This is a genomic window from Klebsiella sp. PK01, from assembly GCF_057624675.1.
The window spans coordinates 1-57492 of sequence record NZ_JBYEZM010000012.1 but is presented as its reverse complement, the minus strand read 5'-3'; the positions used below and the strand labels follow the sequence as shown (position 1 = coordinate 57492).

The 57492-nt window shown below is 56.3% G+C and carries 54 protein-coding genes and 4 tRNA genes (1 of these 58 only partly in view); 44 read left to right on the top strand and 14 right to left on the bottom strand.

Going from position 1 to position 57492, the window contains the following annotated elements:
* The 13 genes from rffG to AC22LX_RS23955 all read left to right on the top strand — a co-directional run.
* On the top strand, nt 1-348 hold the end of the coding sequence (gene rffG, locus AC22LX_RS24015; RefSeq protein WP_047045685.1) for a dTDP-glucose 4,6-dehydratase. It extends 720 nt beyond the left edge of the window; 348 of the gene's 1068 nt are visible here — the last part of the coding sequence; its start codon lies off the left edge, out of view; it ends in the stop codon at nt 346-348.
* A gap of 18 nt (nt 349-366) precedes the next feature.
* The gene (gene rfbA / locus AC22LX_RS24010; RefSeq protein ID WP_045395561.1) at nt 367-1248 is read left to right on the top strand and encodes a glucose-1-phosphate thymidylyltransferase RfbA; all 882 of its coding nucleotides are present in this window, start codon (nt 367-369) and stop codon (nt 1246-1248) included.
* On the top strand, nt 1226-1900 hold the full coding sequence (gene rffC / locus AC22LX_RS24005) for a dTDP-4-amino-4,6-dideoxy-D-galactose acyltransferase (RefSeq protein ID WP_045395562.1): 675 nt from the start codon (nt 1226-1228) through the stop codon (nt 1898-1900). The genes rfbA and rffC overlap by 23 nt, the downstream gene beginning before the upstream one ends.
* Before the next feature lie 4 nt (nt 1901-1904).
* Entirely contained in the window at nt 1905-3035 is a 1131-nt protein-coding gene (gene rffA, locus AC22LX_RS24000) for a dTDP-4-amino-4,6-dideoxygalactose transaminase (RefSeq protein ID WP_045395563.1), read from the top strand.
* 1 nt (nt 3036) lies between these two features.
* Nucleotides 3037-4287: a lipid III flippase WzxE gene (wzxE, locus tag AC22LX_RS23995; protein ID WP_487334253.1), complete on the top strand. Its 1251-nt coding sequence runs from the start codon at nt 3037-3039 to the stop codon at nt 4285-4287.
* Nucleotides 4284-5360, top strand: a complete 1077-nt coding sequence (locus AC22LX_RS23990; RefSeq protein ID WP_487334252.1) for a TDP-N-acetylfucosamine:lipid II N-acetylfucosaminyltransferase — start codon at nt 4284-4286, stop codon at nt 5358-5360. Before wzxE ends, AC22LX_RS23990 begins: the two co-directional genes overlap by 4 nt.
* A complete protein-coding gene (gene wzyE, locus AC22LX_RS23985) occupies nt 5357-6703 on the top strand; it encodes an ECA oligosaccharide polymerase (RefSeq protein WP_015368875.1) in 1347 nt (448 codons plus the stop codon). The genes AC22LX_RS23990 and wzyE overlap by 4 nt, the downstream gene beginning before the upstream one ends.
* A gap of 11 nt (nt 6704-6714) precedes the next feature.
* The gene (gene wecG, locus AC22LX_RS23980; RefSeq protein WP_045395568.1) at nt 6715-7455 is read left to right on the top strand and encodes a lipopolysaccharide N-acetylmannosaminouronosyltransferase; all 741 of its coding nucleotides are present in this window, start codon (nt 6715-6717) and stop codon (nt 7453-7455) included.
* A 205-nt stretch (nt 7456-7660) separates the two neighbouring features.
* On the top strand, nt 7661-9046 hold the full coding sequence (thrP, locus tag AC22LX_RS23975) for a bifunctional threonine/serine APC transporter ThrP (protein WP_045395570.1): 1386 nt from the start codon (nt 7661-7663) through the stop codon (nt 9044-9046).
* A 102-nt stretch (nt 9047-9148) separates the two neighbouring features.
* Nucleotides 9149-9225: transfer RNA gene (locus AC22LX_RS23970), tRNA-Arg, on the top strand.
* A 55-nt stretch (nt 9226-9280) separates the two neighbouring features.
* Nucleotides 9281-9356 (top strand) — tRNA-His (locus tag AC22LX_RS23965).
* Between the two features lie 22 nt (nt 9357-9378).
* Nucleotides 9379-9465 (top strand) — tRNA-Leu (locus tag AC22LX_RS23960).
* A 42-nt stretch (nt 9466-9507) separates the two neighbouring features.
* Nucleotides 9508-9584: transfer RNA gene (locus AC22LX_RS23955), tRNA-Pro, on the top strand.
* Nucleotides 9585-10050: 466 nt separating this feature from the next.
* On the opposite strand, the gene hemY is transcribed toward AC22LX_RS23955, so the two are convergent.
* The 4 genes from hemY to hemC are packed head-to-tail and all read right to left on the bottom strand — an operon-like array spanning nt 10051 to nt 14123.
* On the bottom strand, nt 10051-11247 hold the full coding sequence (hemY, locus tag AC22LX_RS23950; RefSeq protein WP_015703976.1) for a protoheme IX biogenesis protein HemY: 1197 nt from the start codon (nt 11245-11247) through the stop codon (nt 10051-10053).
* A 3-nt stretch (nt 11248-11250) separates the two neighbouring features.
* Entirely contained in the window at nt 11251-12423 is a 1173-nt protein-coding gene (hemX, locus tag AC22LX_RS23945) for a uroporphyrinogen-III C-methyltransferase (RefSeq protein WP_213292899.1), read from the bottom strand.
* Nucleotides 12424-12444: 21 nt separating this feature from the next.
* Entirely contained in the window at nt 12445-13185 is a 741-nt protein-coding gene (gene hemD, locus AC22LX_RS23940) for a uroporphyrinogen-III synthase (protein ID WP_045395574.1), read from the bottom strand.
* Nucleotides 13182-14123 carry a hydroxymethylbilane synthase gene (gene hemC, locus AC22LX_RS23935; RefSeq protein ID WP_045395576.1) on the bottom strand — a complete coding sequence of 314 codons (942 nt, stop codon included), beginning with the start codon at nt 14121-14123 and terminating at the stop codon, nt 13182-13184. The genes hemD and hemC overlap by 4 nt, the downstream gene beginning before the upstream one ends.
* Nucleotides 14124-14473: 350 nt before the next feature.
* On the opposite strand from hemC, the gene cyaA reads away from it, so the two are divergent.
* Nucleotides 14474-17026 (top strand): class I adenylate cyclase, encoded by a 2553-nt coding sequence (gene cyaA / locus AC22LX_RS23930; RefSeq protein WP_015368868.1) that lies wholly within the window; start codon nt 14474-14476, stop codon nt 17024-17026.
* Between the two features lie 133 nt (nt 17027-17159).
* On the opposite strand, the gene cyaY is transcribed toward cyaA, so the two are convergent.
* Entirely contained in the window at nt 17160-17480 is a 321-nt protein-coding gene (cyaY, locus tag AC22LX_RS23925) for an iron donor protein CyaY (protein ID WP_015368867.1), read from the bottom strand.
* Between the two features lie 139 nt (nt 17481-17619).
* Here cyaY and lptM point away from each other — a divergent pair, with 139 nt between their 5' ends.
* From lptM to corA, 8 genes are all read left to right on the top strand, one after another.
* Nucleotides 17620-17823: an LPS translocon maturation chaperone LptM gene (lptM, locus tag AC22LX_RS23920; RefSeq protein ID WP_020077593.1), complete on the top strand. Its 204-nt coding sequence runs from the start codon at nt 17620-17622 to the stop codon at nt 17821-17823.
* Nucleotides 17824-17858: 35 nt separating this feature from the next.
* Entirely contained in the window at nt 17859-18683 is an 825-nt protein-coding gene (gene dapF / locus AC22LX_RS23915) for a diaminopimelate epimerase (protein ID WP_032713809.1), read from the top strand.
* Complete coding sequence (locus tag AC22LX_RS23910) at nt 18680-19387, top strand: DUF484 domain-containing protein (protein ID WP_015368864.1); 708 nt, start codon at nt 18680-18682, stop codon at nt 19385-19387. Before dapF ends, AC22LX_RS23910 begins: the two co-directional genes overlap by 4 nt.
* A complete protein-coding gene (gene xerC / locus AC22LX_RS23905) occupies nt 19384-20286 on the top strand; it encodes a tyrosine recombinase XerC (protein WP_487334251.1) in 903 nt (300 codons plus the stop codon). The genes AC22LX_RS23910 and xerC overlap by 4 nt, the downstream gene beginning before the upstream one ends.
* On the top strand, nt 20286-21002 hold the full coding sequence (yigB, locus tag AC22LX_RS23900) for a 5-amino-6-(5-phospho-D-ribitylamino)uracil phosphatase YigB (protein ID WP_045395585.1): 717 nt from the start codon (nt 20286-20288) through the stop codon (nt 21000-21002). The genes xerC and yigB overlap by 1 nt, the downstream gene beginning before the upstream one ends.
* A 63-nt stretch (nt 21003-21065) precedes the next feature.
* A complete protein-coding gene (gene uvrD, locus AC22LX_RS23895; protein WP_032709535.1) occupies nt 21066-23228 on the top strand; it encodes a DNA helicase II in 2163 nt (720 codons plus the stop codon).
* Between the two features lie 148 nt (nt 23229-23376).
* Nucleotides 23377-23433 (top strand): YsgD/CorL family protein, encoded by a 57-nt coding sequence (ysgD, locus tag AC22LX_RS23890; protein WP_349815745.1) that lies wholly within the window; start codon nt 23377-23379, stop codon nt 23431-23433.
* 150 nt (nt 23434-23583) lie between these two features.
* A complete protein-coding gene (gene corA / locus AC22LX_RS23885; protein WP_002883400.1) occupies nt 23584-24534 on the top strand; it encodes a magnesium/cobalt transporter CorA in 951 nt (316 codons plus the stop codon).
* Between the two features lie 88 nt (nt 24535-24622).
* Here corA and rarD read toward each other — a convergent pair whose 3' ends face one another.
* Nucleotides 24623-25516: an EamA family transporter RarD gene (gene rarD, locus AC22LX_RS23880; RefSeq protein WP_487334250.1), complete on the bottom strand. Its 894-nt coding sequence runs from the start codon at nt 25514-25516 to the stop codon at nt 24623-24625.
* A 48-nt stretch (nt 25517-25564) separates the two neighbouring features.
* A complete protein-coding gene (yigI, locus tag AC22LX_RS23875; protein WP_004097567.1) occupies nt 25565-26029 on the bottom strand; it encodes an acyl-CoA thioesterase YigI in 465 nt (154 codons plus the stop codon).
* Nucleotides 26030-26182: 153 nt separating this feature from the next.
* Between yigI and pldA the strand changes: the two genes are divergently transcribed.
* The 3 genes from pldA to rhtC all read left to right on the top strand — a co-directional run bounded on the left by pldA (nt 26183) and on the right by rhtC (nt 29631).
* Entirely contained in the window at nt 26183-27055 is an 873-nt protein-coding gene (pldA, locus tag AC22LX_RS23870) for a phospholipase A (RefSeq protein WP_487334249.1), read from the top strand.
* A 67-nt stretch (nt 27056-27122) separates the two neighbouring features.
* The gene (gene recQ / locus AC22LX_RS23865) at nt 27123-28949 is read left to right on the top strand and encodes an ATP-dependent DNA helicase RecQ (protein ID WP_015368858.1); all 1827 of its coding nucleotides are present in this window, start codon (nt 27123-27125) and stop codon (nt 28947-28949) included.
* A gap of 61 nt (nt 28950-29010) precedes the next feature.
* Entirely contained in the window at nt 29011-29631 is a 621-nt protein-coding gene (rhtC, locus tag AC22LX_RS23860; protein ID WP_045395590.1) for a threonine export protein RhtC, read from the top strand.
* Between the two features lie 47 nt (nt 29632-29678).
* On the opposite strand, the gene AC22LX_RS23855 is transcribed toward rhtC, so the two are convergent.
* The gene (locus AC22LX_RS23855; protein WP_487334248.1) at nt 29679-30623 is read right to left on the bottom strand and encodes an Rpn family recombination-promoting nuclease/putative transposase; all 945 of its coding nucleotides are present in this window, start codon (nt 30621-30623) and stop codon (nt 29679-29681) included.
* A 161-nt stretch (nt 30624-30784) separates the two neighbouring features.
* Complete coding sequence (rhtB, locus tag AC22LX_RS23850) at nt 30785-31405, bottom strand: homoserine/homoserine lactone efflux protein (protein ID WP_015368855.1); 621 nt, start codon at nt 31403-31405, stop codon at nt 30785-30787.
* Between the two features lie 109 nt (nt 31406-31514).
* Between rhtB and pldB the strand changes: the two genes are divergently transcribed.
* From pldB to AC22LX_RS23835, 3 genes are all read left to right on the top strand, one after another.
* Entirely contained in the window at nt 31515-32507 is a 993-nt protein-coding gene (gene pldB, locus AC22LX_RS23845; protein WP_045395594.1) for a lysophospholipase L2, read from the top strand.
* A gap of 44 nt (nt 32508-32551) precedes the next feature.
* Nucleotides 32552-33352, top strand: a complete 801-nt coding sequence (gene yigL / locus AC22LX_RS23840) for a sugar/pyridoxal phosphate phosphatase YigL (RefSeq protein ID WP_015368853.1) — start codon at nt 32552-32554, stop codon at nt 33350-33352.
* A gap of 88 nt (nt 33353-33440) precedes the next feature.
* Entirely contained in the window at nt 33441-34340 is a 900-nt protein-coding gene (locus AC22LX_RS23835; protein ID WP_487334256.1) for a carboxylate/amino acid/amine transporter, read from the top strand.
* Here the strand turns inward: AC22LX_RS23835 and metR are convergent.
* Complete coding sequence (gene metR / locus AC22LX_RS23830; protein WP_015703991.1) at nt 34228-35181, bottom strand: HTH-type transcriptional regulator MetR; 954 nt, start codon at nt 35179-35181, stop codon at nt 34228-34230. The two genes, AC22LX_RS23835 and metR, sit on opposite strands and share 113 nt — an antisense overlap.
* Nucleotides 35182-35298: 117 nt before the next feature.
* Between metR and metE the strand changes: the two genes are divergently transcribed.
* Nucleotides 35299-37563: a 5-methyltetrahydropteroyltriglutamate--homocysteine S-methyltransferase gene (gene metE, locus AC22LX_RS23825; RefSeq protein ID WP_487334247.1), complete on the top strand. Its 2265-nt coding sequence runs from the start codon at nt 35299-35301 to the stop codon at nt 37561-37563.
* A 59-nt stretch (nt 37564-37622) separates the two neighbouring features.
* Here the strand turns inward: metE and AC22LX_RS23820 are convergent, their stop codons facing one another.
* Nucleotides 37623-38435, bottom strand: a complete 813-nt coding sequence (locus AC22LX_RS23820) for a dienelactone hydrolase family protein (RefSeq protein ID WP_045395602.1) — start codon at nt 38433-38435, stop codon at nt 37623-37625.
* A 266-nt stretch (nt 38436-38701) separates the two neighbouring features.
* Here AC22LX_RS23820 and udp point away from each other — a divergent pair, with 266 nt between their 5' ends.
* The 9 genes from udp (at nt 38702) to tatD (ending at nt 46658) form a co-directional block, all read left to right on the top strand.
* Entirely contained in the window at nt 38702-39463 is a 762-nt protein-coding gene (gene udp, locus AC22LX_RS23815; RefSeq protein ID WP_004181652.1) for a uridine phosphorylase, read from the top strand.
* Between the two features lie 137 nt (nt 39464-39600).
* The gene (rmuC, locus tag AC22LX_RS23810; protein ID WP_045395604.1) at nt 39601-41049 is read left to right on the top strand and encodes a DNA recombination protein RmuC; all 1449 of its coding nucleotides are present in this window, start codon (nt 39601-39603) and stop codon (nt 41047-41049) included.
* Between the two features lie 70 nt (nt 41050-41119).
* Nucleotides 41120-41875: a bifunctional demethylmenaquinone methyltransferase/2-methoxy-6-polyprenyl-1,4-benzoquinol methylase UbiE gene (gene ubiE / locus AC22LX_RS23805; protein WP_045395605.1), complete on the top strand. Its 756-nt coding sequence runs from the start codon at nt 41120-41122 to the stop codon at nt 41873-41875.
* 13 nt (nt 41876-41888) lie between these two features.
* Entirely contained in the window at nt 41889-42494 is a 606-nt protein-coding gene (ubiJ, locus tag AC22LX_RS23800; protein ID WP_045395607.1) for a ubiquinone biosynthesis protein UbiJ, read from the top strand.
* Nucleotides 42491-44131 carry a ubiquinone biosynthesis regulatory protein kinase UbiB gene (gene ubiB / locus AC22LX_RS23795; RefSeq protein ID WP_015368845.1) on the top strand — a complete coding sequence of 547 codons (1641 nt, stop codon included), beginning with the start codon at nt 42491-42493 and terminating at the stop codon, nt 44129-44131. Before ubiJ ends, ubiB begins: the two co-directional genes overlap by 4 nt.
* A 131-nt stretch (nt 44132-44262) precedes the next feature.
* Nucleotides 44263-44514 (top strand): Sec-independent protein translocase subunit TatA, encoded by a 252-nt coding sequence (gene tatA, locus AC22LX_RS23790; protein ID WP_015368844.1) that lies wholly within the window; start codon nt 44263-44265, stop codon nt 44512-44514.
* Nucleotides 44515-44517: 3 nt separating this feature from the next.
* The gene (tatB, locus tag AC22LX_RS23785) at nt 44518-45054 is read left to right on the top strand and encodes a Sec-independent protein translocase protein TatB (protein WP_045395609.1); all 537 of its coding nucleotides are present in this window, start codon (nt 44518-44520) and stop codon (nt 45052-45054) included.
* 3 nt (nt 45055-45057) lie between these two features.
* On the top strand, nt 45058-45831 hold the full coding sequence (tatC, locus tag AC22LX_RS23780; RefSeq protein WP_015368842.1) for a Sec-independent protein translocase subunit TatC: 774 nt from the start codon (nt 45058-45060) through the stop codon (nt 45829-45831).
* Nucleotides 45832-45863: 32 nt separating this feature from the next.
* Entirely contained in the window at nt 45864-46658 is a 795-nt protein-coding gene (gene tatD, locus AC22LX_RS23775; protein WP_163351264.1) for a 3'-5' ssDNA/RNA exonuclease TatD, read from the top strand.
* Nucleotides 46659-46666: 8 nt separating this feature from the next.
* Here tatD and rfaH read toward each other — a convergent pair whose 3' ends face one another.
* Nucleotides 46667-47155: a transcription/translation regulatory transformer protein RfaH gene (gene rfaH, locus AC22LX_RS23770; protein ID WP_045395614.1), complete on the bottom strand. Its 489-nt coding sequence runs from the start codon at nt 47153-47155 to the stop codon at nt 46667-46669.
* A 177-nt stretch (nt 47156-47332) separates the two neighbouring features.
* Here rfaH and ubiD point away from each other — a divergent pair, with 177 nt between their 5' ends.
* Together ubiD and fre are read left to right on the top strand one after the other, a co-directional pair.
* Nucleotides 47333-48802 (top strand): 4-hydroxy-3-polyprenylbenzoate decarboxylase, encoded by a 1470-nt coding sequence (gene ubiD, locus AC22LX_RS23765; protein WP_045395617.1) that lies wholly within the window; start codon nt 47333-47335, stop codon nt 48800-48802.
* Nucleotides 48803-48857: 55 nt separating this feature from the next.
* Nucleotides 48858-49559 carry an NAD(P)H-flavin reductase gene (gene fre, locus AC22LX_RS23760; protein ID WP_008807928.1) on the top strand — a complete coding sequence of 234 codons (702 nt, stop codon included), beginning with the start codon at nt 48858-48860 and terminating at the stop codon, nt 49557-49559.
* Between the two features lie 105 nt (nt 49560-49664).
* Here fre and fadA read toward each other — a convergent pair whose 3' ends face one another.
* Both fadA and fadB read right to left on the bottom strand, forming a co-directional pair.
* Nucleotides 49665-50828 carry an acetyl-CoA C-acyltransferase FadA gene (gene fadA / locus AC22LX_RS23755; protein ID WP_487334246.1) on the bottom strand — a complete coding sequence of 388 codons (1164 nt, stop codon included), beginning with the start codon at nt 50826-50828 and terminating at the stop codon, nt 49665-49667.
* 9 nt (nt 50829-50837) lie between these two features.
* Nucleotides 50838-53027, bottom strand: a complete 2190-nt coding sequence (fadB, locus tag AC22LX_RS23750; RefSeq protein ID WP_045395620.1) for a fatty acid oxidation complex subunit alpha FadB — start codon at nt 53025-53027, stop codon at nt 50838-50840.
* A gap of 191 nt (nt 53028-53218) precedes the next feature.
* On the opposite strand from fadB, the gene pepQ reads away from it, so the two are divergent.
* From pepQ to hemG, 4 genes are read left to right on the top strand one after another with little or no spacing between them, the layout of a single operon-like run.
* On the top strand, nt 53219-54550 hold the full coding sequence (gene pepQ / locus AC22LX_RS23745) for a Xaa-Pro dipeptidase (protein WP_047045732.1): 1332 nt from the start codon (nt 53219-53221) through the stop codon (nt 54548-54550).
* Nucleotides 54550-55164: an IMPACT family protein gene (locus tag AC22LX_RS23740; protein WP_047078532.1), complete on the top strand. Its 615-nt coding sequence runs from the start codon at nt 54550-54552 to the stop codon at nt 55162-55164. Before pepQ ends, AC22LX_RS23740 begins: the two co-directional genes overlap by 1 nt.
* 41 nt (nt 55165-55205) lie before the next feature.
* Nucleotides 55206-56657, top strand: coding sequence for a Trk system potassium transporter TrkH (gene trkH / locus AC22LX_RS23735; RefSeq protein WP_015368834.1), 1452 nt, complete (start codon nt 55206-55208; stop codon nt 56655-56657).
* 11 nt (nt 56658-56668) lie between these two features.
* Nucleotides 56669-57202 (top strand): menaquinone-dependent protoporphyrinogen IX dehydrogenase, encoded by a 534-nt coding sequence (gene hemG / locus AC22LX_RS23730; RefSeq protein WP_047066646.1) that lies wholly within the window; start codon nt 56669-56671, stop codon nt 57200-57202.
* The last annotated feature ends 290 nt before the right edge of the window (nt 57203-57492 follow it).

The window sequence follows — 57492 nt, the reverse complement described above, 5'->3', positions numbered from 1 at the left end:
ACCCGCGGCGAACCGGGCGAAACTTACAATATCGGCGGCCATAACGAGCGCAAAAACATCGAGGTGGTGGAAACCATTTGCGAATTGCTCGAAGAGCTGGCGCCGCAAAAGCCGCAGGGCGTGGCGCACTATCGCGATTTGATAACCTTCGTTGCTGACCGGCCGGGCCACGATCTGCGTTATGCGATTGATGCGGCGAAGATTGCACGCGAGCTGGGCTGGACGCCGGATGAGACCTTTACTTCCGGCATGCGCAAGACCGTCCAGTGGTATCTGGCAAATGAGGCATGGTGGCGGCAGGTTCAGGACGGTAGCTATCAGGGCGAGCGTCTTGGGCTGCACGGCTAACTGGCCCAGGAGGGCATGATGAAAGGTATTATTCTGGCAGGCGGTTCCGGTACGCGCCTGCATCCCATCACGCGCGGCGTGTCGAAACAGCTGCTGCCGATTTACGACAAGCCGATGATTTACTACCCGCTGTCGGTGTTAATGCTGGCCGGGATCCGTGAAATCCTTATCATCACCACGCCGGAAGATCAGCGCGATTTCCAACGCCTGCTCGGCGATGGCTCCGAGTTCGGTATCCAATTGCATTATGCCGTTCAGCCGACGCCTGATGGTTTAGCCCAGGCATTTATTATCGGGGAAGCGTTTCTCAACGGCGAACCGGCGTGCCTGGTGTTGGGCGATAATATCTTCTTTGGCCAGAGCTTTAGCCCTAAGCTGCGTAGCGTCGCAACCCGCACCGAAGGGGCGACGGTATTTGGCTATCAGGTGATGGATCCTGAGCGCTTCGGCGTAGTGGAGTTTGATGACAACTTCCGCGCCTTGTCGCTGGAGGAAAAGCCGAAACAACCCAAGTCGAACTGGGCGGTCACCGGGCTTTATTTCTACGATGGAAAAGTGGCCGAATACGCCAAACGGGTCAAACCATCCGAGCGCGGCGAGCTGGAAATTACCTCCATCAACCAGATGTATCTTGAGGAGGGCGCGTTAACCGTCGAGCTGCTTGGGCGCGGCTTTGCGTGGCTGGATACCGGCACGCACGATAGCCTGATTGAAGCCAGCATGTTTGTGCAGACGGTAGAGAAGCGGCAGGGCTTTAAAATCGCCTGTCTGGAAGAAATAGCCTGGCGTAACGGCTGGCTTGATGATGACGGCGTCAAACGCGCCGCGAAGCGGCTGGAAAAAACCGGCTATGGCCAATACTTGCTGGATCTCCTCCGTGCCCGCCCGCGCCAGTATTGAAGCGCTGGAGTGGGAAAACCGCTTCTTCGCCGTTAATAGCGGCATCGTTCGCTTTGACGAACGCGCGCCGCTGCTCACCGCTGAAGCCCTGGCGGGATGGTCGCGAGTGCAGGCGAAAGTTGCCGCCAGCGACACCGCCCGGCTGGATGCGCTACAGGAGATCGGTTTTCAACTGGTGGAAGGCGAGGTCGATCTGGCGTTGCCGGTAGGCGAGCCGGCTGATGCTGGCGCCGAATGGGCCGTTGAAGGCGATATTGCGCGACTGCGCGAACTGGCGGCGCAGGCCTTTGCCATGAGCCGTTTTCGCGCTCCCTGGTACGCCGCTGACGCCAGCGGCCGTTTCTACGCGCAATGGATTGAAAACGCGGTACTGGGAACCTTTGATCACCAGTGTCTGTTATTTCGCGCGTCCGATGGCGACATACGCGCATTTGTTTCTTTGCGTCAGCTCAATGACACCGACGCGCGTATCGGCCTGTTGGCCGGGCGCGGCGCTGGCGCCGAGCTTATGCAGGCGGCGCGCCACTGGGCGGCGCAACGCGGGCTTTCTACACTGCGGGTGGCGACCCAAATGGGCAACACCGCCGCGCTTAAACGTTATATTCTCAGCGGTGCGAATGTGGAAAGCACCGCGTACTGGTTATACAGGTGACACGATGATTCCATTTAACGCACCGCCGGTGGTGGGAACCGAGCTCGATTACATGCAATCGGCGATGAACAGCGGCAAGCTTTGCGGCGACGGCGGTTTTACCCGTCGCTGCCAGCAGTGGTTTGAACAGCGCTTCGGCACCGCGAAGGCGCTGCTGACGCCATCCTGCACCGCGTCTCTGGAAATGGCGGCGCTGCTGCTGGATATTCAGCCGGGCGATGAAGTCATCATGCCGAGCTATACCTTTGTTTCCACCGCCAATGCCTTTGTGCTGCGCGGGGCGAAAATCGTCTTCGTCGATATCCGTCGCGATACGATGAATATCGATGAGTCGTTGATAGAAGCGGCGATCACCGATAAAACCCGGGCGATCGTGCCGGTGCATTATGCGGGCGTGGCCTGTGAGATGGACACCATCATGGCGCTCGCCGCCAAATATAACCTGTACGTGGTGGAAGACGCCGCGCAGGGCGTGATGTCCACCTATAAGGGCCGCGCGCTGGGCACCATCGGCCATATCGGTTGCTTTAGCTTCCATGAGACGAAAAACTACACCGCGGGTGGTGAAGGCGGCGCAACGCTTATCAACGATCCTAAATTGGTGGAACGCGCGGAGATCATTCGCGAAAAAGGCACTAACCGTAGCCAGTTCTTCCGCGGTCTGGTGGATAAGTACACCTGGCGCGATATCGGTTCCAGCTATTTGATGTCCGATCTGCAGGCCGCCTATCTCTGGGCGCAGCTTGAAGCCGCTGAGCGGATTAACCAGCAGCGCCTGATGCTGTGGCAAAATTATTATGACGCGCTGCTGCCGCTGGCGCGCGCGGGCCGTATCGATCTGCCGGCGGTGCCGGCGGATTGCGGGCAAAACGCGCATATGTTTTACATTAAGCTGCGGGATAACGATGACCGCGCGGCGCTGATTAACTGGTTGAAAGAGGCAGAAATTCTGGCGGTGTTCCACTATATTCCGCTCCATAGCTGCCCGGCTGGCGAACAGTTCGGCGAGTTCTGCGGCGAAGATCGTTATACCACCCAGGAGAGCGAACGCCTGTTGCGTTTACCGCTGTTCTACAACCTGTCTGCGGTAAACCAACGGACGGTGATTAACTCGCTGCTGAGCTACTTCTCCTGATATGTCGTTGGCAAAAGCATCACTGTGGACCGCGGCGTCCACGTTAGTCAAAATAGGCGCCGGTCTGCTGGTGGTAAAGCTGCTGGCGGTCTCATTCGGCCCGGCGGGCGTAGGCCAGGCCGGTAACTTCCGGCAACTGGTCACCGTCCTTGGCGTACTGGCGGGCGCCGGGATTTTTAATGGCGTTACTAAGCTGGTTGCCCAACATCAAGACGATCCGCTACGCCTGAAGCAGGTGGTCGGGACGTCGTCATCAATGGTGCTCGGTTTTTCCACCCTGCTGGCGCTGGTCTTTTTGCTGGCGGCGGCGCCGATAAGCCAGGCGCTGTTCGGCCATTCGCACTATCAGAATCTGGTACGTCTGGTGGCGCTGGTGCAGATGGGGATCGCGTGGGCTAACTATCTGCTGGCGCTGATGAAAGGTTTTCGCGATGCGGCGGGTAACGCTTTTTCGCTGATTGCCGGTAGCCTGATTGGCGTGGCGGCCTATTACGCCTGTTACTACTTCGGTGGTTATCAGGGGGCGCTATTAGGGCTGGCGTTAGTCCCCGCGCTGGTGGTGGTTCCTGCCGCCATTATGCTATGGCGACGTGGCGCGATCCCGCTGAGCGCGCTACGTCCGCGTTGGGATAACGGCCTTGCAGGGCAGCTATCGAAATTTACCTTGATGGCGCTGATTACCTCGGTGACGCTGCCGGTGGCCTATGTGATGATGCGTAATCTGCTGGCGGCGCATTACGGCTGGGAGGCGGTCGGCATCTGGCAGGGGGTGAGCAGTATCTCGGATGCCTACCTGCAGTTTATTACCGCTTCCTTTAGCGTATATCTGCTGCCGACGTTGTCGCGGCTGAGTGCCAAAACGGACATCACGCGTGAAATAGTGAAGTCGTTGAAATTCGTCCTGCCGGCGGTGGCGGCGGCGAGCCTGACGGTCTGGCTGCTGCGCGATTTTGCCATCTGGTTACTGTTTTCCGCGCGCTTCACCGCGATGCGCGACCTGTTCGCCTGGCAGTTAGTGGGCGATGTTTTAAAAGTTGGCGCTTACGTTTACGGCTATCTGGTGATCGCCAAAGCGTCATTGCGTTTTTATATTCTGACGGAAATCAGCCAGTTCACGCTGCTGACCGCATTTTCACACTGGCTTATTCCGGCGCACGGCGCACTTGGCGCGGCGCAGGCGTATATGGCCACTTATATTGTTTATTTCGCCCTTTGTAGTGGCGTGTTTTTACTCTGGCGTAAACGGGCATGACAGCACTGATACACGTACTGGGATCGGATATCCCGCACCACAACCAGACCGTATTGCGGTTCTTTAACGACGAACTGGCCGCCGACGCGCGGGCCAGGACGTTTATGGTCGTGGGTGATGCGACAGGTATGCGCGAGGCGTATCCGGCGCTGGAAATTACCTGCTACCCGGGTAAAAAATCGCTGGCGCAGGCGGCGATCGCCAAAGCGAAAGCCGATCGCCAGCAGCGCTTTTTTTTCCACGGTCAGTTTAATACCGGTCTGTGGCTGGCGCTGTTGAGCGGCGGGATCCGCCCGTCGCAGTTTAACTGGCATATCTGGGGCGCGGATCTGTATGAAAACTCAGCCAGCCTGAAATTCCGTCTGTTTTATCCTCTGCGCCGCATGGCGCAAGGGCGGGTAGGACGCGTTTTCGCCACCCGCGGCGATCTCAGCTGGTTTGCGAACCGCCATCCGCGAGTGCCGGGCGAACTGCTGTATTTCCCGACCCGCATGGATCCATCGCTAAATTCTCTTGCCGATACCGCCCCGCGCGGTGACACCCTGACCATTCTGGTCGGAAATTCCGGCGATCGTAGTAATGAGCATATTGCAGCGTTAAAGGCGATTTATCAGCAGTTTGGCGATACGGTGAATGTCATCGTACCGATGGGCTATCCGGCCAACAATGAAGCCTACATTGATGAAGTTCGTCAGGCGGGAGCGGCGCTGTTTAGTCGCGAGCATCTGCAGATCCTCAGCGAGAAGCTTGAGTTTGATGATTATCTGGCGCTGCTGCGCCGCTGCGATCTGGGTTATTTCCTGTTTGCGCGCCAGCAGGGTATCGGCACGCTGTGCCTGCTGATTCAGACGGGTATTCCCTGCGTGCTCAATCGCGAAAATCCGTTCTGGCAGGATATGACCGAACAACAGATCCCGGTGCTGTTTACCAGCGATACTCTGAATGTCGACGTGGTGCGCGAAGCACAGCGCCAGTTAGCGAGCGTTGATAAAACGCAAATCGCTTTCTTCCGCCCGAACTATCTGGCGGGCTGGCAGCGGGCGTTACAGCTGGCAGCGGAGGATCGGGTATGACGTTAATGCAATTTAGCGGGCTATTGGTGGTCTGGCTGCTGTCGACGCTGTTTATCGCCACCGCCACCTGGTTTGAGTTCCGCCGCGTGCGCTTTAACTTCAACGTCTTTTTCTCGTTGTTGTTCCTGCTTACCTTTTTCTTCGGCTTCCCGTTAACCAGTATCCTGGTGTTCCGCTTTGACGTCAGCGTGGCGCCGCCGGAGATTTTGCTGCAGACGCTGCTGGTTGCGGTGTGCTTCTACGCCATCTACTACGTGACCTACAAAACGCGACTGCGTCCGGCATCGCGTGATGTTCCACGTCGCCCGCTGTTCACCATGAACCGGGTTGAAACCCATCTGGCTTGGGGGATTTTGATGGGGCTGGCGCTGCTGTGCGTCGGTATCTTCTTCGCCCACAACGGTTTTCTGCTATTTAAGCTCAATTCATACAGCCAGATATTCTCTGCGGAAGTGTCCGGCGTGGCGTTGAAGCGCTTCTTCTACTTCTTTATTCCGGCGATGCTGGTGATCTATTTCCTGCGTCAGGATTACAAGGCGTGGATTTTCTTCCTGGTGAGCACCGTCGCCTTTGGCCTGCTGACCTACGCGATCGTCGGCGGCACCCGCGCCAATATCATTATCGCTTTCGCTATCTTCCTGTTTATCGGCATTATTCGCGGCTGGATCAGCCTGTGGATGCTGGCGGCGGCGGGCGTGCTGGGTATTGTCGGCATGTTCTGGTTGGCGTTGAAGCGCTACGGGATGAACGTTAGCGGCGATGAAGCGTTTTATACTTTCCTCTATCTCACGCGTGATACCTTCTCGCCGTGGGAGAACCTGGCGCTGCTGCTGCAGAATTACGACAAGATTGAGTTCCAGGGGCTGGCGCCGATGATCCGCGACTTCTACGTCTTTATCCCCAGCTGGATGTGGCACGGTCGCCCGACAATGGTGCTGAATACCGCCAATTACTTCACGTGGGAAGTATTAAACAACCATTCGGGGCTGGCGATATCGCCGACGCTGATTGGTTCGCTGGTGGTAATGGGCGGCGTATGGTTCGTACCGCTGGGCGCCGTCGCGGTAGGGCTTATCATTAAATGGTTTGACTGGTTGTACGAACTTGGCAATCGGGAGAGCAATCGCTACAAAGCGGCTATCCTGCACAGTTTCTGTTTCGGCGCTATCTTCAACATGATAGTGCTGGCACGCGAAGGGTTGGATTCGTTCGGCTCCCGCGTGGTGTTTTTCCTCGTGATCTTTGGTATCTGCTTGTTAGCGGCGAAATTGCTGTACTGGCTCCTGGACAGCGCAGGATTGATTCATAAGCGGGTGAAGCCGCTTTCGCAACCGCAGGTATGATAAGGATGAACATGACTGATAACACTTCCGCGCCGCAGTATGCGCTGCGAGGGCTGCAGCTTATTGGCTGGCGCGACATGCAGCATGCGCTCAACTATCTCTTCGCCGACGGCGAACTGCGTCAGGGAACGCTGGTCGCGATCAACGCCGAAAAAATGCTGGCGGTAGAGGATATCCCGGAAGTGCGTGCGCTGATTGAGGCCGCCGAGTTTAAATATGCCGACGGCATCAGCGTCGTGCGCTCATTACGCAAAAAATATCCGCAGGCTGAGGTGTCGCGCGTTGCCGGCGCCGATCTGTGGGAGGCCTTAATGGAGCGCGCCGGGGCGCAGGGAACGCCGGTGTTTCTGATTGGCGGCAAGCCCGAGGTGCTGGCGGAGACGCAAGCGAAGCTACGTGAACGCTGGAAGGTGAATATCGTCGGCAGTCAGGACGGCTATTTTTCCGCCGATCAGCGCCAGCAGCTGTTTGAACGGGTACGCGACAGCGGGGCGAAAATTGTCACCGTCGCGATGGGATCGCCGCGCCAGGAAATTCTGATGCGCGACTGCCGACTGGTGTATCCCGCCGCGTTGTATATGGGCGTTGGCGGCACTTATGACGTCTTTACCGGCCACGTTCACCGGGCGCCAAAATTCTGGCAGAACCTGGGGCTGGAGTGGTTTTATCGCCTGCTCCTGCAGCCGAGCCGCATCAAAAGACAGTTCCGTCTACTGCGCTATTTACGTTGGCATTATTCCGGCAAGCTCTGATATTCCACTGCAACCAGACGAGATTGCATACATATTCTGTGTAATCTCTTCACTCGCCTGATACTTTATTTGCCATTTCCGTAAAATTAATTAACCATTCGCATGCTTCAAACGCGTGGGGGAGACCTGCGCGCCGGCAAGGCTATGGTTTCAATGAATAACAATAACCGGGAGTACCCGGAATACAGCAAACACAAGAGGCTTTATGACTGAGAAAAAAGCGGAACTCCAGCGTGGACTGGAGGCCCGGCATATTGAGCTAATCGCGCTAGGCGGGACGATTGGCGTAGGGTTATTCATGGGCGCGGCAAGTACGCTGAAGTGGGCCGGTCCGTCCGTCCTGCTGGCGTATATTATCGCCGGTTTATTTGTCTTCTTTATCATGCGTTCGATGGGCGAGATGTTGTTCCTCGAACCAGTAACCGGCTCATTCGCCGTTTACGCACATCGCTACATGAGCCCGTTCTTCGGCTATCTCACGGCCTGGTCATACTGGTTTATGTGGATGGCGGTGGGGATATCTGAGATCACCGCCATCGGGGTATACGTGCAGTTCTGGTTCCCGGAGATGGCGCAGTGGATCCCGGCGCTAATTGCCGTCGGACTGGTGGCGTTGGCTAACCTGGCGGCAGTGCGTCTGTACGGCGAGATCGAGTTCTGGTTTGCGATGATTAAAGTCACCACCATTATCGTGATGATTGTCATCGGCCTGGGGGTCATCTTCTTTGGTTTCGGCAACGGCGGACAGTCGATCGGTTTTGGCAACCTTACCGAGCACGGCGGCTTCTTCGCCGGCGGCTGGAAAGGCTTCCTGACGGCGCTGTGTATTGTCGTCGCCTCTTATCAGGGCGTTGAACTTATCGGTATCACCGCCGGGGAAGCGAAAAACCCACAGGTCACGTTGCGTAGCGCGGTAGGCAAGGTGCTGTGGCGTATCCTGATTTTCTACGTGGGGGCGATTTTCGTTATCGTGACTATCTTCCCGTGGAACCAGATTGGCTCGACCGGTAGCCCATTCGTTCTCACCTTCGCCAAAATCGGCATTACCGCGGCGGCGGGGATTATCAACTTCGTGGTGCTGACCGCCGCGCTGTCGGGCTGTAACAGCGGGATGTATAGCTGTGGACGCATGTTATATGCGCTGGCGCGTAATCGTCAGCTACCGGCGGCAATGGCCAAAGTGTCGCGTCAGGGCGTACCGGTAGCGGGCGTTGCGCTGTCGATCGTGATTCTGCTAATCGGTTCGTGCCTGAACTACATTATTCCTAACCCGCAGCGCGTGTTTGTCTATGTCTATAGCGCCAGCGTGTTGCCGGGGATGGTGCCGTGGTTTGTGATCCTGATAAGCCAGCTGCGTTTCCGCCGCGAGCATCAGCAGGCGATGGCCAGCCATCCGTTCCGTTCGCTGTTGTTCCCGTGGGCGAACTATTTGACGATGGCATTCCTCGTTTGTGTGCTGATCGGCATGGGAATCAACGATGAAACCCGGATGTCGCTCTTTGTCGGGATTATTTTCCTTGCCGCGGTGACCCTTATTTATAAGGTTTTCGGCCTCGGCAAGCGGGGAAATCTCGATAAAACGGCGGAATAAGCGCCAAAGCGCACAAACTGTGAGCAAATAGAAATTTTATTTAAAAAGGCACTAGACAGGGGTGGGGGAAGTCCGTATTATCCACCCCCGCAACGGCGCTAAGCGCCCGTAGCTCAGCTGGATAGAGCGCTGCCCTCCGGAGGCAGAGGTCTCAGGTTCGAATCCTGTCGGGCGCACCATTTACCCGGTGCTGGAGCTGCGGTGGTTTTAATACCGCGTAAAAGAATTGTTGTGGTGGCTATAGCTCAGTTGGTAGAGCCCTGGATTGTGATTCCAGTTGTCGTGGGTTCGAATCCCATTAGCCACCCCATTATTTGATAGAGTTGTGAATTGCGAAGGTGGCGGAATTGGTAGACGCGCTAGCTTCAGGTGTTAGTGTTCTTACGGACGTGGGGGTTCAAGTCCCCCCCCTCGCACCACGACTTTAAAGAATTGAACTAAAAATTCAAAAAGCAGTATTTCGGCGAGTAGCGCAGCTTGGTAGCGCAACTGGTTTGGGACCAGTGGGTCGGAGGTTCGAATCCTCTCTCGCCGACCAATTTTGAACCCCGCTTCGGCGGGGTTTTTTGTTTTCCGGTTTTCTCCAGTCGTCTTTTATCCCGCTGATCTTCCTCGTAAAAAATAGGTTCCACGTCTGCGAATTATTGTCCGGAATTGTCCCAAATGATTGCTGCGATAGATGCAATCTCGCTGGATCCTGTGCGATAATAACCGGGTAGATGCTCATTCCATCTCTTATGTTCGCCTTTGTGCCTCATAAACTCAGGAATGATGCAGAGCCGTACTTACGGTGCTTATCGTCCACTGATAGATGTCGCATTTCATATGTCTCATCAAACACCATGGACATAACGTTGAGTGAAGCACCCAATTTGTTGTCAAACAGACCTGTTTTAACGCCTGCCCTGATTTCAGCGCAGGCGTTTTTTTCTTTCAGGGGTAGGCTATCTTTTCGCGAGAGAAGGGCGCTATCGCCCCGAACGAGGCGATAGCGTTATCGTGAATTACTGCTGAGGGTTATTGTGTAGCGTCAACAGCAGGCCGTCACGGCGCATGGTCGCCGCTTCTTCCGGCTGGTGCAGGCGGTCCAGCGCATCGGCAAGCCACGCGTAATCAAAGGCATCCGGGCGCTGCTTAAGCGCGGCGCGGAAAGCGATACTGGCCTCCTGCCATTCACCGTGACGCATCAGCGACTGGCCCAGGGTGCTCCACAGCAGCGGACGGTCGCCGACGGCTTTGATCTGCTGGCGCAGCACTTTTTCCAGTTGCTCAGGATTATTGGTCTTCAGCCGCGGGATCGGCATGACCAGGCGGTCATCATACTGTTTCTTCAGACCATCGATAATAATCTGCTGTGCGGTATCGTGATCGTCGCTTTCGATCAGGCGTTCGGCCATTGCCACCTGCAGCGGTATCAGCGCGCGCGTTTTACGACTCTGATTGCGCCACCATTCGCGTAGCCCTTCGCTACCGCCGTCGGCCAGCGCTTTGTCCATCAGGCCAATCCACGCCAGCTGTTCCAGCGCGGCGCGGTGCTCTTCATCCGCCACGTTGGCTTTCGCCATGGACGGAATGATGTCCAGCAGCGAATTCCACGCGCCGGTGCGGGTATAGGCCTGTTCGGCAAGACGCAGCACCTCCGGATGACGCGGGGTCACTTCCAGCAGCTTATCGATGCCGTGACGGGCGGCGTGGTTTTCGTTTCGCGCCAACTGTAGGCGCACGCGGGTGATTTCGACCGGGATCAGATCGTCGCCAGCCAGTTCAGCGGCACGCTCAAGATGCTGATTGGCGCGAGCTTCATCGCCGCGCTGTTGGGCCGCTTCCGCTGCTAACAGATAGTTCACGACCGGTTGTTCGGCGTGATCGGCATTTTTCGCCATCAGCTTTTCAACCTGTTGGTAATCGCCTTCCGCCAGTTTCAGCAGCGCTTGCTCGGTTTGCTTACGCGCGCGGCGGCGCTTACGCCCGACGAACCAGCCGCGAGTGTGCGCGCCGGTACGGAAAATGCGGCGCAGAAGCCACTCGATAGCAAACAGCACCACCATTGCGAGGATCAGGATGATCACAAGGCCCGTCACGCTGGTTTCGATATTGTAGTTATCGGTCTGGATTAGAACGTAGCCCTGGTGGCCCGCGATCATCGGGCCGACGACGATCCCGGCGATCAGCAGTGCGAAAAGCAGGAGAATTTTCAGCATCGGTTATTCTCCTTGCGGCGCAGGGGCTGGCGCGGTCGGTGCTGGCGTCGGCGTCGGAGCGGCTGCCGCAGGCTGGGCCATTAAATTACGCACCCGAGTTTGCATCAGCTTTTCCAGCAGGCTCTGGCTCTGCAACGTTTCCGGTACGCTCATGGTGATACTTTGCTGACTGAGCTTATCCACCTCTTCAAGGAAAGCCTTGGTAGTGGCGTCTTCAGTATCGTAATAGGCGCGTACCCAGGTGGAGACGTTTTCCAGCGCCTGCTTATAGGTTTCTTCCTGATGACGCGGCACCGCCTGCGCGGCAACCAGCAGACGAGAGCGGATATTTTCGCGCAGATAGACATCCTGATTCGGCGCTAACAGCGGCACCGCCGTTTCGTCACGGCGACGTATGGTAATGAAGCTATCCATAAAGTTCTGCCAGCTTTTCTGCAGGTTAACGCGCCATTCGCCGATGGAGCTGGAGAGCTCATCGCTGTCGGCATCCATCGGAGAATCATCGTCGTTATTATCAGCCAGACGCAGATTGTCGATTTGGTTCGCCAGCTGGTTAACCTTAAGGATAATGCCGTCGTAATCGACCTGACTTACCGCCGACAGCGAAGCGATGTCATCGGTGATGGCGCGGCGCGCGCCGATAAGGCTTGGGTCGTTCATATCGGCGAGACTGGCATCGGCGCTTTTCAGCAGCGCGGCGGCGGTCGTCACATCCTGATCGCTCCACAGCTTACGCCCCGCCAGCTTAACCAGGAAATCAGCCTGCGCCAGCAGCCAGGTTTTGGCGTCGCTGCCGGAAATCACGGCGACTTTTTGCTGTAGCTCATCAAGCTGTTTCGTCAGGGTTTCCTGTTCGCGTTTGGCTTCGCTCAACCGATCGGCCTGCTGTTTGATAATGCCTTCCAGCTCGCTCTTCTGGCTGTCCTGCGCTTTTTGCAGCGCTGCGATCTGGCTTGATAATTCCGAGCTGGTTTCATTTTGGCGCGTGGATTGCTGTTTATTCAAACCATACAGGCCAATACCGGCGGCGAGGGCGATAGCGATAGCAATCGCGCTGAGCGCCAGGCTGGTTTTGTTGCCGGCCTTTTCCTTCTCGTTGTTTTCTGGCTGTGGTGTGGTTTCCACGGCCTCCCTGGTCTCTTCAACCACGGCGGATTGATTTTGTTGTTCCGTCATTATGGCTTCCAATGTTGAGAGTTATTGTAATGCGCGTAGCAGCGCATCGTTGTCGGCGTTATCGGCAACCTGAATATCCTGCCAGCCCAATTCCCGGGCCTGAAGGGCCAGACGTTCGCTGACAACGACAAGGCTACAGTGCAGCAGCCACCGTTCGCGATACCACTGGGGTATTAACGACCACAGCTGCTGCAGCATCTCGCCGCTGGTGACCACCAGCGTAGTGACTCCACGAGATTGCCAGCGCATAGCCTCTTCCGCACCATCATAGTACTTTGCACAACGTTGATAACATTCACAAAATGTTACTTCGGCGCCGCGTTCACGCAGCGTGTCGCCTAATAATTCCCGCCCGCCGTTGCCGCGCAGAATCAGGGCTTTCTTGCCCGCAATGTTTTGTAATTCAGGTAATTGTAGCAAGACTTCGCTGATTTCCCGATCTAACGGGTAACGGATATTTTTACCACTGACCGTATGCAGAGCCAGCGCGGTGGTGCGGCCTATCGAGAAATAGGCCGGATCGGAGGGCCAGCGTTGGCTCTCCTGCAGCAGACGGGCATGGGCGAATTCCACCGCATGCTGCGATAGCGCAAACAACAAATCGTCCGCGCCTAATGCCGCCAGCTGGCGCGGGAGCGCTGCCAGCTCCCGCCCCGGCGTGAACTCAATCAGCGGAAAGCTCCAGGCCACGCGTCCCAGCGCGCGCAGGCGGCTGACTAACTCTTCACCTTGCGGTAGCGGACGGGTGACCAGGATGCTCATCGTGGGGCTTCTCCATCATAGACCGCCGCGAGGATATCGCGGGCGCCGTTATCCAGTAGCTCTTCCGCCAGCGAGACGCCGAGCGCCTCTGCCTCTTCCGGCCGGCCGCGGCGTTCACCGCGCACGACCAGCGACCCATCCGGCGCGCCCACCAGCGCCCGTAGCCACAGCTCACCATCGCGCAGTTCGGCATAGCTGCCAATCGGCACCTGACAACCGCCTTCGAGACGGGTGTTCATCGCCCGCTCGGCGCGCACGCGCACGGCGGTTTCCGTATGGTTAAGCGGCGCTAACAGCGCTTTGGTCCATTCATCGTCAAGGCGGCATTCGATACCTACCGCGCCCTGGCCGACGGCCGGCAGAGATTGCTCAGGCGAGAGCGGCTGGCGAATACGCGCTTCCAGTTTCAGCCGCTTCAACCCGGCGGCGGCGAGGATAATAGCGTCATACTCGCCGTTATCGAGTTTGCCTAATCGCGTGCCAACGTTGCCGCGTAGCGAACGGATCACCAGATCGGGGCGCTCTGCCGCCAACTGGCATTGGCGACGTAAACTTGACGTGCCAACGATGCTGCCGGCCGGCAGATCGTCAATTGAGGCATAGTGATTGGAAACAAATGCGTCGCGCGGATCTTCACGCTCGCAGATGGTGACCAACCCCAGGCCTTCCGGGAATTCGACCGGGACATCTTTCATCGAATGGACGGCGATATCGGCGCGTCCTTCAATCATGGCGAGCTCTAACTCTTTCACAAATAAGCCCTTGCCGCCCACCTTTGCCAGCGGGGTATCAAGGAGCACGTCGCCGCGGGTGACCATGGGCACCAGCTCAACGGAAAGCCCCGGATGACACGACTCCAGGCGCTCTTTCACATAATGTGCCTGCCATAGCGCAAGCGGGCTTTGCCGTGTGGCAATTCTCAAAACTTTGTCTAACATGCTTGTTACCGTCATTGTCGACCACGAGCCATCCTAACATTGTTGCTTTAGGGATGTTAGTTTCACGGTTAATGTGGGATGCTGGCACGATGTCCTTTAGCGTTTCATGCGGCTGCGGTTGCCGCAAGCGTAGTGGGGAATTTACACCCGGCAAACGGTGCTACACTTGTATGTAGCGCATCTTTCTTTACGGTCAAACAGCAAGGTGTTAAATTGATCACGTTTTAAACCATTTGTCAGCCAGCAGTTCATCACAACCACACCGATGACGAATGGTGACGGTTCTTGTTGAAATACTGAAATCCTCCGTACTATTGTACGTCGGATTTTTGAACATCAGGCGATATGTCTTGTACCTCTATATTGAGACACTGAAACAGAGACTGGATGCCATCAACCAACTGCGCGTGGATCGCGCGCTTGCTGCCATGGGACCCGCTTTCCAGCAGGTTTACAGTCTTCTGCCGACATTACTACATTATCATCACCCGCTGATGCCGGGTTACCTTGACGGTAACGTTCCCCGCGGCATTTGCCTCTACACGCCTGATGAAACCCAACGCCACTACCTTGACGAACTCGAACTGCACCGCGGCCTGCTGACGCAGGAGCCGCCGAAAGGCGAACTGCCGATTACCGGCGTTTATTCGATGGGCAGTACCTCCTCCGTTGGGCAAAGCTGCTCTTCCGATCTGGATATCTGGGTATGCCATCAGGCCTGGCTGGATAACGAAGAACGCCAGCTGCTGCAGCGTAAATGCAGCCTGCTTGAAAGCTGGGCGGCGTCGCTCGGCGTCGAGGTCAGTTTCTTCCTGATCGACGAAAACCGCTTCCGCCATAACGAAAGCGGCAGCCTCGGCGGCGAAGACTGCGGTTCGACCCAGCATATTTTGTTGCTCGATGAATTTTACCGCACCGCCGTGCGTCTCGCCGGGAAGCGTATTCTGTGGAATATGGTGCCGGGTGATGAAGAAGACCATTACGATGACTACGTGATGGGGCTGTATGCCCAGGGCGTGCTGACGCCAAACGAATGGCTCGATCTCGGCGGCCTCAGTTCGCTGTCGGCGGAAGAGTACTTCGGCGCCAGCCTGTGGCAGCTGTATAAGAGTATCGACTCCCCGTATAAAGCGGTGCTGAAAACGCTGCTGCTGGAAGCCTACTCCTGGGAATACCCCAACAACCGCCTGTTGGCGAAAGATATTAAACAGCGCCTGCACGATGGCGAGATTGTCTCGTTCGGTCTCGACCCCTACTGCATGATGCTGGAGCGCGTTACCGCCTATCTGCAGGCTATCGAAGACGACACCCGTCTCGATCTGGTACGCCGCTGCTTCTACCTGAAAGTCTGTGAAAAACTCAGCCGCGAGCGCGCCTGCGTGGGCTGGCGTCGTGAAGTCGTCAGCCAGTTGGTGAAAGAGTGGGGCTGGGATGAAAAGCGTCTGATGATGCTTGATAACCGCGCTAACTGGAAAATCGATGAAGTGCGCAAAGCGCACAACGAACTGCTCGACGCGATGATGCAGAGCTATCGTAATCTGATCCGTTTCGCCCGGCGCAATAACCTCAGCGTCTCCGCCAGCCCGCAGGATATCGGCGTGCTGACGCGTAAGCTGTATGCCGCCTTTGAAGCCCTGCCGGGCAAAGTTACCCTGGTAAACCCGCAAATTTCACCGGACCTGTCGGAACCGAATCTGACCTTTATCCACGTGCCGCCGGGCCGCGCTAACCGTACCGGTTGGTATCTGTATAACCGCGCGCCGGATATGGAATCGATCATCAGCCATCAGCCGCTGGAATATAACCGTTACCTTAATAAGCTGGTGGCCTGGGCCTGGTTTAACGGCCTGCTGACCTCACGCACCCGTCTGTTTATTAAGGGCAACGGTATCGTCGATTTACCGAAGCTGCAGGAGATGGTGGCCGACGTGTCGCACCACTTCCCGCTGCGCCTGCCGGCGCCGACGCCAAAAGCGCTGTACAGCCCGTGCGAAATTCGCCACCTGGCGATTATCGTCAACCTCGAATATGACCCGACGGCGGCATTCCGTAATCAGGTGGTGCATTTCGACTTCCGTAAGCTCGACGTTTTCAGCTTCGGCGAAGAGCAAAAATGCCTGATTGGCAGCGTCGACCTGCTGTATCGCAACTCGTGGAACGAAGTGCGCACGCTGCACTTTAACGGTGAGCAGGCGATGATCGAAGCGCTGAAAACTATTCTCGGCAAAATGCATCAGGACGCCGCGCCGCCGGATAGCGTGGAGGTGTTCTGCTATAGCCAGCACCTGCGCGGCCTTATCCGCACCCGCGTGCAGCAGATGGTCTCCGAGTGCATCGAACTGCGTCTCTCCAGTACCCGTCAGGATACCGGGCGCTTCAAAGCGCTGCGCGTCTCCGGCCAGACCTGGGGCCTGTTCTTCGAGCGCCTGAACGTGTCGGTGCAGAAGCTGGAAAACGCCATTGAGTTCTACGGCGCTATCTCGCACAACAAGCTCCACGGCCTGTCGGTACAGGTAGAAACCAATCACGTTAAGCTGCCGGCGGTGGTGGATGGCTTCGCCAGCGAAGGGATAATTCAATTCTTCTTTGAAGATGCGGATAATAATGACAGCGGCTTTAACATCTACATTCTCGACGAAAGCAACCGCGCCGAGGTCTATCACCACTGCGAAGGCAGCAAAGAAGAGCTGGTGCGCGACGTTAGCCGCTTCTACTCGTCATCGCACGATCGCTTCACCTACGGCTCAAGCTTCATTAACTTCAACCTGCCGCAGTTCTATCAGATTGTCGAAGTTGACGGACGCACGCAGGTGATTCCGTTCCGCAGTCAGGCGATTGCCGCCGCGGTGCCGCCGGGCCAGGAAGCGGTCGCCTCACCGGTGCTGCAGCAGCGCTACTCGTAGATTTGGCCTGGATAAGGTGCTAGCCGCTATCCGGAGATATTCCCTGCTGGCGCTGCGCTTAGCAGGGCTACGGTTCTATGTCGTCGGGTAGCCCGGATAAGGCGCGATGCGCCGCCATCCGGGAAAGACGTCATTAACGGAAGCTCACCGTCTCGCCGGCCTGATTGCTCGCCGCCTGCTCCAGCAGATCCCAGAAGCGTTCGCCGCTGCGATCGCAGATCCACTCGTCGCCTTGCAGATCGAAGTGATAGCCGCCTTGCTTGGTCGCCAGCCAAACCTGATGCAGTGGCTCCTGACGGTTAATAATGATCTTACTGCCATTTTCGAAGCTGATGGTCAGCACGCCGCCGTTGATTTCGCAGTCGATATCGCTGTCGCCGTCCCAGTCGTCCAGACGTTCTTCGATGGTCATCCACAGGCTATCGGCCAGGCGATGGAATTCACTGTCGTTCATGGTTCTATCCTGCTTTTTTGAAGATGGCCGCAGTATAGCGCGAAACAAAAGCGCGCGCAGTCAGATGCTAAACGCTTGCTTTTACGTCTTCTCCTGCGATGATAGAAAGCAGTAACGAATGAATCATGGGCAACTATCAATGAAAAACGTTTTACCCACGCTTGCCGTTCTGTTTGCAATCTTCAGCCTGACCGGCTGCGGTTTGAAAGGGCCGCTGTATTTCCCGCCGGCAGACAAAACCGCGCCGCCGCCGACCAAGCCGGTTAACCCAGGCATTCAGAGCGCGACGCCGGATCGTAACGATCGCGGCGATAATGGCGGTCCGACCCAGGTTAACTATTAACGATAACGTTCTGTTCCGCGCAATTGGAGTAGATAATGCAGTTCTCTAAAATGCATGGCCTCGGCAACGACTTCATGGTTGTTGATGCGGTAACGCAGAATGTTTTCTTCTCACCGGAGCTGATTCGTCGCCTTGCGGATCGGCATCTTGGCGTTGGCTTCGACCAGCTGTTGGTTGTCGAGCCGCCGTACGATCCCGATCTGGACTTCCACTACCGTATCTTCAATGCTGACGGTAGCGAAGTCTCGCAGTGCGGCAACGGCGCGCGCTGCTTCGCCCGCTTTGTCCGTTTAAAAGGCCTGACCAATAAACGTGATATCCGCGTGAGCACCGCCAACGGGCGTATGGTATTAAGCGTAACGGAAGATGATCTGGTGCGCGTTAACATGGGCGAGCCGAATTTCGAGCCGTCTCAGGTCCCGTTCCGCGCTAACAAAGCGGAAAAGACCTATATTATGCGCGCGGCTGAACAGACAATATTGTGCGGCGTCGTCTCAATGGGCAACCCGCACTGCGTGATTCAGGTCGATAACGTGGACACCGCCGCGGTTGAAACCCTCGGTCCGGTAATGGAAAGCCACGAACGTTTTCCGGAACGCGCCAATATCGGCTTTATGCAGGTAGTGGAACGCTCCCATATTCGTCTGCGCGTCTATGAACGCGGCGCAGGCGAAACGCAGGCCTGCGGCAGCGGCGCCTGTGCGGCGGTGGCGGTCGGTATCCAACAGGGGTTACTCGCCGAAGAGGTACGCGTGGAATTGCCAGGCGGGCGTCTCGACATCGCCTGGAAAGGTCCGGGTCAACCGTTGTATATGACTGGCCCGGCGGCACACGTCTACGACGGATTTATTCATCTATGAAACAGATCGGGGAAGAACAGCAGGAACTCGCCACAGCGCTCGACGACAGCGCGGTAGTAGATTATCTGCTGCAAAATCCTGAGTTCTTTATTCGTAATGCGGCGCAGGTAGAGCATATCCGCGTCCCGCATCCGGTGCGCGGCACCATCTCGCTGGTAGAGTGGCATATGCTGCGGGCGCGTAACCATATCAACGTGCTGGAAGAGAACATGACGCTGCTGATGGAACAGGCGACGGCCAATCAAAGCCTGTTTCAGCGCCTGTTCCATCTGCAGACGCGGCTGGCGTCCGCCGATAGCCTGGATGAAATGCTCAACCGCTTTCATCGTTGGGCGCGCGAGCTTGGCCTGGCGGGCGCAACGGTGCGCCTGTTTCCGGACAGCTGGCATCTCGGCGCGCCGTCTAAATTCACCCATCTGGCGCTGAGCCGGCAGGCGTTCGAACCCATTCGTATTCAGCGGCTGGGCCAGGCACGTCACTATCTTGGTCCGCTGAACGGGCCAGAGCTGCTGGTGGTGCTGCCGGATGCGAAAGCTATCGGCTCGGTGGCGATGTCGCTACTGGGCGATGATGACGCGCCGGGGGTGATGTTCTTCAGCAGCCGCGATCCACAACATTATCAGCAAGGCCAGGGAACACAGCTACTGCAGGAGATTGCGCGCATGCTGCCCGGCCTGCTGGAGCGCTGGATTGAACGCGCATGACCGACTCCCCGCTATTCGCCTGCGTCGACCGCTTCCTGCGCTATCTCGGCGTTGAGCGCCAGCTTAGCCCGATTACGCTCACGAATTACCAGCGTCAGCTGGAAGCGCTGATCGCGCTGGCGGATGATGCCGGGTTAAAAAGCTGGCAGCAGTGTGACGCCGCTCAGGTACGTAGCTTTGCGGTGCGTAGCCGCCGCGCGGGCTTAGGCCCGGCGAGCCTGGCGCTGCGGCTTTCCGCCCTGCGCAGCTTTTTCGACTGGATGGTCAGCCAGGGCGAGCTGGCCGCTAACCCGGCGAAAGGGATTGCGGCGCCGAAGATCCCCCGCCATTTGCCGAAAAATATCGACGTTGATGATGTGAATCGGCTACTGGATATCGACCTCAACGACCCGCTCGCGGTGCGCGACCGGGCGATGCTGGAAGTGATGTACGGCGCGGGGCTGCGTCTTTCTGAGTTAGTTAACCTTGATATTAAGCACCTTGACCTGGAGTCAGGGGAAGTGTGGGTGATGGGGAAAGGCAGCAAAGAGCGCCGCCTGCCAATTGGGCGCAACGCGGTAGCGTGGATCGAACACTGGCTGGATTTGCGCGGCCTGTTCGGCGGCGATGACGATGCGCTGTTTTTGTCGAAGCTGGGTAAGCGCGTTTCAGCGCGCAACGTGCAGAAGCGGTTTGCCGAGTGGGGAATCAAGCAAGGGCTCAATAGCCACGTGCATCCGCATAAGCTGCGGCACTCCTTCGCGACGCATATGCTGGAGTCGAGCGGCGATCTGCGCGGCGTGCAGGAGCTGCTGGGGCATGCCAATCTCTCCACTACCCAAATCTATACCCATCTCGATTTTCAACACCTTGCCTCGGTGTACGATGCCGCGCATCCGCGCGCTAAACGGGGGAAATAATGCGTTTTTACCGACCTCTGGGCCCGATCTCCGCGCTGACGTTCGACCTGGATGACACCCTTTACGATAACCGCCCGGTGATTGACCGGACGATGCAGGAATCGCTGACGTTTGTGCGTAATTACCATCCGGCGCTGAGCCAGTTTGATGCAAGCGATCTCAACCGCCTGCGCCAAACGTTATTGACCTCAGAACCCGAGATTTATCACGATGTCACCGTCTGGCGCCATCGCGCGCTGGAGTTAGGGATGCGTAATGCCGGGCTCTCCGCCGCCGAGGCGAAAGCCGGCGCCGATGCGGCGATGGAAAATTTCGCCCACTGGCGCAGCCGCGTCGATGTGCCGCAGGAGACGCACGATACGCTGGCGAAGTTGGCGCAGAAATGGCCGCTGGTGGCTATCACCAACGGTAACGCTCAGCCGGAACTGTTCGGGCTGAATGACTATTTCCGTTTCGTGCTGCGCGCGGGTCCGGATGGCCGCTCCAAACCGTTTGCCGATATGTACCATCTGGCGGCGGAGCGTCTGGATTTGCCGCTCGGGCAGATTCTGCATGTCGGCGATGATCTGACCACCGACGTGGCGGGCGCTATTCGCTGTGGAATGCAGGCCTGCTGGATCAAGCCACAGGACGCCTCGTTGATGAAAACCGCCGATAGCCGCCTGCTGCCGCATATTGAAATTTCACGGTTGGCATCTCTGACCTCGCTGATATAATCACCAGTAACTCTGTATATATTAACAGGGGTTCGTGGAACCCCTTCTCTTCCGGCGGTGCCAATGGACGTTTCTTACCTGCTCGACAGCCTTAATGACAAACAGCGTGAAGCCGTAGCGGCCTCGCGCACCAATATGCTTGTTCTGGCAGGGGCGGGCAGTGGTAAGACGCGCGTACTGGTGCACCGTATCGCCTGGCTGCTGAGCGTGGAAAACTGCTCGCCGTATTCCATTATGGCGGTGACCTTTACCAACAAAGCGGCGGCGGAGATGCGCCACCGTATCGGCCAACTGATGGGCACCACCCAGGGCGGTATGTGGGTCGGCACCTTCCACGGCCTGGCCCATCGCCTGCTACGCGCCCATCATCTGGATGCCAACCTGCCGCAGGATTTCCAAATCCTCGATAGCGAAGATCAGCTGCGCCTGCTGAAGCGCCTGATTAAGGCGATGAACCTGGATGAGAAGCAATGGCCGCCGCGTCAGGCGATGTGGTACATCAACAGCCAAAAAGATGAAGGGCTGCGCCCGCACCATATTCAGAGCTACGGCAACCCGGTCGAACAAACCTGGCAGAAGGTGTATCAGGCCTATCAGGAAGCCTGCGATCGCGCCGGGCTGGTGGACTTCGCCGAGCTGTTGCTGCGCGCGCACGAACTGTGGCTGAACAAACCGCATATCCTGCAGCACTACCGCGAGCGCTTCACCAATATTCTCGTCGACGAATTCCAGGATACCAACAACATTCAGTATGCCTGGATCCGCCTGCTGGCGGGCGATACCGGCAAAGTTATGATTGTCGGCGATGATGACCAGTCGATTTACGGCTGGCGCGGCGCGCAGGTCGAAAACATTCAGCGCTTCCTGAATGACTTCCCGGGCGCGGAAACTATTCGTCTGGAGCAGAACTATCGTTCAACCAGCAATATTCTCAGCGCCGCCAACGCCCTGATTGAAAACAACAACGGGCGGCTGGGCAAAAAACTGTGGACCGACGGCGCCGACGGCGAGCCCATTTCGCTGTACTGCGCCTTCAACGATCTTGATGAAGCGCGTTTCGTGGTTAACCGAATTAAAACCTGGCAGGAGAACGGCGGGGCGCTGGAGCAGTGCGCCATCCTCTACCGTAGCAACGCCCAGTCGCGCGTGCTGGAAGAGGCGCTGCTGCAGGCCAGCATGCCTTACCGTATCTACGGCGGCATGCGCTTCTTCGAACGTCAGGAAATCAAAGATGCGCTCTCTTATCTGCGCCTGATTGCCAACCGCAACGACGACGCGGCGTTTGAGCGTGTGGTCAATACGCCTACCCGCGGCATCGGCGATCGGACCCTGGATGTGGTGCGCCAGACCTCGCGCGATCGTCAGCTGACGCTGTGGCAGGCCTGCCGCGAGCTGCTGAAAGAGAAAGTGCTGGCAGGCCGCGCTGCCAGCGCTCTGCAGCGTTTTATGGAGCTTATCGACGCGCTGGCGCAGGAAACCGCCGATATGCCACTGCATGTCCAGACTGACCGGGTCATTAAAGATTCCGGCCTGCGTATGATGTACGAGCAGGAAAAAGGCGAGAAGGGCCAGACCCGTATCGAAAACTTAGAGGAACTGGTGACGGCGACGCGCCAGTTCAGCTACAACGAAGAAGATGAAGATCTGATGCCGCTGCAGGCGTTCCTCTCCCACGCCGCGCTGGAAGCGGGCGAAGGGCAGGCGGATACCTGGCAGGATGCGGTACAGCTGATGACTCTGCACTCGGCGAAAGGGCTGGAGTTCCCGCAGGTGTTTATCGTCGGCGTTGAAGAAGGGATGTTCCCGAGCCAGATGGCGCTTGATGAGGGCGGTCGTCTGGAGGAAGAGCGTCGTCTGGCCTACGTCGGCGTGACGCGCGCGATGCAAAAACTGACGCTGACCTACGCCGAAACCCGCCGTTTGTACGGTAAAGAGGTTTACCATCGCCCATCGCGCTTTATCGGCGAGCTGCCGGAAGAGTGCGTGGAAGAGGTGCGGCTGCGAGCGACGGTGAGCCGCCCGGTTAACCATCAGCGTCTCGGTACCCCGGTGGCGGAGAACGATACCGGCTATAAGCTGGGCCAACGAGTGCGGCATCCGAAGTTCGGTGAAGGCACCATCGTCAACCTTGAGGGCAGCGGTGAGCATAGCCGGCTGCAGGTGGCTTTTCAGGGGCAGGGAATTAAATGGCTGGTCGCCGCCTACGCCCGCCTCGAAACGGTGTAACTTTAAGAAAAATATAATTTTTTTGTAATAATCTGCTAGCCTTATATGCTAAAGGGCAGGATTTGCTCTTTAGCGTTCCCTTGCGTGTTGACGCCGTTTTGGCGCTGGCGTAACATGCGCGCACGATTACGCTAAGAGGACATTCGCCTTGGACACACCCAGTAGATGCTGGCTCAACTTCCTGTCATTCAGGAACAACTCCTAAGGCTATCCCCTTATGCCGATAGCCTTAGCGGTTGTCGGCGACCCGTCCCATTCCCGTCGCTCTGAGTCAGGCTTAATGGTCTGAAACCCAAATAGTTTCTGTGTGCCCATCGAACTGTCCGATAAATTTTTTGTATTGGGAGTCCCGGTCATGCTGAGCGCATTTCAACTGGAAAATAATCGTTTAACGCGCCTTGAGGCCGATGAGATCAAGCATCTTGCCAGCTCGGTGTGGGTCGATCTGGTCGAGCCAGACGATGACGAACGTAGCCGTGTGCAAACGGAGTTAGGCCAGAACCTGGCGACGCGCCCGGAACTGGAAGACATCGAAGCGTCAGCGCGTTTCTTTGAAGACGAAGATGGTTTACACATCCACTCCTTTTTCTTTTTCGAAGATGCCGACGATCACGCCGGTAACTCAACCGTGGCGTTTACCATCCGCGAAGGCCGCCTGTTTACATTGCGCGAGCGTGAACTACCCGCTTTTCGCCTGTACCGCATGCGCGTGCGTAACCAGACGCTGGTCGACGGCAACGCCTATGAGCTGCTGTTAGATCTGTTCGAGACCAAAATCGAACAGCTGGCGGATGAGATAGAAAACATCTATAGCGACCTGGAAAAGCTGAGCCGCGTGATTATGGAAGGCCATCAGGGCGATGAGTATGACGAAGCGCTGTCGACGCTGGCGGAACTGGAAGATATCGGCTGGAAAGTACGTCTCTGTCTGATGGATACCCAGCGCGCGCTCAACTTCCTCGTGCGCAAGGCGCGTCTGCCGGCAGGCCAGCTGGAACAGGCGCGAGAGATCCTGCGAGATATCGAATCCCTGCTACCGCACAACGAATCGCTGTTCCAGAAGGTAAACTTCCTGATGCAGGCGGCGATGGGTTTCATCAATATCGAGCAGAACCGCATTATCAAGATCTTCTCGGTGGTTTCGGTCGTGTTCCTGCCGCCGACGCTGGTGGCGTCCAGCTACGGGATGAACTTTGAGTTTATGCCGGAACTCCACTGGAGCTTTGGTTATCCGGGAGCCATCGTGTTTATGATGTTGGCCGGCCTGGCGCCGTATCTCTACTTCAAGCGTAAAAACTGGCTGTAGTTGTTGTGCCGGATGCGCTTCGCTTATCCGGGCCTACGTGTTGTGCTTTTGTAGGCCGGATAAGGCGTAGCCGACATCGGGTAATATCCTATCCCCGACGCCCCCGTCTTTGCGTATATACCGCATCCATCACGAATATCGCCAGCGCCACCCAGATAAAGGCGAAGGTGACCATTTTATCCGTGCCCGGCACTTCACCGTAGAACGTTACCGCCAGCAGGAACATCAGCGTCGGGCCGATATACTGGAAAAAACCCAACGTCGACAAGCGCAGGCGGGTCGCCGCGCCGGTGAAGCACAGCAGGGGGATGGTGGTTACCACACCCGCTGCCATTAGCAGTAAATTGAGCGACCAGGGGTTGTCTCCCATATGGCTGGTTGGGCTATCGGTGATGCCGAAAAGCCAGATCGCCGCCACTGGCAGCAGCCATAGCGTTTCCACCAGCATGCCGGTCTGCGCATCGACGGCGATTTTCTTACGTACCAGTCCGTAGAAGGCAAAGCTGAAGGCTAGCCCAAGGCCGATTACCGGCAGTGAACCGAAGGTCCAAAGTTGCACCAGCACACCGCAAAAAGCGAGGATCACCGCCAACCACTGTAGACGGCGAAAGCGTTCGCCGAGGAAAATCATTCCCAACAGAATATTCACCAGCGGGTTAATGAAGTAGCCGAGGCTAGCTTCCAGCATATGGTGGTTATTGACCGCCCAGATAAAGAGCAACCAGTTGCCGCCGACCAGCACCGCAGAGAGCGCCAGCAGGAGGATCTTTCGCGGGGTTTTAAGCAGTTTTTTTACCTGCGGCCACTGGCGGCTGACGCTGATGAGCGCCACCATGAAAAAGAAAGACCAGATCACGCGATGCGTCAGGATTTCATCGGCGGGAACGTAGTAAATAAGTTTGAAGTACGCCGGCGCGATACCCCAGATAAAGTAGGCGGCCAGCGCCAGCATAACGCCCAGCCGCGTTTGTTTTGCGTCCATTGGTATAATCCATTGCCAAAAAGAGTGATGTTACTCGATCTGCGGCAATCAACCCACCATATAGGTAGCCGTGGCGCTGGCGATATAAACCTGCTCTTCGTTATGCAACTCGACGCGGGCCACGGCGACTTTGTTTCCGGCGCGCAGCAGGCTGCTGGTGGCGGTAAAACGCTCGCCGCGGCCAGGGCGTAAGTAATCGACGCGCAAATCGATAGTTCCCATCCGCGAGAGGCGCTGGCGCAGCTCTTCTTCATTGATAGTGTCATGGCGAGTCAGGGTGCTGCCGACGCAGACCAGTCCAGCGGCGACATCCAGCGCAGAGGCGATAACGCCGCCGTGCAGAATACTCTGCGCCCAATTGCCTACCATCATCGGCTGATTATTAAAGCTGAGCTGGGCAAACTCTTTTTCATAACGTTCCAGCTCAAGCCCCAGCGCACGGTTAAAAGGCATGTGATAAACAAAAATCTCTCCCACCAGCTTTAGCGCGGCGGCGGCGGTCAGTTCAGACATAGCAGAAGTCCATTCGTTAATGAAATGTTGATTTTATGCTTCAAAAATATTGATTTCCACTTTCGGAGGCGATAACGCAGCGGGAGGCGGATAAACAGGTAGAATGGCAGCAGGACAAAACATTAATAAGAACCCTTCTTCAGGAGAACAGTAATGCGTATCTCTTTGACCTGGCTGCTGGCGCTTAGCGCGCTGCCGGCCAGCGTTCTGGCGCAGGACGCGCCGCTTAATCAAGCCGTTCATGACAAACCCGCGGTGCGGGGCAGCATTATCGCCAACCTGCTGCAGGACCATGATAATCCGTTCCTGCTTTATCCTTATGAGAGCAACTATCTGCTCTATACGTGGACCAGCGATCTCAATAAAGAGGCAATTCGTAGTTACGACTGGGCCGATGACGCGCGTAAGGATGAGGTGAAGTTCCAGCTCAGCCTGGCGTTCCCGTTGTGGCGCGGCATCCTTGGCGATAATTCGCTGCTTGGCGCTTCCTATACGCAAAAATCCTGGTGGCAGCTCTCTAACAGTAAAGGCTCGGCGCCGTTTCGCGAAACCAACTACGAGCCTCAGCTCTTCCTTGGCTTCGCGACGGATTATGAGTTTGCCGGCTGGACTTTGCGCGATATCGAAGTCGGCTATAACCACGATTCCAATGGCCGTTCCGATCCAACGTCACGTAGTTGGAACCGCCTGTATACTCGCCTGATGGCGCAAAACGGTAACTGGCTGGTTGAAGTGAAGCCGTGGTATGTGGTCGGCAGCACCGATGATAACCCCGATATCACCAAATACATGGGTTACTACCGCCTGAAGATTGGCTACCAGCTGGGGGAGGCTATTCTTAGCGCTCAGGGGCAATATAACTGGAATACCGGCTACGGCGGCGCGGAAGTCGGGGTCAGTTATCCTATTACCAAACATGTGCGCGCCTATACTCAAATCTACAGCGGTTATGGCGAATCACTAATCGACTATAACTTCAATCAGACGCGCGTCGGCGTCGGCGTGATGCTCAACGATCTGTTTTAATCGTTGCACTCTGGCTCGCAGGCGCTGAAAATAGCGCCTGTTTTCTTTTCAGGCGAATGGGGTCAACGTGGCACAGGCGGAAGTATTAAATCAGGAATCGCTGGCTAAGCAGGTTTTACAAGAGACCTTCGGCTACCAGCAGTTCCGCCCGGGCCAGGAATCGATCATCGCCACGGCGCTGGAAGGCCGCGATTGCCTTGTAGTGATGCCGACCGGCGGCGGTAAGTCGCTGTGCTACCAGGTACCTGCATTGGTCCTCGGCGGCCTGACGGTTGTCGTGTCGCCGCTGATTTCGCTGATGAAAGACCAGGTCGATCAGCTGCTGGCGAACGGCGTCGCCGCGGCCTGTCTTAACTCGACGCAGAGCCGCGAGCAGCAGCAAGAAGTGATGGCGGGCTGCCGCAGCGGGCAGATTCGTCTGCTGTATATCGCGCCGGAACGCCTGATGCTGGACAACTTTCTCGAGCATCTGAGCCACTGGAACTTAGCGATGCTGGCGGTAGATGAGGCGCACTGTATCTCGCAGTGGGGCCATGATTTCCGCCCGGAATATGCCGCGTTGGGCCAGCTGCGCCAGCGGATGCCGCATATTCCGTTTATGGCGCTCACCGCCACCGCGGATGACACCACCCGCCGCGATATTGTTCGCCTGCTGGGGCTCAACGATCCGCTGATTCAGGTCAGTAGCTTCGATCGCCCCAATATCCGCTATATGCTGATGGAGAAATTTAAGCCCCTCGATCAGCTGATGCGTTACGTCCAGGATCAGCGCGGTAAATCAGGGATTATCTACTGTAACAGCCGTTCTAAAGTTGAAGACACCGCCGCCAGGCTGCAAAGCCGTGGCATCAGCGCGGCGGCCTACCATGCTGGTCTGGAAAATGATATTCGTGCCGACGTGCAGGAGAAATTCCAGCGCGACGATCTGCAGATCGTGGTGGCGACGGTGGCCTTCGGTATGGGCATTAACAAGCCGAACGTCCGTTTTGTGGTGCACTTTGATATCCCGCGCAACATTGAATCCTATTATCAGGAAACCGGCCGCGCCGGGCGTGACGGGCTGCCGGCGGAAGCGATGCTGTTTTACGATCCGGCGGATATGGCGTGGCTGCGCCGCTGCCTGGAGGAGAAGCCCGCCGGGCCGCTGCAGGATATTGAACGTCATAAGCTGAATGCGATGGGCGCCTTTGCCGAAGCGCAGACCTGTCGCCGTTTGGTGCTGCTGAACTATTTTGGCGAAGGGCGTCAGGAGCCGTGCGGCAACTGTGATATCTGTCTTGATCCGCCAAAGCAGTACGATGGCTTAATGGATGCGCGTAAGGCGCTTTCAACTATTTATCGGGTGAATCAACGCTTCGGGATGGGCTACGTGGTTGAAGTACTCCGCGGCGCCAACAATCAGCGTATCCGCGACCTGAACCACGATAAACTGCCGGTGTACGGCATTGGTCGCGAGCAGAGCCACGAGCACTGGGTGAGCGTGATTCGCCAGTTAATCCACCTCGGACTGGTGACGCAAAATATTGCCCAGCACTCCGCGCTGCAGCTCACCGAGGCCGCGCGTCCTGTACTGCGTGGTGAAGTCCCGCTGCAGCTCGCCGTGCCGCGTATCGTGGCGCTAAAACCGAAAGCGATGCAGAAATCCTTCGGCGGCAATTACGACCGCAAGCTGTTCGCCAAGCTGCGTAAATTACGTAAAGCGATCGCCGACGAGGAGAATATCCCGCCATATGTCGTGTTTAACGACGCGACGCTTATTGAGATGGCCGAACAGTCGCCGCTTACCGCCGGGGAGATGCTTAGCGTCAACGGCGTGGGGACCCGTAAGCTTGAGCGCTTCGGTAAAGAATTCATGGCGCTGATACGTGCTCATGTCGATGGCGATGATGAGTAGTCAGCCGCGGGAAAAGGTGCCAGAATAGTTTCCTTCTTCACTATTTCCCTGCGAGTTAAACATGTTGATGCTTTTTCTCACCGTGGCGCTGGTGCACATCATTGCGCTAATGAGCCCGGGGCCGGATTTTTTCTTCGTTTCGCAAACCGCAGTGAGCCGTTCGCGCAAAGAGGCGATGATGGGCGTGCTGGGGATCACCGGCGGCGTGATGGTCTGGGCGGGCGTCGCGCTGCTCGGCTTGCACCTGATTATCGAGAAAATGGCCTGGCTGCATACGTTGATTATGGTCGGCGGCGGTCTCTATCTGTGCTGGATGGGCTATCAAATGCTGCGCGGCGCGTTAAAGAAAACCGACGTTGTCGCGGCGGAACCGCAAGTTGAGCTGGCGCGTAGTGGGCGCAGTTTCCTGAAGGGCCTGCTGACTAACCTCGCCAACCCGAAAGCGATTATCTACTTTGGTTCGGTCTTCTCGCTGTTCGTTGGCGATAACATTGGCGCCGGCGCGCGCTGGGGGATTTTCCTGCTGATCGTTCTTGAAACGCTGGCGTGGTTCACCATCGTGGCCAGCCTGTTCGCACTGCCGCAAATGCGCCGCGGCTATCAGCGGATGGCAAAGTGGATAGACGGCATCGCGGGAACCCTGTTTGCCGGTTTCGGCATCCATCTGATTATTTCGCGTTAACGTGTTATGCGATTCCCCGCCCGGTTTGTTGCCGGGTGGGGTTGATATTAGTGACGAAGACGCTGTAGCTCATCGCTGGTCAAACCGGTCATTTCCAGGATCGCATCGTCATCAATGCCGCGATTGAGCATCGCTGCGGCGACCTGTAAAAGGGCCTGTAGTTTTCCTTCTTTGATGCCTTCTTTGATGCCTTCTTTAATGCCTTCTTTGATGCCTTCTTTAATGCCTTTCTCTCTGCCTTCTGCGAGCCACGTTTCTGCCAGAGTCATTAGCATTCCTCCATGCTGCGGCACACGCTGTGCCAGCCCATAAAATAGCGCCCGAATATCCTGTGCTTCCCCCGCCTGAGCCATATATTTTATCAGCACGGCGATTTGTTGTCCGCTCATCTGCTCCAACATTAAGAGGTGGGTCAACTTGTCCAGTAGTTGTGCCATATCGCGTTGGCGAATATGTTTTTGCACCAGCGTCAGGGCCGCCATGCTGCGGTGTTGCATGATTTCATCATCAGGAATCACAGTAATATCGACCAGCGGAAAAGCGCCAGAGTAGAGTTGATGAGCAAGGAGCGAGTCGTCAAAATTATCCAGCCAGTTTAACGACCAGGGATAGGGGCTGCGGCGTCCTTGATAAAAGAGAATGGGAATCACCAGTGGTAACGTTTTATGACCATTCTCCAGATGCCTCTGCATGGCGGCGATGGCGTAGCGCATTAGACGGAATGCCATCAGTTTATCGGGTGAACTTTGGTGTTCTATCAGAACATGGACATAACCCTGGCCGCGCGTTGTCTCCAGTGAATACAGAATGTCGCTGTAATAGGGCCGCAGGTCATCCTCCAGGAAACTCCCAGATTCCAGTCGTAGCGTATCCAGTTTGCAAACCTGAATTAACGCCGGCGGAAGGTGGATCTCGATAAAATCGCGCGCCGTTTCGACCCGCGACAAAAAGGTCTTAAAGACTGCATCATGAGGGGTTGCCGTTTCCGCCATTTTCGTTCATCCGTGAAGAAACCCAATGGTGGCATTCTGGCACTGAAAAGGCGGGGCCGACAGCGCGCGGATAAAGTCTCTTTCATCTTTTCGCGCCAGCACGCGTGATAATACGACTACGGCCGCAAGTGGCCTCGAGCTGTGCGAGCGCCATTCCAGTTTCAGGCATGACGGGCGGAAGCGAGCAGCGCTCCCACCAGCATAAACAGCGAACCAAACACTTTATTCAGCGCCTTCATCTGCTTCGGACCTTTAATCCAGGCCGCAATGCGCTGCGCCAGCGTCGCGTAACCGATCATCACAATGATATCGACCACAATGGTGGTGACGCCAAGTACCAGGTACTGCATCACCTGCGGCTGATGCGGGACGATGAACTGGGGAAACAGCGCGGCGAGGAAGACGATACTTTTGGGGTTGGTCAGATTGACGAACACCGCGCGTTTATAGAGCTTACCGCGGCTTTGAGTGCGCGCCAGCGTATTCAGGTCGATTGAACCCGCCGCCCGCCATTGCTGGATCCCCAGCCAGATAAGATAAGCCGCGCCCGCCCATTTCAACACTTCAAATGCCAGTACCGAGCGTGAGAAGAGCGTGCCCAGACCGACGCCAACCAGCACGATATGAATGGCCAATCCGGTTTGCAGGCCGGCAATAGAGGCTGCCGCGCCGCGATAGCCGTGGTTGATGGATGTGGTCATGGTATTAATCGCGCCGGAACCCGGCGACAGGCTGAGAATGATTGATGTCAGCAGATAAGCGAACCACCACTCGAAGGTCATGAGAATCTCCCTGATTGTCTATTTTTATGCCACAATACGCTATTGCATCAGCATTGTGTGATGTGCGACAAAAAAACGATTTTCAGCGGTTAACAGGGGTGTAAACCCGATGTTTGGGCAGCAAAAGGACTGGGACACACGAGAAAACGCGTTTGCGGCCTTTACCATGGGGCCGCTGACGGATTTTTGGCATCAGCGGGAAGAAGCTGAATTTACGGGCGTCGATAAGGTTCCGGTACGCTTTGTGCGCTTTTGCGCCGCAAATAATGACCGGCTGGTGGTTATTTGCCCCGGCCGCATCGAAAGCTACGTGAAGTACGCCGAACTAGCCTACGATCTCTTCCACAGCGGCTTTGACGTAATGATTATCGATCACCGCGGTCAGGGGCGCTCAGGTAGGTTGCTGTCTGATACCCACCGCGGTCATGTTGTGCGCTTTAGCGACTATGTTGACGATCTGGCTGCGCTTTGGCAGCAGGAAGTGGTGCCCGGCCACTGGCGTAAACGTTTTATTCTCGCCCACTCGATGGGCGGCGCCATTGCCACGCTGTTCTTGCAGCGTCACCGGCAGCATTGCGACGCCATTGCCTTATGCGCGCCAATGTTTGGCATCATCATGCGCCTGCCGGACTGGATGGTGCGCCATATTCTCGACTGGGCTGAGGGCCATCAGCGTATTCGTGAAGAGTATGCCATCGGTACGGGCCGCTGGCGGGCGCTGCCGTTTTCGCTCAATGTATTGACTCATAGCCGTCAGCGCTATCGTCGCAACCTGCGTTTTTATGCTGACGATCCGCGGCTGCGCGTCGGCGGGCCGACCTATCACTGGGTGCGCGAAGGTATTCTGGCCGGTGAAGAGATATTGGCTGGCGTCGAGAAAGATACGACTCCGACGCTATTGATTCAGGCCGAGGATGAAAGGGTGGTCGATAACCTGATGCACGACCGCTATTGCGAACTCCGTTCCGCTGCCGGACACCCTTGTGAAGGCGATAAGCCGCTCGTTATTGAAGGGGCATATCACGAGATCCTTTTTGAAAAGGACGCTATGCGCTCAGTCGCGCTAAATGCCATCGTCGATTTTTTCAATCGACATACTTAATCCGACGATAGATCTCGTCGCCCTGCTTAGAGGTTAAATTTTTTATGTACCAGGTTGTTGCGTCTGATTTAGATGGCACGCTGCTTTCCCCCGACCATTTCCTCACCCCCTATGCCAAAGAAACGCTGAAGCTACTCACCGCGCGCGGGATAAATTTCGTTTTCGCCACTGGTCGTCACTATATCGATGTGGGACAGATCCGCGATAATCTCGGCATTAAGTCGTACATGATCACCTCTAACGGCGCCCGCGTACACGATAGCGAAGGAAAACAAATCTTCGCCCATAACCTCGACCGCGATATCGCCAGCGATCTGTTTGAGATGGTGCGTAACGATGTGAAGATTGTGACCAACGTCTATCGTGAAGATGAATGGTTTATGAATCGCCATCGCCCGGAAGAGATGCGCTTCTTCAAAGAGGCGGTATTCAACTACAAGCTTTATGAACCGGGCGAGCTGGATGCGGATGGCATCAGCAAAGTTTTCTTCACCTGTGAAGATCATGAACATTTGCTGCCGCTTGAGCAGGCTATCAACGCGCGCTGGGGCGACCGCGTGAATGTGAGTTTCTCCACGTTGACCTGCCTTGAAGTGATGGCCGGCGGTGTATCGAAAGGGCATGCGCTGGAGGCCGTCGCGAAAATGCTTGGCTACAGCCTCAAAGAGTGTATCGCCTTTGGCGACGGCATGAACGACGCCGAGATGCTGTCGATGGCCGGTAAAGGCTGCATCATGGCGAACGCCCATCAGCGGTTGAAGGACTTGCATCCGGAGCTGGAAGTGATCGGCAGCAACGCCGATGATGCTGTACCGCATTACCTGCGCAAGCTGTACCTCGATTGATAAAGATTGACGATTGGCTAATAACTGGTCAGTCGTCAACCTCTCTCTCCGCTACAATGCCTGTTCTTTATTCAATGAGACGACCATTGTGGCGCTATTAATTATCACCACTATCCTGTGGGCCTTTTCGTTTAGCCTGATTGGCGAATACCTTGCCGGTAGCGTCGATAGCTATTTTTGCGTGCTGATGCGCGTGGGCCTGGCAGCGCTGGTGTTCCTGCCTTTTCTGCGTACGCGCGGCCAGCCTCCGCGTACCATCGTGCTCTACATGTTGGTAGGAGTGATGCAGCTTGGGATTATGTATTTGCTGGCTTTCCGCGCCTATCTCTATCTGACAGTCTCCGAATTTCTGTTGTTTACGGTCTTTACCCCGCTGTATATCACCCTGATTTACGATCTGATCAGCGGCCGTAAACTACGCTGGGGCTATCTGCTTAGCGCGGCGCTGGCGGTGTTAGGGGCGGCGATCATCCGCTATGACAAAGTCAGCGATCACTTCTGGACCGGGCTATTGCTGGTGCAGCTGTCGAATATCTGTTTCGCCATCGGTATGGTGGGCTACAAGCGTCTGATGGAAGTCCGTCCAATGCCGCAACACAATGCCTTTGCCTGGTTCTATGCCGGCGCCTTTATCGTGGCGGTAGCGGCGTGGTTTATGCTGGGCAATCCGCAGAGGTTGCCGTCCACCGGTCTGCAGTGGGGGGTTCTGGTATGGCTGGGCGTGGTCGCTTCCGGGTTGGGTTACTTCATGTGGAACTACGGCGCGACGCAGGTGGATGCCGGTACGTTGGGGATCATGAATAACGTTCACGTCCCCGCCGGGCTGCTGGTTAACCTTGCTATCTGGCAGGAGCAGCCTCACTGGCCGAGCTTTATCATTGGCGCGCTGGTAATCCTGGCTTCGCTATGGGTCCATCGCCGCTGGGTCGCTCCGCACTCCGTACAAACGGCAGATGATCGCAAGCGTGATTCCGCGCTGAGCGAATAAACGCTTCTGTTACCGGCTGGCGTTGCTCGCCATCGCGCACCGCGGCGTACAGCCGGCTCCACAGTCCTTCTCCCAGGGTTTTGGTGACAATCAAACCCTGGCGTTCAAAACTTTCCACCACCCAGTGCGGCAGGGCGGCAATACCCATTCGCGCGGCGACCATCTGAATCAGCAGCAGCGTGTTATCGACGCTTTTCAACTGCGGGCTGATCCCCGCCGGTTGCAGGAAGTGGCGCCAGATATCCAGTCGCCCGCGCTGTACCGGATAAATCAGTAACGTTTCCGCAGCCAGATCTTCCGGCGAGATGCGCGTTTTCGCCGCCAGCGGATGTTCCGGAGCTAACACCAGACGAACTTCATAATCAAACATCGGTGAATAGTGCAGGCCGCTACGCGGCAAAATATCTGAGGTCATCACCAGATCGAGTTCGCCCTGCTGCAGGGCTGGCTGCGGGTCAAAAGTGACGCCGGACTGAAAATCAACCTCCACCAGCGGCCAGCGGGCGCGGAAGCTTTCCAGCGCCGGGGTGAGCCACTGAATGCAGCTATGGCACTCGATCGCCAGCCGCAGACGGGTCTGCTGAGGTTCGTTGCAGTCCTGCAACGCGCGGGCGATCTGCGGCAGCACCTGATTGGCTAACTGCAGCAGAATTTCCCCTTGCGGCGTAAAGCGCAGCGGCTGGCTTTTACGCACAAATAAACGGAAGCCAAGGCGCTGTTCCAGATCGCTAAACTGGTGGGACAGGGCCGACTGGGTTTGGTGCAGGGCTGCCGCCGCGCCCGCCAGCGAACCGCTGTTCCGCAACGCCTGTAGCGTTTTCAGGTGTTTAATCTCGATCATGAATGTCCTTCACTTCGGCATGAATAATTTGCGCTTGAGGAATATACAGTACTTGCGAATTATAGCGGTGTAAACATCTGGATGGCTAAATATAAAAAATTCCATAAGGGGCATAACATGACAATCCTCAATCACACCCTCGGTTTTCCTCGCGTTGGCCTTCGCCGCGAGCTGAAAAAAGCGCAAGAGAGCTACTGGGCGGGCAACGCCACGCGTGAAGAGCTGCTGGCGGTAGGTCGCGATCTGCGCGCTCGTCACTGGGAGCAGCAGAAACAGGCGGGCATTGATCTGCTGCCGGTGGGCGATTTTGCCTGGTACGACCATGTTCTGACCACCAGCCTGCTGCTGGGCAACGTGCCGGCTCGTCATCAGAACAAAGACGGCACCGTCGATATCGATACCCTGTTCCGCATTGGTCGCGGCCGCGCGCCGACCGGTCAACCCGCTGCCGCCGCGGAAATGACCAAGTGGTTCAACACCAACTATCACTACATGGTGCCGGAATTTGTCCAGGGCCAACAGTTCAAGCTGAGCTGGACCCAACTGCTGGATGAAGTGGACGAAGCGCTGGCGCTGGGCCACAAGATTAAGCCTGTACTACTGGGGCCGGTAACCTATCTGTGGCTGGGCAAAGTAAAAGGCGAACAGTTTGATCGTCTAAGCCTGTTGAACGATATCCTTCCGGTTTACCAGCAGGTACTGGGCGAGCTGACGAAGCGCGGCATTGAGTGGGTGCAGATTGATGAGCCGGCGCTGGTTCTGGAGCTGCCGCAAGCATGGCTGGATGCCTTTAAACCGGCTTATGAAGCCCTGCAGGGGCAGGTAAAACTACTGCTGACTACCTATTTTGAAGGGATCACCGACAACCTTGATGTTATCACCGCGCTGCCGGTACAGGGGCTACACGTCGATCTGGTGCACGGCAAAGATGAGGTGGCTGAACTACATAAACGCCTGCCGGCCGACTGGCTGTTATCCGCCGGGCTGATCAATGGTCGTAACGTCTGGCGCGCCGATCTCACGGAAAAATATGCGCAAATTAAGTCGCTTGTCGGTCAACGTGAGCTATGGGTAGCCTCTTCCTGCTCCTTGCTGCATAGCCCGATCGATCTGAGCGTAGAGACCCGTCTTGATGCCGAAGTAAAAAGTTGGTTTGCTTTCGCCCTGCAGAAGTGCGGCGAACTGGCGCTGCTACGCGACGCGCTGAACAGCGGTGATACGACGGCGATCGAGGCGTGGAGCGCGCCAATTCAGGCTCGTCGCCATTCGACTCGCGTACACAACGCGGCAGTGGAAAAAAGGCTGGCGGCAATCACTGCTCAGGACAGCCAGCGCACCAGCCCTTATGCCGAGCGCGCACAGGCGCAGCGCAAACGCTTTAACCTGCCAGCATGGCCGACGACGACGATCGGTTCATTCCCGCAGACAACCGAAATTCGTACCCTACGTCTGGACTTCAAAAAGGGCAATCTTGACGCCAGCCATTATCGGACGGGTATTGCCGAACATATTAAGCAGGCGATCGTCGAACAAGAACGTCTGGGTTTAGACGTGCTGGTGCACGGAGAAGCCGAGCGAAACGACATGGTGGAGTATTTCGGTGAGCATCTGGACGGTTTCATCTTCACGCAAAACGGTTGGGTGCAAAGCTATGGCTCTCGCTGCGTGAAGCCGCCGGTGGTTATCGGCGATGTCAGCCGTCCGCAAGCGATCACCGTCGAATGGGCGAAGTACGCGCAGTCTCTTACCGACAAGCCGGTCAAAGGCATGTTGACCGGTCCGGTAACCATTCTGTGCTGGTCCTTCCCGCGCGAGGATGTCAGCCGTGAAACAATCGCGAAGCAGATTGCGCTGGCGCTGCGCGATGAAGTGGAGGATCTGGAGGCGGCCGGTATCGGTATTATCCAGATTGATGAACCGGCACTGCGCGAAGGTCTGCCGCTGAAACGCAGCGATTGGGATGCTTATTTACAGTGGGGCGTCGAAGCTTTCCGCATCAATGCCGCGGTTGCTAAGGATGACACCCAGATTCATACCCACATGTGTTATTGCGAGTTCAATGACATCATGGACTCTATCGCCGCGCTGGATGCCGATGTGATCACCATTGAAACCTCGCGTTCCGACATGGAACTGCTGGAATCGTTTGAAGAGTTTGAATATCCAAACGAAATCGGCCCGGGCGTTTATGATATCCACTCGCCAAACGTGCCGAGCGTGGAGTGGATTGAAGGGTTGCTGGAGAAAGCCGCGCAGCGTATCCCGGCGGAGCGCTTGTGGGTTAATCCGGACTGCGGCCTGAAAACCCGCGGCTGGCCGGAAACCCGCGCCGCGCTGGCGAACATGGTGCAAGCGGCGCAAAATCTGCGCGAATCAGCCTGATAGATACGCGGAAAACAACAGAGGAGGCCACGGCCTCCTCTTTTCATGTATCAGGCGAGTTACCCTTTTTTACCGCCATATTGAGCAAACCAGGCCAGCATCCGCTGCCAGCCATCTTTGGCTGACTCTTCGTGATAGCTGGCGCGATAGTCGGCATTAAAGGCGTGATCGGCCTCGGGATAGACCACGATCTCGGCGTTCGCATTTGCCGCCCGCAGCGCCTGGCGCATGGTCTCGACGGTATCCTGCGGAATACTGGCGTCTTTAGCGCCGTACAGGCCAAGTACCGGCGCGTTGAGATCGACCGCGATATCCACCGGGTGTTTTGGCGAATTCAGCGATTTTTCTCCCACCAGTTTGCCATACCAGGCGACGCCTGCCTTCAACTGCGGGTTATGCGCGGCATACAGCCAGGTAATGCGCCCACCCCAGCAAAAACCGGTGATCAGCAGACGATGGGCATCGCCGCCGTGGCGCGCCGCCCAGCTGGCGACGTGGTCGAGATCCGCCAGCACCTGTGCGTCCGGCACCTTAGTGACCAGTTCTTTGAACAGGGTAGGGATATCGTTGTACTCATTCGGATCGCCCTGGCGGAAGTAGAGTTCTGGCGCAATCGCCAGATAGCCTTCCTGCGCCAGGCGGCGGCACAGATCGCGAATATGTTCATGTACGCCGAAAATCTCCTGCACCACGATAACGATCGGCAGCGGGCCGTCGGCGTTTTTCGGGCGGGCGTGATAGGCTGGCATATTCTCGCCCTGCGATGGGATCGAGGTTTCTCCGGCGACAATCTGCTCATCCGACGTATGGACGGCGGTCGAGGCGTGCGGCGAGGCTGCAGGTGCGAATCCAGGTTGCTTGGTGGTGGTCATGGTATTCTCCGTACCCTTATTTATTAGCGCAACACTAACTATAGACCCTTTAGTTCGGGCGGTAATAAAGCACAGTGCCTGAAAGCGGCTATCTTTTGTTCTATGACCGTGAATATAACTTGTTAATGTGATGTAGTTCACTATTTGTTGAAAAACAAATGCAATCATTGTTATGCATGGTGACCATCATCACAAAAATAAGCGAGTGGCTTCTGTAAAGTACCCTTTTGCTTCTGCTGATACTTCGACCCACAGAGGAGTTTTTTATGTCCAAGTCTGATGTTTTTCATCTCGGCCTCACTAAGAACGATTTACAAGGGGCTACGCTGGCTATCGTCCCTGGCGATCCGGAGCGTGTGGAAAAGATCGCCGCGCTGATGGATAAGCCGGTTAAGCTGGCATCACATCGTGAATTTACCTCCTGGCGCGCTGAGCTGGATGGCAAACCGGTGATTGTTTGCTCCACCGGTATCGGCGGCCCGTCGACCTCTATCGCCGTGGAAGAGCTGGCGCAGCTGGGGGTTCGTACTTTCCTGCGTATCGGCACCACCGGGGCGATTCAGCCGCACATCAACGTTGGTGATGTGCTGGTGACGACCGGTTCTGTCCGTCTGGATGGCGCCAGCCTGCACTTTGCGCCGATGGAGTTTCCGGCCGTTGCTGACTTCGCTTGTACCACCGCGCTGGTGGAAGCGGCGAAATCAATTGGTGCGACCACCCATATCGGTGTAACAGCCTCCTCTGATACCTTCTATCCAGGCCAGGAGCGTTACGACACCTTCTCCGGCCGTGTCGTGAGCCGCTTCAAAGGCTCAATGGAAGAGTGGCAGGCAATGGGCGTCATGAACTATGAAATGGAATCCGCTACGCTGCTGACCATGTGCGCCAGCCAGGGCCTGCGCGCCGGGATGGTGGCAGGGGTTATCGTCAACCGTACCCAGCAAGAGATCCCTAACGCCGAAACCATGAAGCAAACCGAAAGCCACGCGGTGAAAATCGTTGTGGAAGCGGCGCGCCGCCTGCTGTAGTTCTTCACTTTTTCTCGCAAGGCCGGACCCTCCGGCCTTTCTTTTTTGCGTAGCGCCTCGCAGGAAAATCCTTTTCAACTGGACGTTTGTACAGCACAATTCTATTTTGTGTCGTAAGTGGTTGCCGGGGAGGCGTTGTGGATATCTCTATTGTGATAAGCGCCGTGGTGGCGCTGGCGGCAGGGTTAATCGTTGGCTGGCTGGCGACAAAAGCCCGCGCCGATCAAATCCGTGCCGATCTCATTGAAGAGCGCCGCGAGCTGGATATCGAACTTAGCGCCGCACGTCAGCAGCTGGTGCAGGAATCGCACTGGCGCGATGAGTGCGAACTTCTCAACAACGAGCTGCGCAGCCTGCGTGATATCAACACCTCGCTGGAGGCCGACCTGCGGGAAGTGACCACTCGTCTGGAATCTACACAGCTACACGCCGAAGATAAAATCCGCCAGATGGTCAACAGCGAGCAGCGCCTGAGCGAGCAGTTTGAAAACCTGGCGAATCGCATATTCGAACACAGCAACCGCCGGGTTGATGAACAAAACCGGCAGAGCCTGCATGGCCTGCTGACGCCGCTCCGGGAACAGCTCGACGGCTTTCGTCGCCAGGTTCAGGACAGCTTCGGCCAGGAGGCGCGTGAGCGCCACACGCTGGCGCACGAAATCCGCAACCTGCAACAGCTGAACGCACAGATGGCGCAAGAGGCGTTAAACCTGACGAAAGCGCTGAAGGGCGATAACAAAACCCAGGGCAACTGGGGAGAAGTGGTGCTAACCCGCGTGCTGGAGGCCTCCGGCCTGCGCGAAGGCTATGAGTATCAAACACAGGTCAGCATCGAAACCGATAACCGCTCGCGGATGCAGCCGGATGTTATCGTGCGCCTGCCGCAGGGCAAAGACGTGGTTATCGACGCCAAAATGACGCTGGTCGCCTATGAGCGTTATTTCAACGCTGACGACGACTACACCCGCGAAGCGGCGCTACAGGAGCATATTGCCTCGGTACGTAACCATATTCGCCTGCTGGGCCGCAAAGATTATCAACAACTGCCGGGGTTACGTTCGCTCGACTATGTATTGATGTTTATCCCCGTCGAGCCGGCGTTCCTGCTGGCTATCGACCGTCAGCCTGAGCTTATCAGCGAGGCGCTGAAGAACAATATTATGCTGGTTAGCCCAACAACCCTGCTGGTGGCGCTGCGCACCATCGCGAATTTGTGGCGCTATGAGCATCAAAGCCGCAACGCGCAGAAAATCGCCGAGCGCGCCGGGCGCCTGTACGACAAGATGCGGCTGTTTGTCGACGATATGTCGGCCATCGGTCAAAGCCTTGATAAAGCTCAGGATAACTATCGTCAGGCGATGAAAAAGCTCGCCTCCGGGCGCGGCAACCTGCTGGTACAGGCCGAATCATTCCGTGGCCTGGGGGTCGAGGTTAAACGCGAGATTAATCCTGATTTAGTCGAACAAGCCACGGCGCAGGATGACGAATACCGCCTTGAGGAAGATGAAAATTTACCGCAGGAAGATGTGTTTAGTGCCGATTCCGCGTCTGTAGCGAGAGCAAACGAGCACGTCAGGCCAAGCTGAAACGTATGGGAAATGGCCTGAATCTGTTACACTCGCTGAACATTTTCTTGATAAGTAAGCGGGCATAGAGATGGTTGAGGATTCACAAGAAACGACGCATTTTGGCTTTCAAACGGTAGCCAAAGAGCAGAAGGCGGACATGGTGGCGCATGTATTCCATTCTGTCGCTGCAAAATATGATGTGATGAACGACTTAATGTCGTTCGGGATTCATCGCTTGTGGAAGCGCTTCACCATCGACTGCAGCGGCGTGCGTCGTGGGCAAACCGTGCTGGACTTAGCGGGCGGTACCGGCGACCTGACGGCGAAGTTTTCCCGTCTGGTGGGTGAAACCGGTCGCGTGATGCTCGCCGATATCAACGATTCGATGCTCAAAATGGGCCGCGAAAAACTGCGTAACATCGGTATTGTCGGTAACGTCGAATACGTTCAGGCCAACGCCGAAGCGCTGCCGTTTGCGGATAACACCTTTGACTGCATCACCATCTCCTTTGGCCTGCGTAACGTTACCGATAAAGACAAAGCGCTGCGTTCAATGTACCGCGTGCTGAAACCGGGCGGACGTTTGCTGGTTCTGGAGTTCTCCAAACCGATTCTCGAACCACTGAGCAAAGCCTACGACGCTTACTCCTTCCACGTGCTGCCGAAAGTCGGCGAACTGGTGGCAAACGATGCGGAAAGCTATCGCTATCTGGCGGAATCCATCCGCATGCATCCCGATCAGGAGACCCTGAAAGGCATGATGCAGGAGGCGGGTTTTGAAAGCGTCGACTACTACAACCTGACGGCAGGTATTGTCGCGCTACACCGCGGCTATAAGTTCTGACAGGAGGGACGCTATGCCTTTCGCACCACTGGTTACCGCTGGCATCGAAACGGTTCTTAATACTTTTCTCTGGCGCGACCGCGCGCTTAAACCGGCGCGTCAACGCCTGCTGGGGAAAGTGCTGCGCGTAGAGCTCAAAGAGCTGTCGGCGCCTGTCGTGCTGGCCTATAGCGAGCAGCAAATCGACGTGCTCGGCGCATGGGAAGGCGAAGCTGACTGTACCGTAATTACCCGCCTGAGCGTGCTGCCGCAGTTGCGTAACCGCCAGCAGTTGACCGCGCTGATTCGCAGCGGCGATCTGGAAGTGCAGGGCGACCTGCAGGTTGTGCAGAACATGGTCGCGCTTTGCGATCTGGCGGAGTTCGATCCGGCAGAGCTACTGGCGCCGTATACCGGCGATATCGTCGCTGAAGGGGTTGGCAAGGTACTTCGCGGCGGCGCGCGCTTCCTGCTGCAGGGCGCGCAAAGCCAGCAGCGCTACGTCGCTGAAGCGATTACCGAAGAGTGGCGACTGGCGCCGGGCCCGTTAGAGATGGCCTGGTTTGCTGAAGAATCCGCCGCCGTGGAACGCGCGCTGGCCGCACTGGAAAAACGGCTGGAAACGCTGGAGGGCAAATGACGCCAGGAGAATTACGGCGCCTGTATTTTATCATCCGCACCTTTTTGAGTTACGGGCTTGATGAGCTCATTCCCAAAATGCGTATCACGTTGCCGCTGCGCATCTGGCGGCGAATGTTGTTCTGGATGCCGAATCGCCACAAAGATAAACCGCTGGGTCAACGCTTACGCCTGGCGCTGCAGGAGCTGGGCCCGGTGTGGATTAAGTTCGGCCAGATGCTCTCCACCCGCCGCGACCTGTTCCCGCCGCAAATCGCCGATCAGCTGGCGCTGCTGCAAGATCGCGTCGCGCCTTTCGATGGCAAATTGGCAAAACAACAGATCGAACAAGCGATGGGCGGGCTGCCCATTGAAGCCTGGTTCGATGATTTCGCCATTGAGCCGCTCGCCTCCGCCTCTATCGCTCAGGTCCATACCGCGCGTCTGAAAGACAACGGCAAAGAGGTTGTCATCAAGGTCATCCGCCCGGATATCCTGCCGGTGATCAAAGCGGACATGAAATTAATCTACCGCCTGGCGCGCTGGGTGCCTCGTCTGCTGCCGGATGGCCGCCGTCTGCGTCCGCAGGAAGTCGTCCGCGAATATGAAAAAACGCTGATGGACGAGCTGAACCTTCTACGCGAGTCGGCTAATGCTATTCAGCTACGGCGCAATTTCGAAGACAGCCCAATGCTATACGTGCCGGAAGTCTATTCCGATTACTGTAGCGAAGGCATGATGGTGATGGAGCGGATCTACGGTATTCCGGTGTCCGATGTCGCCGCGCTGGAAGCCCAGGGCACCAACATGCAGTTGCTGGCGGAGCGTGGGGTGCAGGTCTTCTTTACCCAGGTGTTCCGCGACAGCTTTTTCCATGCGGATATGCATCCGGGTAATATTTTCGTTAGCTACGATCATCCGCATGACCCGCAATATATCGGTATCGACTGCGGTATCGTCGGCTCGCTGAACAAAGACGATAAGCGCTATCTGGCTGAAAACTTTATTGCTTTCTTCAACCGTGATTATCGTAAGGTTGCCGAGCTGCACGTCGATTCCGGCTGGGTGCCGCCGGATACCAACGTTGAAGAGTTTGAGTTTGCGATTCGCACCGTGTGCGAGCCCATCTTTGAAAAGCCGCTGGCGGAAATCTCCTTCGGCCACGTATTGCTGAATCTGTTTAATACCGCGCGGCGTTTCAACATGGAAGTCCAGCCGCAGCTGGTTTTGCTTCAGAAGACATTACTTTACGTAGAAGGGGTAGGTCGTCAGCTCTATCCTCAGTTAGACTTGTGGAAAACGGCGAAGCCTTTCCTCGAGTCGTGGATTAAGGATCAGGTCGGTATTCCCGCGCTGGTGCGTGCGTTTAAAGAAAAAGCGCCGTTCTGGATTGAACGAATGCCGGAAATTCCTGAGCTGGTGTACCAAAGCCTGCAGCAGAGCAAACAGCTGCAGACCAGCGTCGATACCATCGTGCGCGACTTCCAGGTGCGCCACGTGCGCCAGGGGCAGTCCCGTTATCTGTTTGGTATAGGCGCCGTTTTGCTTTTAAGCGGTACGCTGTTATTTATCCACCGCCCGGAGTGGGGCATGATGCCTGGCTGGCTGATGGCCGGCGGCGTCGTAACCTGGCTTATTGGTTGGCGAAAAACGCGCTAACAGGTTTCGCGTTTATTCTGGCGCATTGATTCTTGCGCGAAGTCATGTGAGCGGCCTGACAAAGAGGCGTCTCACCGGATGACGTGTATAATGCGCTCTCATCATTCATCATCTGTCATAGGGGAACGTGTATGGGTGGTATCAGTATTTGGCAGTTGTTAATTGTTGTCGTCATCGTAGTTCTGCTTTTCGGGACGAAGAAGCTGAGCTCGCTGGGTTCGGATTTAGGCGCATCGATCAAGGGCTTTAAAAAAGCGATGAGCGATGACGAAAAATCTGATAAGTCCTCAGCCGATGCAGATTTTGCAGCGAAAACTATCGCTGATAAACAAGATGATGCGAAAAAAGACGAGACAAAACGCCACGACAAAGAGCAGGTGTAATTCGTGTTCGATATCGGTTTTAGTGAACTATTGCTGGTGTTCGTGATTGGCCTCATCGTATTGGGGCCACAGCGACTACCTGTCGCCGTCAAAACGGTGGCCAGCTGGATCCGTACGTTGCGCTCGCTGGCGACCACCGTACAAAATGAGCTTGCCCAGGAGCTAAAACTGCAGGAGTTTCAGGAGAGCCTGAAGAAGGTGGAAAAGGCCAGCCTGGATAATCTGACTCCGGAGCTCAAAGCCTCGATGGATGAACTGCGCGAAGCGGCTGAATCCATGAAGCGTTCCTATACCGCCCACGATCCTGAAAAGGCCAGCGACGAAGCGAACACCATTCATAATCCGGTCGTCAAAGGTAGCGAAGCGCAGCGCCAGGATGTCACGCCGGCGACGGCGGAACACCAGGTCAGCGCTCCGGCACATGCGCCGGAACCCGTTGTCGATGAGCTATCCGCTTCGTCGGCTGAAGCCCCGGCAGCTAAGGAAAAAGCCGCCGCGGCAGTGCCAGATTCTTCCCCCGCATCGAGTGATAAAGCGTAAAAAATGGGCGTAGACGAGACTCAACCGTTAATTTCTCATCTGATTGAGCTGCGTAAGCGCCTGCTCAACAGCATTATTGCCATCCTGGTGATCTTCCTGGCGTTGGTTTACTTCGCCAATGATATCTATCAACTGGTATCCGCTCCGCTTATCAGCAAAATGCCGGTAGGCGCGACGATGATCGCCACCGATGTCGCTTCTCCTTTCTTCACGCCGATCAAACTGACCTTTATGGTCTCGGTGATCCTGTCGGTACCGGTCATTCTTTATCAGGTATGGGCGTTCGTCGCGCCGGCGTTGTATAAGCATGAACGTCGGCTGGTCATGCCGCTGCTGGTTTCCAGTACGCTGCTGTTCTATATCGGTATGGCTTTCGCTTATTTCGTCGTGTTCCCGCTGGCATTTGGCTTCCTGACCCACGCCGCGCCGGAAGGGGTATTAGTTTCGACCGATATCCGTAGCTACCTCGATTTTGTCATGGCGCTGTTTATGGCTTTCGGCGTGTCGTTTGAAGTGCCGGTCGCCATCGTCCTGCTCTGCTGGATGGGCGTCACGACGCCGGAAGATTTACGTAAAAAACGGCCCTACGTGCTGGTGGGCGCCTTCGTGGTCGGTATGCTGCTGACGCCGCCGGATGTGTTCTCGCAAACGCTGTTGGCCATCCCCATGTATTGCCTGTTTGAAGTCGGGGTGTTCTTTGCCCGTTTCTACACCGGGAAACGCCTGACGCGTGACGAAGATGCCGCCGCCGAAGAGGCGGAGAGCAAAGAAGAGTAACAACGCCAACCGCCCGTCAGGGCGGTTGTCATATGGGAGTTATGATGTTTGATATTGGCGTAAATCTGACCAGCTCGCAGTTTTCCCGCGATCACGACGAGGTGGTTGCGCGCGCGCAGGCGGCGGGTGTCCAGGGGATGTTGCTGACCGGCACCAATCTGCATGAAAGCCAGCAGGCGCAGCAGATGGCTGGCCGTTACGCCAACTGCTGGTCTACCGCGGGTGTACATCCGCACGATAGCAGCACCTGGACGGAGTCGGTGGCCGAAGAAATTCACGCGCTGGCCCGCCAGCCGCAGGTGGCGGCGATTGGCGAATGCGGTCTTGATTTCAACCGTAATTTCTCAACGCCGCAGGAGCAAGAGAAGGCGTTCAGCGCCCAACTGGCGCTGGCGGCCGAGCTCTCAATGCCGGTATTTTTACACTGCCGCGACGCCCATGAACGGTTCCTTGCGCTGCTGGAGCCGTGGCTCAATAAACTGCCCGGCGCCGTGTTGCACTGCTTTACCGGAAGCCGCGCGGAAGTGCTTCAGTGTCTTGATAGAGGTTTATTTATCGGTATCACCGGTTGGGTGTGCGATGAGCGGCGGGGACTGGAGCTTCGCGAACTGTTGCCGGCGATCCCGGCGGAACGTTTGCTGCTGGAGACCGACGCGCCATATCTGTTGCCGCGCGACATGAAGCCGAAGCCCTCCTCGCGGCGCAACGAGCCCGCTTATCTGCCGCATATTCTGGCAAGCGTAGCGGGCTGGCGAGGCGAGGAAGCGCAATGGCTGGAGGAGGTTACGGATGCGAACGTCAGGAAGCTGTTTGGCGTGCGCTTTTAACCGCGCCGTCAGATTTTATAGAAGTCGGTATTTTTAACGCTTTGCAGGACCTGTTTATTCAACAGATTGAGGAGCAGCATGGAGCGTGCTTCGCCGTCGGGCTCGGTGAAGATAGCCTGCAGTCCTTCAAAAGCGCCGTCGGTGATTAACACGCTGTCGCCTTCATGAGGCGTTTCCGGGTCGGTAATGCCTTCCGGTTTATAAATGGAAAGTTGGTGAATCACCTCTGAAGGCACCACTGCCGGTTGGGCGCCAAAACGGACGAAACTGTTCACTCCGCGGGTGGCGCTGATGGTGGTGGTATGGATAACCTCGGGGTCGAATTCGACGAACAGATAGTTTGGGAACAGGGGCTCGCTGACCGTAGTACGTTTACCACGGATGATTTTTTCCAGCGCGATCGTCGGCATCAGGCAATTGACTGCCTGACGTTCAAGGTGTTCCTGGGCGCGCTGAAGCTGCCCACGTTTGCAATAAAGTAAGTACCAGGCTTGCATAATGACTCTTTCCGCTTTACTACCTGCAAGCATAACAAAAGCCTGGAACAATCGCGAAAACCATTATAAGCGAAAGCGTAAATAGCCTGTTCATTTACGCTTATTTAACAAAAGTACAGCATCGTTGCGGCGAAAATCGTATAATCAGCCGCTAGTATAGAGGTCAATAATAACTCCATGAAATACCACGATCTACGCGACTTTCTGACATTACTTGAGCAGCAGGGCGAGCTAAAACGGATAGCCCTGCCGGTCGACCCGCATCTGGAAATTACCGAAATTGCCGACCGCACTTTGCGTGCTGGCGGCCCGGCGCTGCTGTTTGAAAACCCGAAAGGCTACTCAATGCCGGTGCTGTGCAACCTGTTTGGCACGCCGCGCCGCGTGGCGCTGGGGATGGGCCAGGAAGACGTCAGTTCGCTACGGGAAGTCGGGAAGCTATTGGCCTTTCTGAAAGAGCCGGAGCCGCCAAAAGGCTTCCGCGATCTGTTTGATAAGCTGCCGCAGTTCAAGCAAGTGCTGAATATGCCGACCAAACGTCTGCGCGGCGCGCCTTGTCAGCAAAAAATCATCCAGGGCGATGACGTCGATCTCAACAAAATACCGATTATGACCTGCTGGCCGGAAGATGCCGCGCCGTTGATTACCTGGGGGCTGACGGTGACCCGAGGCCCGCATAAAGAGCGGCAAAATCTGGGTATTTATCGCCAGCAGCTGATCGGCAAAAATAAACTCATCATGCGGTGGTTGTCCCACCGCGGTGGCGCCCTGGATTTCCAGGAGTGGTGCGCGGCGCATCCCGGCGAGCGTTTCCCGGTATCCGTGGCGCTTGGCGCCGATCCGGCGACCATTCTGGGCGCGGTGACGCCGGTGCCCGATACCCTGTCGGAATATGCTTTCGCAGGCCTGCTGCGCGGCACCAAGAGCGAAGTGGTGAAGTGCGTTTCCAATGACCTTGAAGTGCCGGCTAGCGCGGAAATTGTGCTTGAAGGCTATATTGAGGCCGGCGAGATGGCGCCGGAAGGGCCGTACGGCGATCATACCGGCTACTACAATGAAGTGGACAGCTTCCCGGTATTTACGGTGACCCATATTACCCAGCGCGAAGACGCGATTTATCATTCGACCTATACCGGTCGCCCGCCGGATGAACCCGCGGTGCTGGGCGTGGCGCTGAACGAAGTCTTTGTGCCGATTCTGCAAAAGCAGTTCCCGGAAATCGTCGACTTCTATCTGCCGCCGGAAGGATGTTCCTATCGCCTGGCGGTGGTCACCATGAAAAAACAGTACGCCGGTCATGCCAAGCGCGTGATGATGGGCGTCTGGTCGTTCCTGCGCCAGTTCATGTATACCAAGTTCGTGATTGTTTGCGACGATGACGTGAACGCGCGCGACTGGAACGACGTGATTTGGGCGATTACTACCCGTATGGACCCGGCTCGTGATACGGTACTGGTAGAAAATACGCCAATAGATTATCTGGATTTTGCCTCGCCGGTTTCCGGCCTGGGTTCAAAAATGGGGCTGGATGCCACAAATAAATGGCCTGGCGAAACCCAGCGTGAATGGGGTCGTCCAATCAAAAAAGATCCTGAGGTGACGGCGCGCATCGACGCCATCTGGGATGAACTGGCCATCTTTAAATAACAGTAAGCGGGGCTAACGCCGCTGTTTTGCTCTATAGACCCGACAGAGGGGACGCATGACAACCTTAAGCTGTAAAGTGACCTCGGTGGAGGCGATTACCGATACCGTGTATCGCGTTCGATTAGTACCGGAAGCGGCATTCTCTTTCCGCGCCGGCCAGTATCTGATGGTGGTGATGGACGAGCGCGACAAGCGTCCGTTTTCTATGGCTTCCACGCCGTCAGAGCATGAGTTTATCGAGCTGCATATCGGTGCTTCTGAACTCAATCTGTATGCGATGGCGGTGATGGATCGCATTCTGAAAGAGCGTGAAATTGAGGTTGATATTCCGCATGGCGAAGCGTGGCTGCGCGATGACGAAGATCGTCCGCTGATTCTGATCGCCGGTGGTACCGGATTCTCTTATGTGCGTTCTATTCTGTTAACCGCGCTGGCGCGTAACCCGGATCGCGATATCGCCATTTATTGGGGCGGCCGCGAGGCTAAACATCTGTACGATCTGGCCGAGCTGGAAGCGTTAAGCATCAAGCATCCGAATCTGCGCATCGAGCCGGTGGTCGAGCAGCCGGAAGAAGGATGGCGCGGCCGTTCCGGTACGGTACTGACTGCGGTGCTGCAGGATTACGGTACGCTGGCCGAGCATGATATTTACATTGCCGGTCGCTTTGAGATGGCCAAGATTGCCCGCGACCTGTTCTGTAATGAACGCGGCGCGCGCGAAGACCGCCTGTTTGGCGATGCGTTTGCCTTTATCTGAAAATAAAAAACCCGCCCCTGACAGGCGGGAAGAACGGCAACTAAACCCCCTCTAATCCATTATTGCCTGTTGGCTGGCAGGCAATAATGGCATCGAGTTTTTTACCTACATCCGCTCAAATACGGTGGCGATCCCCTGGCCTAAACCGATGCACATGGTTGCCAGACCGAACTGCGCGTCTTTACGTTCCATCTGATTGATCAAGGTGGTGCTAATACGCGCCCCGGAACAGCCCAACGGGTGGCCGAGCGCGATCGCGCCGCCGTTAAGGTTGATCTTCTCGTCAATCTGCTCCATTAACCCCAGATCTTTAATACACGGCAGGATCTGCGCGGCAAACGCTTCATTCATTTCAAAGACGTCGATATCGCTGGTGGATAATCCCGCTTTTTTCAGCGCCAGCTTTGAAGCCGGAACCGGGCCATAACCCATAATGGACGGGTCGCAGCCGACTACCGCCATTGAGCGGACGCGAGCGCGTGGCTTCAGCCCCAGCTCACGGGCGCGGCTTTCGCTCATCAGCAGCATCGCCGCCGCGCCGTCGGAAAGTGCGGAAGAGGTGCCCGCCGTTACCGTGCCGGTCACCGGATCGAAAGCCGGTCTCAGTGCCGCCAGCGCTTCGACGGTGGTTTCCGGACGGATCACTTCGTCGTAATTGAAGGATTTCAACACACCATCGGCATCGTGACCGCCGGTCGGGATGATCTCCGCTTTAAATGCTCCGGATTGCGTCGCCGCCCAGGCGCGAGCGTGAGAGCGTGCGGCGAATTGATCCTGCATTTCGCGGCTAATGCCGTGCAGACGCGCCAGCATTTCCGCGGTCAGCCCCATCATACCGGCGGCTTTCGCCACATTACGGCTAAGGCCCGGATGGAAATCGACACCGTGGCTCATTGGTACATGGCCCATGTGCTCAACGCCGCCAATCAGGCAGACGCTGGCGTCGCCGATCATGATCATTCGGGCGGCATCATGCAGCGCCTGCATGGAGGAACCGCACAGGCGGTTAACCGTTGTCGCTGGTACCGAGTGCGGGATTTCCGCCAGCAGCGCGGCGTTACGGGCAATGTTGAAACCCTGCTCCAGCGTTTGTTGCACGCAGCCCCAGTAAATATCGTCAATCGCGCTCGCCTCAAGGGACGGGTTACGCGAAAGCAGGCTTCGCATCAGGTGTGCGGAGAGGTCTTCCGCGCGCACGTTGCGAAAGGCGCCGCCCTTTGAACGGCCCATCGGGGTGCGAATTGCATCGACAATGACAACCTGTTCCATTGTGACTCCTTAAGCCGTTTTCAGTTCGCCAACCGGACGGGCTGGTTCTACTGGAGGATAATACGCTTCGTTATGACGGGCCTTGTTACGCAGACCCTCCGGCACGGTATAAAGCGGGCCGAGGTGCTGGTATTGCTGCGCCATATCGAGATATTTTGCGCTGCCGATGGTGTCCAGCCAGCGGAATGCGCCGCCGTGGAACGGAGGGAAGCCCAGGCCGTATACCAGCGCCATATCCGCTTCCGCCGGGCTGGCGATGATGCCTTCTTCCAGGCAACGAACAACTTCGTTAACCATTGGGATCATCATACGGGCGATAATCTCTTCATCGCTGAAATCGCGCTTCGGCTGGCTGACTTCGGCCAGCAGACTATCGACCGCGGCGTCTTCTTCTTTTTTCGGTTTGCCTTTACTGTCTTCTTTATAACGCCAGAAACCGAGGCCGTTCTTCTGGCCGAAACGGTTGGCGTCAAACAGCGCGTCGATCGCATCGCGATAATCTTTCTGCATTCGCTGTGGGAACCCCGCCGCCATGACCGCCTGGGCATGGTGCGCGGTATCGATGCCGACAACATCCAGCAGATAGGCCGGGCCCATCGGCCAGCCAAACTGTTTTTCCATTACTTTATCGACTTTGCGGAAGTCCGCGCCGTCGCGCAGCAGCTGGCTGAAGCCTGCGAAGTAGGGGAACAGGACGCGGTTGACGAAGAAGCCGGGACAATCATTCACCACGATCGGCGTTTTGCCCATTTTGCTGGCCCAGGCCACGACTTTGGCAATGGTCTTATCCGAAGTTTTCTCACCGCGGATCACTTCAACCAGCGGCATGCGATGTACCGGGTTAAAGAAATGCATACCACAGAAATTCTCCGGGCGCTGCAGAACGCTGGCCAGCTCGCTGATAGGAATCGTTGAGGTGTTGGAAGCCAGCACGGTGTCCGGACGCACTTTCTCTTCGGTTTCCGCCAGTACCGCTTTCTTCACTTTCGGGTTTTCCACCACCGCTTCAACGACGACGTCCACGCGGTCAAAACCGCTATATTCCAGCGTTGGCTGAATGGTGCTAATCACTCCGGCCAGCTTCAGGCCGTCGATTTTTCCGCGTTCCAGCTGTTTATTCAGCAGCTTCGCCGCTTCGGTCATGCCAAGGGTCAGCGATTTGTCGCTGATGTCTTTCATCACCACCGGCACGCCTTTCCAGGCTGACTGATAAGCAATGCCACCACCCATAATGCCGGCGCCTAATACGGCGGCGTGCTTCGGTGTTTCGACATCTTTAGTGAGTTTTTTCGCTTTCGCTTTGACGTACTGGTCGTTAAGGAAGATGCCGACCAGCGCGCGCGCTTCATTAGTGTGCGCTAGCGGAACAAAACTTTGGTTTTCCAGCTTCAGCGCGTCGTCACGACCAAGACGCGCGGCGGCTTCGATGGTTTTTACCGCGGTGATCGGCGCCGGATAATGTTTTCCAGCGGTTTGCGCGACCATGCCTTTGGCAATAGTAAAGCTCATGGCGGCTTCAACTTTGCTGAGCTTCAGCGGTTCCAGTTTCGGCTGACGTTTGGCTTTCCAGTCCAGATCGCCATTAATCGCCTGACGCAGAATCGCCAGCGCGCCGTGATGCAGTTTTTCCGCGGCAACAATGCCGTCAACGAGGCCAATTTTCAGCGCTTGATCGGCGCCGACGTCTTTACCGGCGGCAATAATTTCCAGCGCGCTATCGGCGCCGAGCAGGCGCGGCAGACGTACGGAACCGCCGAAGCCAGGCATAATGCCCAACTTGGTTTCCGGCAGGCCGATGCGCAGATCCGGCGTCGCGAGGCGATAGTCGGTCGCCAGCACGCATTCGCAGCCGCCGCCCAGCGCATAGCCGTTAACCGCTGACAGCGTAGGAACCGGTAAATCTTCCAGGCGATTGAAGACGCTATTGGCAAAGTGCAGCCACTGGCTCAACTGTTCTTCCGGCACCAGGAATAGCGAAAGGAATTCGGTGATATCGGCGCCGACGATAAAGGCCGCTTTTTCAGAGCGCAGCAGCAGCCCTTTGAGATCTTGTTGTTTTTCGAGTACGTCCAGCGCGTGACCGAGGCTGGCAACGGTTGCAGTATCAAGCTTGTTAACCGAGCCGGGGGCGTCGAAAACCAGTTCGGCAATGCCATCTTCCAGCCAGTCGAGGTACAGGGTGTCGCCTTTGTAGAGCATGTCAGTCTCCTGAATCCAGCAATATGATCTGGTCATACCAGATGACTCGGAGTGTGGAATTTATGTTAAGAAAATGCAAATTACTCTTTAAATAATTGCTGGTCGGATCACATCCGGTAGAAATCACCCGGCCTGGAGCCAATGTGCTAAGATGCGGAGAATCACGATCCAATAAAAGCAAAGGATAAAAGATGGAATCACTGGCCGCGCTTTATAAAAATCATATCGTTACCCTACAAGAACGTACCCGCAAAGTATTAGACCGCTTCAAGCTGGATGCTCTGCTGATCCACTCCGGCGAGCTGATTAATGTCTTCCTCGACGATCATCCGTATCCGTTTAAAGTTAACCCGCAATTTAAGGCGTGGGTGCCGGTGACCCAGGTGCCAAACTGCTGGCTGCTGGTGGATGGCGTGAATAAACCGAAGCTGTGGTTCTATCTGCCGGTCGATTACTGGCACAACGTTGAGCCGCTGCCGACCTCTTTCTGGACCGAAGAAGTGGACGTGATTGCGTTGCCGAAAGCCGACGGCATTGGTGGTCAACTGCCCGCGGCGCGTGGCAATATTGCGTATATCGGCCCGGTGCCGGAGCGTGCTATCGGTCTGGAGATCGCGGCAGACAAAATCAACCCGAAAGGCGTTATCGACTATCTGCATTATTATCGCGCTTACAAAACCGACTATGAGCTGGCTTGTATGCGTGAAGCGCAGAAATCGGCGGTCAACGGCCATCGCGCGGCCCACGAAGCTTTCCAGTCGGGGATGAGCGAGTTCGATATTAATCAGGCTTACCTGACGGCGACCGGTCATCGCGATACCGATGTTCCTTACAGCAACATCGTGGCGCTGAATGAGCATGCGGCCGTATTGCATTACACCAAGCTGGATCACCGTGCGCCAACCGAGATGCGCAGCTTCCTGTTGGATGCCGGCGCAGAGTACAACGGCTATGCCGCGGACCTGACGCGTACCTGGGCAGGTCACAGCGACAACGACTTCGCGCAGCTGATTAAAGACGTTAACGACGAACAGCTGGCGTTGATCAGCACCATGAAGGCCGGCACCAGCTACGTTGATTACCATATTCAGTTCCATCAGCGCATCGCAAAGCTGCTGCGTAAACACCAGTTAGTGACCGGCATGAGCGAAGAGGCGATGGTGGAAAACGATCTGACCGGGCCGTTTATGCCGCACGGGATTGGTCATCCGCTGGGCCTGCAGGTTCATGATGTCGCCGGTTTCATGCAGGACGATACCGGTACGCATCTGGCGGCGCCGTCGAAGTATCCTTACCTGCGCTGCACCCGTATTCTTGAACCGCGTATGGTGTTGACCATCGAACCAGGCATCTACTTTATTGAGTCGCTGTTGGCGCCATGGCGTGAAGGGCAGTTCAGCAAGCACTTCAACTGGCAGAAAATTGAAGCCATGAAGCCGTTTGGCGGGATCCGTATCGAAGATAACGTGGTGGTTCACGAAAACAGTATCGAAAATATGACGCGCGACCTGAAACTGGCGTAATGGAAAGTTGGTTGGTGCCGGCCGCGCCGGTGAGCGTTGTTGAAGAGATCAAAAAGAGCCGTTTCATCACGCTGTTGGCGCATACCGACGGCGTGGCGGCGGCGAAAGCGTTTGTCGAATCGGTCAGGGCTGAGCACCCGGACGCTCGTCACCACTGTGTGGCATGGGTTGCCGGGCCTCCTGATGATTCACAGCAGCTGGGTTTCTCTGACGATGGCGAACCGGCGGGAACGGCAGGTAAACCCATGCTGGCGCAGCTGATGGGCAGCGGCGTCGGCGAGATAACCGCGGTGGTGGTGCGCTACTACGGTGGTATTCTGCTGGGTACCGGCGGCCTGGTGAAGGCCTATGGCGGCGGCGTCCATCAGGCGCTTGCGCAGTTGAAAACGCAGCGCAAGACGCCGTTAACCGCATATACTTTGCAATGTGAATACGGACAGCTAGCCGGGGTAGAAGCGCTGCTGGCGCAGTTCTCGGGCATTATTGTGGAAAGCGAATATCAGGCGTCTGTGCAACTGCGCGTCGCGCTTCCGCAAGCTGAAGTGGCCCCTTTTTCAACAAAACTGGCTGATTTTAGTCGTGGTTCATTGCAATTACTGAAGATTGACGAATAATCCCCACCTGATTTTTTTGTAACCCAAAGGAAGCGCCAGAGATGCATTTTCGCGCGATAACCCGAATCGTTGGACTGTTGGTCATCTTATTTTCGGGGACGATGATTGTCCCGGGATTAGTGGCCCTGATATATCGCGATGGCGCGGGGCGAGCTTTCACCCAAACCTTCTTTGTTGCCCTGGCGATTGGCTCCATGCTGTGGTGGCCGAACCGCAAGCAAAAAGGCGAACTGAAATCCCGCGAGGGGTTTCTGATTGTCGTGCTGTTCTGGACCGTGTTGGGCAGCGTCGGTGCGTTACCGTTTATCTTTGCTGAACAGCCTAATCTGACGGTGACGGATGCCTTTTTTGAATCCTTCTCCGGCTTAACCACTACCGGTGCGACGACGCTGGTGGGGCTGGACTCACTGCCTCATGCCATCCTGTTCTATCGCCAGATGCTGCAGTGGTTCGGCGGTATGGGGATCATCGTGCTGGCGGTGGCGATTTTACCTATCCTCGGCGTCGGGGGGATGCAGCTCTACCGGGCGGAAATGCCGGGCCCGTTGAAAGACAATAAGATGCGCCCGCGTATCGCCGAGACGGCAAAAACGCTGTGGCTTATTTATGTCTTATTAACCGTCGCCTGCGCATTGGCGCTGTGGTTTGCCGGAATGCCGGCATTCGACGCGATTGGCCATAGCTTTGCGACCATCGCTATCGGCGGCTTCTCAACTCACGATGCCAGCGTCGGCTACTTTAATAGCCCGATGATTAACTCCATCATCGCCATCTTCCTGCTGATCTCCGGCTGTAACTATGGCCTGCACTTTTCGCTATTAAGTGGGCGCAGTTTGCGGGTTTACTGGCGTGACCCGGAATTCAGAATGTTTATCGGTGTTCAGCTAACGCTGGTTATCGTCTGTACGCTGGTATTGTGGCTACATAATGTCTACGGCTCGGTGTTAACGACGCTGAACCAGGCGTTCTTCCAGGTGGTGTCGATGGCGACGACCGCTGGGTTTACCACCGACAGTATTGCGCGCTGGCCGTTGTTCCTGCCTGTGCTGTTACTTTGCTCTGCATTTATCGGCGGCTGCGCCGGGTCAACGGGCGGTGGTTTGAAGGTCATTCGTATTCTGTTGCTGTTTAAACAGGGGAATCGTGAACTTAAACGCCTGGTGCATCCAAACGCCGTCTATAGCATTAAGTTAGGTAACCGCGCGCTGCCGGAACGTATTCTGGAAGCCGTATGGGGGTTCTTCTCCGCCTATGCGCTGGTCTTTATCATTAGTATGTTGGCTATTATCGCTACCGGTGTTGATGACTTCTCTGCTTTTGCTTCAGTTGTGGCGACGTTGAACAACCTGGGGCCAGGGCTTGGGGTCGTTGCCGATAACTTTGCGACAATGAACCCGGTCGCGAAATGGATCCTGATTGCTAATATGCTGTTTGGTCGTCTGGAAGTGTTCACCTTATTGGTGCTCTTTACCCCCACTTTCTGGCGCGAATAACAGGAGTGCTCGTGAAAACTTTAATTCTTTTCTCCACCCGTGACGGGCAGACCCGTGAAATTGCCTCATACCTGGCCTCCGAACTTAAGGAGCTGGGAATTGATGCGGATACCGTGAACCTGAACCGTACCGACACGGTTGAGTGGCATCACTACGATCGCGTCGTGATTGGCGCCTCTATACGCTATGGGCACTTCCATCCTGCGCTGGACCGCTTTGTGAAAAAGCACCTGGCATCACTGCAGGCGTTGCCGGGAGCATTCTTCTCGGTAAACCTGGTGGCGCGCAAAGCGGAAAAGCGGACGCCGCAAACCAACAGCTATACGCGCAAGTTTCTCCTTAATTCGCCGTGGCAGCCGCAGAGCTGCGCGGTATTTGCCGGCGCGCTGCGTTATCCGCGCTATCGCTGGTACGATCGCTTTATGATTCGTTTAATTATGAAGATGACCGGCGGCGAAACGGACACCAGTAAAGAAGTGGTTTATACGGATTGGCCGCAGGTGGCCAGATTCGCTCAAGAAATCGCGCAAATGACGAGCAAATAGCGCGTAAAACTCGCGTTATGGTGGAAAATCGAGCGAACGAAAAGTTTTTTTGAATTTCCTCTTGTCACTTCAGAATTACCCCCTATAATGCGCCACCACTGACACGGAACAACGGCAAACAAGCCGCCGGGTCAGCGGGGTTCCGGTGAGAACCTCGCGGAGAAAAGCAAAAATAAATGCTTGACTCTGAGGCGGGAAAGCGTAATATGCACACCCCGCGCCGCAGCGAAAAACGAAGCGGCACTGCTCTTTAACAATTTATCAGACAATCTGTGTGGGCACTCAAAGTG

Coding starts and splice junctions, on each gene's coding strand:
- AC22LX_RS23820 (WP_045395602.1), bottom strand. CDS start 38,435: ATGACCACCACCAAGCAACCTGGATTCGCACCTGCAGCCTCGCCGCAC.
- AC22LX_RS23990 (WP_487334252.1), top strand. CDS start 4,284: ATGACAGCACTGATACACGTACTGGGATCGGATATCCCGCACCACAAC.
- pepQ (WP_047045732.1), top strand. CDS start 53,219: ATGGAATCACTGGCCGCGCTTTATAAAAATCATATCGTTACCCTACAA.
- ubiB (WP_015368845.1), top strand. CDS start 42,491: ATGACGCCAGGAGAATTACGGCGCCTGTATTTTATCATCCGCACCTTT.
- rffA (WP_045395563.1), top strand. CDS start 1,905: ATGATTCCATTTAACGCACCGCCGGTGGTGGGAACCGAGCTCGATTAC.
- yigI (WP_004097567.1), bottom strand. CDS start 26,029: ATGTCTGAACTGACCGCCGCCGCCGCGCTAAAGCTGGTGGGAGAGATT.
- wzyE (WP_015368875.1), top strand. CDS start 5,357: ATGACGTTAATGCAATTTAGCGGGCTATTGGTGGTCTGGCTGCTGTCG.
- pldB (WP_045395594.1), top strand. CDS start 31,515: ATGTTTGGGCAGCAAAAGGACTGGGACACACGAGAAAACGCGTTTGCG.
- tatD (WP_163351264.1), top strand. CDS start 45,864: ATGGGAGTTATGATGTTTGATATTGGCGTAAATCTGACCAGCTCGCAG.
- metE (WP_487334247.1), top strand. CDS start 35,299: ATGACAATCCTCAATCACACCCTCGGTTTTCCTCGCGTTGGCCTTCGC.
- rarD (WP_487334250.1), bottom strand. CDS start 25,516: ATGGACGCAAAACAAACGCGGCTGGGCGTTATGCTGGCGCTGGCCGCC.
- dapF (WP_032713809.1), top strand. CDS start 17,859: ATGCAGTTCTCTAAAATGCATGGCCTCGGCAACGACTTCATGGTTGTT.
- yigB (WP_045395585.1), top strand. CDS start 20,286: ATGCGTTTTTACCGACCTCTGGGCCCGATCTCCGCGCTGACGTTCGAC.
- thrP (WP_045395570.1), top strand. CDS start 7,661: ATGACTGAGAAAAAAGCGGAACTCCAGCGTGGACTGGAGGCCCGGCAT.
- lptM (WP_020077593.1), top strand. CDS start 17,620: ATGAAAAACGTTTTACCCACGCTTGCCGTTCTGTTTGCAATCTTCAGC.
- ubiE (WP_045395605.1), top strand. CDS start 41,120: ATGGTTGAGGATTCACAAGAAACGACGCATTTTGGCTTTCAAACGGTA.
- wecG (WP_045395568.1), top strand. CDS start 6,715: ATGACTGATAACACTTCCGCGCCGCAGTATGCGCTGCGAGGGCTGCAG.
- fadA (WP_487334246.1), bottom strand. CDS start 50,828: ATGGAACAGGTTGTCATTGTCGATGCAATTCGCACCCCGATGGGCCGT.
- ubiJ (WP_045395607.1), top strand. CDS start 41,889: ATGCCTTTCGCACCACTGGTTACCGCTGGCATCGAAACGGTTCTTAAT.
- fadB (WP_045395620.1), bottom strand. CDS start 53,027: ATGCTCTACAAAGGCGACACCCTGTACCTCGACTGGCTGGAAGATGGC.
- corA (WP_002883400.1), top strand. CDS start 23,584: ATGCTGAGCGCATTTCAACTGGAAAATAATCGTTTAACGCGCCTTGAG.
- metR (WP_015703991.1), bottom strand. CDS start 35,181: ATGATCGAGATTAAACACCTGAAAACGCTACAGGCGTTGCGGAACAGC.
- hemD (WP_045395574.1), bottom strand. CDS start 13,185: ATGAGCATCCTGGTCACCCGTCCGCTACCGCAAGGTGAAGAGTTAGTC.
- rfbA (WP_045395561.1), top strand. CDS start 367: ATGAAAGGTATTATTCTGGCAGGCGGTTCCGGTACGCGCCTGCATCCC.
- wzxE (WP_487334253.1), top strand. CDS start 3,037: ATGTCGTTGGCAAAAGCATCACTGTGGACCGCGGCGTCCACGTTAGTC.
- ubiD (WP_045395617.1), top strand. CDS start 47,333: ATGAAATACCACGATCTACGCGACTTTCTGACATTACTTGAGCAGCAG.
- udp (WP_004181652.1), top strand. CDS start 38,702: ATGTCCAAGTCTGATGTTTTTCATCTCGGCCTCACTAAGAACGATTTA.
- hemY (WP_015703976.1), bottom strand. CDS start 11,247: ATGCTGAAAATTCTCCTGCTTTTCGCACTGCTGATCGCCGGGATCGTC.
- rhtC (WP_045395590.1), top strand. CDS start 29,011: ATGTTGATGCTTTTTCTCACCGTGGCGCTGGTGCACATCATTGCGCTA.
- xerC (WP_487334251.1), top strand. CDS start 19,384: ATGACCGACTCCCCGCTATTCGCCTGCGTCGACCGCTTCCTGCGCTAT.
- rfaH (WP_045395614.1), bottom strand. CDS start 47,155: ATGCAAGCCTGGTACTTACTTTATTGCAAACGTGGGCAGCTTCAGCGC.
- fre (WP_008807928.1), top strand. CDS start 48,858: ATGACAACCTTAAGCTGTAAAGTGACCTCGGTGGAGGCGATTACCGAT.
- AC22LX_RS23855 (WP_487334248.1), bottom strand. CDS start 30,623: ATGGCGGAAACGGCAACCCCTCATGATGCAGTCTTTAAGACCTTTTTG.
- yigL (WP_015368853.1), top strand. CDS start 32,552: ATGTACCAGGTTGTTGCGTCTGATTTAGATGGCACGCTGCTTTCCCCC.
- pldA (WP_487334249.1), top strand. CDS start 26,183: ATGCGTATCTCTTTGACCTGGCTGCTGGCGCTTAGCGCGCTGCCGGCC.
- cyaY (WP_015368867.1), bottom strand. CDS start 17,480: ATGAACGACAGTGAATTCCATCGCCTGGCCGATAGCCTGTGGATGACC.
- tatC (WP_015368842.1), top strand. CDS start 45,058: ATGGGCGTAGACGAGACTCAACCGTTAATTTCTCATCTGATTGAGCTG.
- hemX (WP_213292899.1), bottom strand. CDS start 12,423: ATGACGGAACAACAAAATCAATCCGCCGTGGTTGAAGAGACCAGGGAG.
- hemC (WP_045395576.1), bottom strand. CDS start 14,123: ATGTTAGACAAAGTTTTGAGAATTGCCACACGGCAAAGCCCGCTTGCG.
- AC22LX_RS23910 (WP_015368864.1), top strand. CDS start 18,680: ATGAAACAGATCGGGGAAGAACAGCAGGAACTCGCCACAGCGCTCGAC.
- trkH (WP_015368834.1), top strand. CDS start 55,206: ATGCATTTTCGCGCGATAACCCGAATCGTTGGACTGTTGGTCATCTTA.
- AC22LX_RS23740 (WP_047078532.1), top strand. CDS start 54,550: ATGGAAAGTTGGTTGGTGCCGGCCGCGCCGGTGAGCGTTGTTGAAGAG.
- tatA (WP_015368844.1), top strand. CDS start 44,263: ATGGGTGGTATCAGTATTTGGCAGTTGTTAATTGTTGTCGTCATCGTA.
- rhtB (WP_015368855.1), bottom strand. CDS start 31,405: ATGACCTTCGAGTGGTGGTTCGCTTATCTGCTGACATCAATCATTCTC.
- uvrD (WP_032709535.1), top strand. CDS start 21,066: ATGGACGTTTCTTACCTGCTCGACAGCCTTAATGACAAACAGCGTGAA.